The 55,652-nt window shown below is 67.3% G+C and carries 52 protein-coding genes and 1 pseudogene (2 of these 53 running past the window's edge); 17 read left to right on the forward strand and 36 right to left on the reverse strand.

Annotated elements, in window-relative coordinates; translation table 11 throughout:
* The 4 genes from EYS42_RS11170 to EYS42_RS11185 form a co-directional block, all read right to left on the reverse strand.
* Positions 1 to 1,103: the 5' portion of a TIGR03016 family PEP-CTERM system-associated outer membrane protein gene (locus tag EYS42_RS11170; RefSeq protein ID WP_165456739.1), read on the reverse strand. Its footprint begins 370 nt before the window's first position; only the first 1,103 of its 1,473 coding nucleotides appear in the window; its start codon is at positions 1,101 to 1,103; its stop codon lies off the left edge, out of view.
* Positions 1,104 to 1,177: 74 nt separating this feature from the next.
* The gene (locus EYS42_RS11175) at positions 1,178 to 2,188 is read right to left on the reverse strand and encodes an XrtA-associated tyrosine autokinase (protein WP_130968241.1); all 1,011 of its coding nucleotides are present in this window, start codon (positions 2,186 to 2,188) and stop codon (positions 1,178 to 1,180) included.
* A 13-nt stretch (positions 2,189 to 2,201) separates the two neighbouring features.
* Complete coding sequence (locus EYS42_RS11180) at positions 2,202 to 3,752, reverse strand: XrtA system polysaccharide chain length determinant (protein WP_130968242.1); 1,551 nt, start codon at positions 3,750 to 3,752, stop codon at positions 2,202 to 2,204.
* A gap of 52 nt (positions 3,753 to 3,804) precedes the next feature.
* A complete protein-coding gene (locus EYS42_RS11185) occupies positions 3,805 to 4,383 on the reverse strand; it encodes an XrtA/PEP-CTERM system exopolysaccharide export protein (protein ID WP_130968472.1) in 579 nt (192 codons plus the stop codon).
* A 365-nt stretch (positions 4,384 to 4,748) separates the two neighbouring features.
* On the opposite strand from EYS42_RS11185, the gene EYS42_RS11190 reads away from it, so the two are divergent.
* Complete coding sequence (locus tag EYS42_RS11190) at positions 4,749 to 5,714, forward strand: PEP-CTERM sorting domain-containing protein (RefSeq protein WP_130968243.1); 966 nt, start codon at positions 4,749 to 4,751, stop codon at positions 5,712 to 5,714.
* 66 nt (positions 5,715 to 5,780) lie between these two features.
* Positions 5,781 to 6,299 carry a low molecular weight protein-tyrosine-phosphatase gene (locus EYS42_RS11195; protein WP_130968244.1) on the forward strand — a complete coding sequence of 173 codons (519 nt, stop codon included), beginning with the start codon at positions 5,781 to 5,783 and terminating at the stop codon, positions 6,297 to 6,299.
* Between the two features lie 10 nt (positions 6,300 to 6,309).
* Here the strand turns inward: EYS42_RS11195 and EYS42_RS11200 are convergent, their stop codons facing one another.
* The 4 genes from EYS42_RS11200 to EYS42_RS11215 form a co-directional block, all read right to left on the reverse strand.
* Positions 6,310 to 6,825 (reverse strand): GNAT family N-acetyltransferase, encoded by a 516-nt coding sequence (locus EYS42_RS11200; protein ID WP_130968245.1) that lies wholly within the window; start codon positions 6,823 to 6,825, stop codon positions 6,310 to 6,312.
* A complete protein-coding gene (gene bioF, locus EYS42_RS11205) occupies positions 6,822 to 8,051 on the reverse strand; it encodes an 8-amino-7-oxononanoate synthase (protein WP_130968246.1) in 1,230 nt (409 codons plus the stop codon). The genes EYS42_RS11200 and bioF overlap by 4 nt, the downstream gene beginning before the upstream one ends.
* Positions 8,029 to 9,252 (reverse strand): aminotransferase-like domain-containing protein, encoded by a 1,224-nt coding sequence (locus EYS42_RS11210; RefSeq protein WP_130968247.1) that lies wholly within the window; start codon positions 9,250 to 9,252, stop codon positions 8,029 to 8,031. The genes bioF and EYS42_RS11210 overlap by 23 nt, the downstream gene beginning before the upstream one ends.
* A gap of 65 nt (positions 9,253 to 9,317) precedes the next feature.
* On the reverse strand, positions 9,318 to 10,367 hold the full coding sequence (locus EYS42_RS11215; RefSeq protein ID WP_130968248.1) for a DMT family transporter: 1,050 nt from the start codon (positions 10,365 to 10,367) through the stop codon (positions 9,318 to 9,320).
* A gap of 92 nt (positions 10,368 to 10,459) precedes the next feature.
* Between EYS42_RS11215 and EYS42_RS11220 the strand changes: the two genes are divergently transcribed.
* Positions 10,460 to 11,875, forward strand: a complete 1,416-nt coding sequence (locus tag EYS42_RS11220; RefSeq protein ID WP_130968249.1) for an aminotransferase-like domain-containing protein — start codon at positions 10,460 to 10,462, stop codon at positions 11,873 to 11,875.
* Positions 11,876 to 11,897: 22 nt separating this feature from the next.
* Here the strand turns inward: EYS42_RS11220 and EYS42_RS11225 are convergent, their stop codons facing one another.
* From EYS42_RS11225 to pdxR, 3 genes are all read right to left on the reverse strand, one after another.
* Positions 11,898 to 12,809 (reverse strand): DUF6279 family lipoprotein, encoded by a 912-nt coding sequence (locus tag EYS42_RS11225; protein WP_130968250.1) that lies wholly within the window; start codon positions 12,807 to 12,809, stop codon positions 11,898 to 11,900.
* A gap of 57 nt (positions 12,810 to 12,866) precedes the next feature.
* Complete coding sequence (locus tag EYS42_RS11230; RefSeq protein WP_130968251.1) at positions 12,867 to 13,925, reverse strand: NAD(P)H-dependent flavin oxidoreductase; 1,059 nt, start codon at positions 13,923 to 13,925, stop codon at positions 12,867 to 12,869.
* A gap of 78 nt (positions 13,926 to 14,003) precedes the next feature.
* Positions 14,004 to 15,464 (reverse strand): MocR-like pyridoxine biosynthesis transcription factor PdxR, encoded by a 1,461-nt coding sequence (gene pdxR / locus EYS42_RS11235; protein ID WP_165456741.1) that lies wholly within the window; start codon positions 15,462 to 15,464, stop codon positions 14,004 to 14,006.
* Positions 15,465 to 15,562: 98 nt separating this feature from the next.
* On the opposite strand from pdxR, the gene EYS42_RS11240 reads away from it, so the two are divergent.
* Together EYS42_RS11240 and EYS42_RS11245 are read left to right on the forward strand one after the other, a co-directional pair.
* Complete coding sequence (locus EYS42_RS11240; protein WP_425358897.1) at positions 15,563 to 16,276, forward strand: pyridoxamine 5'-phosphate oxidase family protein; 714 nt, start codon at positions 15,563 to 15,565, stop codon at positions 16,274 to 16,276.
* Between the two features lie 14 nt (positions 16,277 to 16,290).
* Positions 16,291 to 16,914 carry a DJ-1/PfpI family protein gene (locus EYS42_RS11245; RefSeq protein ID WP_130968254.1) on the forward strand — a complete coding sequence of 208 codons (624 nt, stop codon included), beginning with the start codon at positions 16,291 to 16,293 and terminating at the stop codon, positions 16,912 to 16,914.
* A gap of 12 nt (positions 16,915 to 16,926) precedes the next feature.
* Here EYS42_RS11245 and EYS42_RS11250 read toward each other — a convergent pair whose 3' ends face one another.
* From EYS42_RS11250 to EYS42_RS11270, 6 genes are all read right to left on the reverse strand, one after another.
* Entirely contained in the window at positions 16,927 to 18,117 is a 1,191-nt protein-coding gene (locus tag EYS42_RS11250) for a hypothetical protein (protein WP_130968255.1), read from the reverse strand.
* Between the two features lie 109 nt (positions 18,118 to 18,226).
* On the reverse strand, positions 18,227 to 18,928 hold the full coding sequence (gene bioD, locus EYS42_RS11255) for a dethiobiotin synthase (RefSeq protein WP_130968256.1): 702 nt from the start codon (positions 18,926 to 18,928) through the stop codon (positions 18,227 to 18,229).
* Positions 18,929 to 18,952: 24 nt separating this feature from the next.
* Complete coding sequence (gene bioA, locus EYS42_RS11260) at positions 18,953 to 20,350, reverse strand: adenosylmethionine--8-amino-7-oxononanoate transaminase (protein ID WP_165456742.1); 1,398 nt, start codon at positions 20,348 to 20,350, stop codon at positions 18,953 to 18,955.
* A gap of 57 nt (positions 20,351 to 20,407) precedes the next feature.
* The gene (locus EYS42_RS17320) at positions 20,408 to 20,776 is read right to left on the reverse strand and encodes a 6-pyruvoyl trahydropterin synthase family protein (RefSeq protein ID WP_245503613.1); all 369 of its coding nucleotides are present in this window, start codon (positions 20,774 to 20,776) and stop codon (positions 20,408 to 20,410) included.
* A gap of 21 nt (positions 20,777 to 20,797) precedes the next feature.
* Positions 20,798 to 21,460, reverse strand: a complete 663-nt coding sequence (gene queE, locus EYS42_RS11265) for a 7-carboxy-7-deazaguanine synthase (protein ID WP_130968257.1) — start codon at positions 21,458 to 21,460, stop codon at positions 20,798 to 20,800.
* A gap of 95 nt (positions 21,461 to 21,555) precedes the next feature.
* A complete protein-coding gene (locus tag EYS42_RS11270) occupies positions 21,556 to 21,834 on the reverse strand; it encodes a hypothetical protein (protein WP_130968258.1) in 279 nt (92 codons plus the stop codon).
* A gap of 64 nt (positions 21,835 to 21,898) precedes the next feature.
* On the opposite strand from EYS42_RS11270, the gene hemA reads away from it, so the two are divergent.
* From hemA to EYS42_RS11300, 6 genes are all read left to right on the forward strand, one after another.
* Positions 21,899 to 23,188 carry a glutamyl-tRNA reductase gene (gene hemA, locus EYS42_RS11275; protein ID WP_130968259.1) on the forward strand — a complete coding sequence of 430 codons (1,290 nt, stop codon included), beginning with the start codon at positions 21,899 to 21,901 and terminating at the stop codon, positions 23,186 to 23,188.
* A gap of 8 nt (positions 23,189 to 23,196) precedes the next feature.
* A complete protein-coding gene (gene prfA, locus EYS42_RS11280) occupies positions 23,197 to 24,309 on the forward strand; it encodes a peptide chain release factor 1 (protein ID WP_130968473.1) in 1,113 nt (370 codons plus the stop codon).
* 10 nt (positions 24,310 to 24,319) lie between these two features.
* Positions 24,320 to 25,180 carry a peptide chain release factor N(5)-glutamine methyltransferase gene (gene prmC, locus EYS42_RS11285; RefSeq protein WP_130968260.1) on the forward strand — a complete coding sequence of 287 codons (861 nt, stop codon included), beginning with the start codon at positions 24,320 to 24,322 and terminating at the stop codon, positions 25,178 to 25,180.
* A gap of 149 nt (positions 25,181 to 25,329) precedes the next feature.
* On the forward strand, positions 25,330 to 25,959 hold the full coding sequence (locus EYS42_RS11290; protein WP_130968261.1) for a hypothetical protein: 630 nt from the start codon (positions 25,330 to 25,332) through the stop codon (positions 25,957 to 25,959).
* A gap of 129 nt (positions 25,960 to 26,088) precedes the next feature.
* Positions 26,089 to 26,400, forward strand: coding sequence for a Grx4 family monothiol glutaredoxin (grxD, locus tag EYS42_RS11295; RefSeq protein ID WP_130968262.1), 312 nt, complete (start codon positions 26,089 to 26,091; stop codon positions 26,398 to 26,400).
* Positions 26,400 to 26,966, forward strand: coding sequence for a UbiX family flavin prenyltransferase (locus EYS42_RS11300; RefSeq protein WP_130968263.1), 567 nt, complete (start codon positions 26,400 to 26,402; stop codon positions 26,964 to 26,966). Before grxD ends, EYS42_RS11300 begins: the two co-directional genes overlap by 1 nt.
* Here EYS42_RS11300 and EYS42_RS11305 read toward each other — a convergent pair.
* Positions 26,945 to 28,420, reverse strand: coding sequence for an amidase (locus tag EYS42_RS11305; protein ID WP_165456743.1), 1,476 nt, complete (start codon positions 28,418 to 28,420; stop codon positions 26,945 to 26,947). The genes EYS42_RS11300 and EYS42_RS11305 overlap by 22 nt on opposite strands.
* 83 nt (positions 28,421 to 28,503) lie before the next feature.
* On the opposite strand from EYS42_RS11305, the gene EYS42_RS11310 reads away from it, so the two are divergent.
* The gene (locus EYS42_RS11310) at positions 28,504 to 29,688 is read left to right on the forward strand and encodes a helix-turn-helix transcriptional regulator (RefSeq protein ID WP_165456744.1); all 1,185 of its coding nucleotides are present in this window, start codon (positions 28,504 to 28,506) and stop codon (positions 29,686 to 29,688) included.
* Here EYS42_RS11310 and EYS42_RS11315 read toward each other — a convergent pair.
* Both EYS42_RS11315 and EYS42_RS11320 read right to left on the reverse strand, forming a co-directional pair.
* Complete coding sequence (locus EYS42_RS11315) at positions 29,606 to 30,316, reverse strand: lytic transglycosylase domain-containing protein (RefSeq protein WP_130968266.1); 711 nt, start codon at positions 30,314 to 30,316, stop codon at positions 29,606 to 29,608. The two genes, EYS42_RS11310 and EYS42_RS11315, sit on opposite strands and share 83 nt — an antisense overlap.
* 11 nt (positions 30,317 to 30,327) lie before the next feature.
* A complete protein-coding gene (locus EYS42_RS11320; protein WP_130968267.1) occupies positions 30,328 to 32,100 on the reverse strand; it encodes a proline--tRNA ligase in 1,773 nt (590 codons plus the stop codon).
* 229 nt (positions 32,101 to 32,329) lie between these two features.
* On the opposite strand from EYS42_RS11320, the gene EYS42_RS11325 reads away from it, so the two are divergent.
* Positions 32,330 to 32,944 carry an RNA pyrophosphohydrolase gene (locus EYS42_RS11325; protein WP_130968268.1) on the forward strand — a complete coding sequence of 205 codons (615 nt, stop codon included), beginning with the start codon at positions 32,330 to 32,332 and terminating at the stop codon, positions 32,942 to 32,944.
* On the opposite strand, the gene EYS42_RS11330 is transcribed toward EYS42_RS11325, so the two are convergent.
* Positions 32,884 to 33,882 carry an AraC family transcriptional regulator gene (locus tag EYS42_RS11330; RefSeq protein WP_165456745.1) on the reverse strand — a complete coding sequence of 333 codons (999 nt, stop codon included), beginning with the start codon at positions 33,880 to 33,882 and terminating at the stop codon, positions 32,884 to 32,886. The genes EYS42_RS11325 and EYS42_RS11330 overlap by 61 nt on opposite strands.
* A 157-nt stretch (positions 33,883 to 34,039) precedes the next feature.
* Here EYS42_RS11330 and EYS42_RS11335 point away from each other — a divergent pair, with 157 nt between their 5' ends.
* Complete coding sequence (locus tag EYS42_RS11335; RefSeq protein ID WP_130968270.1) at positions 34,040 to 35,347, forward strand: acyl-CoA dehydrogenase family protein; 1,308 nt, start codon at positions 34,040 to 34,042, stop codon at positions 35,345 to 35,347.
* Positions 35,348 to 35,399: 52 nt separating this feature from the next.
* Positions 35,400 to 36,614, forward strand: a complete 1,215-nt coding sequence (locus EYS42_RS11340) for an acyl-CoA dehydrogenase family protein (protein WP_130968271.1) — start codon at positions 35,400 to 35,402, stop codon at positions 36,612 to 36,614.
* A 143-nt stretch (positions 36,615 to 36,757) separates the two neighbouring features.
* On the opposite strand, the gene EYS42_RS11345 is transcribed toward EYS42_RS11340, so the two are convergent.
* The 8 genes and pseudogenes from EYS42_RS11345 to EYS42_RS11380 form a co-directional block, all read right to left on the reverse strand.
* Entirely contained in the window at positions 36,758 to 37,351 is a 594-nt protein-coding gene (locus EYS42_RS11345) for a YceI family protein (RefSeq protein ID WP_130968272.1), read from the reverse strand.
* 81 nt (positions 37,352 to 37,432) lie between these two features.
* Positions 37,433 to 38,551 (reverse strand): glutamate 5-kinase, encoded by a 1,119-nt coding sequence (gene proB, locus EYS42_RS11350; protein ID WP_130968273.1) that lies wholly within the window; start codon positions 38,549 to 38,551, stop codon positions 37,433 to 37,435.
* 485 nt (positions 38,552 to 39,036) lie between these two features.
* Positions 39,037 to 40,086, reverse strand: a pseudogene (gene cgtA, locus EYS42_RS11355) (Obg family GTPase CgtA); the annotation flags it as partial.
* A gap of 150 nt (positions 40,087 to 40,236) precedes the next feature.
* The gene (rpmA, locus tag EYS42_RS11360) at positions 40,237 to 40,494 is read right to left on the reverse strand and encodes a 50S ribosomal protein L27 (protein ID WP_130968275.1); all 258 of its coding nucleotides are present in this window, start codon (positions 40,492 to 40,494) and stop codon (positions 40,237 to 40,239) included.
* Between the two features lie 55 nt (positions 40,495 to 40,549).
* Positions 40,550 to 40,861 (reverse strand): 50S ribosomal protein L21, encoded by a 312-nt coding sequence (gene rplU, locus EYS42_RS11365; protein ID WP_130968276.1) that lies wholly within the window; start codon positions 40,859 to 40,861, stop codon positions 40,550 to 40,552.
* A gap of 40 nt (positions 40,862 to 40,901) precedes the next feature.
* A complete protein-coding gene (locus EYS42_RS11370) occupies positions 40,902 to 42,317 on the reverse strand; it encodes a patatin-like phospholipase family protein (RefSeq protein WP_130968277.1) in 1,416 nt (471 codons plus the stop codon).
* 93 nt (positions 42,318 to 42,410) lie between these two features.
* Positions 42,411 to 43,313: an LOG family protein gene (locus EYS42_RS11375; RefSeq protein ID WP_130968278.1), complete on the reverse strand. Its 903-nt coding sequence runs from the start codon at positions 43,311 to 43,313 to the stop codon at positions 42,411 to 42,413.
* A gap of 184 nt (positions 43,314 to 43,497) precedes the next feature.
* Positions 43,498 to 43,848 carry an SWIB/MDM2 domain-containing protein gene (locus EYS42_RS11380; protein ID WP_245503614.1) on the reverse strand — a complete coding sequence of 117 codons (351 nt, stop codon included), beginning with the start codon at positions 43,846 to 43,848 and terminating at the stop codon, positions 43,498 to 43,500.
* Between the two features lie 297 nt (positions 43,849 to 44,145).
* Between EYS42_RS11380 and EYS42_RS11385 the strand changes: the two genes are divergently transcribed.
* Entirely contained in the window at positions 44,146 to 45,414 is a 1,269-nt protein-coding gene (locus EYS42_RS11385; protein ID WP_130968280.1) for an NADH:flavin oxidoreductase/NADH oxidase family protein, read from the forward strand.
* A 16-nt stretch (positions 45,415 to 45,430) separates the two neighbouring features.
* On the opposite strand, the gene EYS42_RS11390 is transcribed toward EYS42_RS11385, so the two are convergent.
* The 6 genes from EYS42_RS11390 to EYS42_RS11415 form a co-directional block, all read right to left on the reverse strand.
* Entirely contained in the window at positions 45,431 to 46,582 is a 1,152-nt protein-coding gene (locus EYS42_RS11390) for an alpha-hydroxy acid oxidase (protein WP_130968281.1), read from the reverse strand.
* Positions 46,579 to 47,262, reverse strand: a complete 684-nt coding sequence (locus EYS42_RS11395; RefSeq protein ID WP_130968282.1) for a Fe2+-dependent dioxygenase — start codon at positions 47,260 to 47,262, stop codon at positions 46,579 to 46,581. The genes EYS42_RS11390 and EYS42_RS11395 overlap by 4 nt, the downstream gene beginning before the upstream one ends.
* Positions 47,263 to 47,316: 54 nt before the next feature.
* Positions 47,317 to 49,530: a TonB-dependent receptor gene (locus tag EYS42_RS11400; RefSeq protein WP_130968283.1), complete on the reverse strand. Its 2,214-nt coding sequence runs from the start codon at positions 49,528 to 49,530 to the stop codon at positions 47,317 to 47,319.
* 279 nt (positions 49,531 to 49,809) lie between these two features.
* Positions 49,810 to 50,772, reverse strand: coding sequence for a TerC family protein (locus tag EYS42_RS11405; protein ID WP_130968284.1), 963 nt, complete (start codon positions 50,770 to 50,772; stop codon positions 49,810 to 49,812).
* Positions 50,773 to 51,131: 359 nt separating this feature from the next.
* A complete protein-coding gene (locus EYS42_RS11410) occupies positions 51,132 to 51,989 on the reverse strand; it encodes a ChuX/HutX family heme-like substrate-binding protein (RefSeq protein ID WP_130968285.1) in 858 nt (285 codons plus the stop codon).
* 98 nt (positions 51,990 to 52,087) lie between these two features.
* Positions 52,088 to 53,767, reverse strand: coding sequence for a M48 family metalloprotease (locus EYS42_RS11415; protein WP_130968286.1), 1,680 nt, complete (start codon positions 53,765 to 53,767; stop codon positions 52,088 to 52,090).
* Positions 53,768 to 53,880: 113 nt separating this feature from the next.
* Here EYS42_RS11415 and moaC point away from each other — a divergent pair, with 113 nt between their 5' ends.
* A complete protein-coding gene (moaC, locus tag EYS42_RS11420) occupies positions 53,881 to 54,378 on the forward strand; it encodes a cyclic pyranopterin monophosphate synthase MoaC (RefSeq protein ID WP_130968287.1) in 498 nt (165 codons plus the stop codon).
* On the opposite strand, the gene EYS42_RS11425 is transcribed toward moaC, so the two are convergent.
* Positions 54,360 to 55,652: the 3' portion of a PglL family O-oligosaccharyltransferase gene (locus tag EYS42_RS11425; protein ID WP_130968288.1), read on the reverse strand. The gene runs 570 nt beyond the window's last position; only the last 1,293 of its 1,863 coding nucleotides appear in the window; the start codon falls outside the window, past its right edge; it ends in the stop codon at positions 54,360 to 54,362. The genes moaC and EYS42_RS11425 overlap by 19 nt on opposite strands.

A 55,652-nucleotide genomic window follows, 5' to 3' on the forward strand; every position in this document is an offset into this window, starting at 1 on the left:
AGAAACGATGCAGTCTGCGAACGGCGGAGGGTGGGCCGAGAGGTCAGGTAACTCACAGCAACTGGCGTGCTGCCTGACAAACCTCGACGGCGGAGTTCTGCATCCACCAGGCGTGCCCGCGCAATCGGGTCGGCCTCCAGGGGGGTCAGCTGAAGATCAAACAGCTCTCGCAGGGTACCCAGCACCGCGGTTTCGGTGCCAGTGCCCAGACTCAGGTCCCGCACATCGGTCAAAGTGAAAGCACTGCGCGCCATGCGATGGCTGAAGGCAATGTCGTGGCTGCGCCCGAAAAAACGCTCCACCACATTGCCGCTGAAGCGGGTGCGCTCCGACGGTCGCCAGACCAGACCCGCGCCGTAGGTGGCCTGAGCCCCCTGCCCAGCCCGCTGCTGGTTGGACGTCTCGGAGCCCACCCGCAGATTGCCTGCCCATTGGGCACCCCAAGGCCAGTTCATTTGCCCTTGCAAGGAAGTCAGACGGGCCTTGATGGCCGCGCCCTGGTAGGAGGACACCTGCTCGGCGCCCGTCAAAGACCAACTCGCGCCGCTGGCCAGGGGCTGGGACAATGCCAGCGAACTGGTTTGCCCCAGTGAGTCTGGTCGATTGCCTGCGTCGGATTGCTGAAGATTCCAGGCATGACGCGCCTCCAGGGAAATGCGATGGGGCAACAAGCCTCGGACGACCGGCGACAGACGCCAGCTGGAAGTTTGGGCGTGGTTCACATCGGACACAGCACTGCCAGACAAAGTGCCCAAGGCAGACACCGGCTGACGACTGACCGTGCCGGCCAAGTCCAGGTAGGCATGCTGATCCACCAGCTCGAGCTGCAACGCACTGTTCAATGCATGCCGCAGCTGCTGGGGCTCATTGCCGGCCGTGCGCGATTGAAGGGTCAAGCCATAGTCGACCGAGCCGCGCAAGCCAGGGCGCGTGCTAGACCACAGAAACCCCGGCGACAACTCCACCTGCGCCCCACCACTGGCCGATGACACCGCACCTCCGCCCAGCTGATCAGACCATCGCACACGCGAGTCCAGCCGGTACTCGATTCGCGAGCGACCGCTTGCGCCCGCCTGCGCGGTCTGCGCGGTCTGCGCTTGCACGTGAGCCGAAGGCAAAAGCACCCCAAGCACCCCAAGCACCGACAGCAGGCAAGTCCATGTGCGACGGGTGGTCATCAGCCCCCCTGCCCCGATCCTGACGGTGGAGCCGGCAGGGACGGTGATTGCGCATTGGAGGCCATGTCGGCATGGCTGTAACCATATCCATGGCCATATCCATAGCCGTAACCGTAGGCTTCCCCACCAGATGTTCGGGCCTGGTTGAGCACCATCAATTTGACCGGGCAGGCCTCGATGGTGGACAACGCAGCCTTCACCTGCGATTGCAAGGTTTTCTCAGCCTGAACCACCATCACGATCTGCCCCATGTGCGTGGCCAGCACACGCGATTCGGTGGTGAGCAACAGCGGTGGCGAATCGAAAATGATGATGCGGTCAGGGTAACGCTTCCCCATGTCCTCGACCAAGCGGGTCATGGCAGCGCTTGCGAGCAACTCGGTGGCACTGTCACGCGGCGAGCCGCTGGGCAAGAGCGTGAGGTTCTCGATGTTGGTGCGCAAAAGCACCTGAGACATCTCCACCTTGTCGTCCACCAGCAGGTCCAGCAAACCCGGTCCAGGGGGCAAACCGAGCACTTTCATCAAGGAGGGCCTGGCAACGTCGGCATCGACCAGCATGACGGTGTAGTCCACTTCCATGGCCAGGCTAAGGGCCAGGTTCACGGCGGTGAAGCTCTTGCCCTCACCTGGCATCGAGCTGGTGACCATGATCAGGTTGCCATGCAGCACGTGGGCCGCGCTGCGCCCGCGCGCATTGTCCAGCAACGGGCGTTTGATGACACGGTACTGATCTGCTACCGACGACCGAGGCGACGAAGGCGTCACGAACCCCATGGCTGCGAGGCGGTCGAAATCGATCTCGATGGAACGCGAGACTGGCTGACCGAGGGGTTGACGTGCCTTCTTTTCGGAGGGCATGTCGGGCGAGGGCACCGTGGCTCGTTCGGCAGGAACCGGCAGCCCAGGCGCAGAGGGCCCAGGCAGAGGCGGCAGGTCATCGGGCATCTGAGCCCCCGCCTGCCGCAGTTGCGCCAGACGCAGAGCGGCCTGTTCGATGGAGTTGGTCATGACGTCTCGCCCCTCAACCCGAAAAACCGGTGCGGAACACCAGGTAGGCCACCAGCCCCACAAACAAGATCACCAACGCGGCCAAGGCCAACAAAAACCTGAAGAGGCTGCGCCGCTCAATGCGACGGCGCGCGTCATTGACCACCAGCGAGACCACCCCCAGCAAGGGCATGCCCGACACCTGGCGCAGCGAGGCAGCGTCGAAAAACACCGGGCGGATCTGTGACAGCAGGAAGGCGACGCCCATGCCCGCAGCCAGGCCGACGATGAGTGCGCCCGGCATGAGCAGGGCACGGTTGGGCGCTGCGGGCTTGTTGCCCGCGCGCGGCGGATCGATCACGCGGAAATCGGCCACGTTGGACGCGGTTTCAAGCTCACTGGACAAGTTGGCAGACTCACGCCGAGACACCAGATCGTTGTAGTTCTTCTGGTGGATCTCGTAGTCGCGGTTCAACTGGGCCAATTCAGTTTCCAGCTGGGGTGCGAGTTTGAGTCTGGCTTGCGCCTGGGCCAGCCGGGCGTTGTACTCACCCACACGGGCACGCAAGCCTGCCACCTGCACCTCGGCCGTGGCCATGGTGCGGCTGAGTTCCTGCAGGGCGGGACTGCTTTCCAGCAACGCAGACGGTTGCTTGGCCGCAGCCACGCGCTTTTCTTCTTGCTCCCGCTTCTTTTGATCTTCAAGTTCTTTGATCAGGCGGCGGGTGTTGAGCACATCGGGATGCTGCTCGGTGAAGCGCTGCAGCAAGGCATCCAGCTGGCGCTTTTGCGCATCCAGTCGACTGTCGATTTCAGGTGTTGCGATGGAGGATCCCCCATCACTGACCCGTGTCAGTGCACCACGGGCCTGATCGATCTGGCGACGCGCGGCTTCACGTGCACTCTCAGCCTCACGCAGCTGCAGGCTGGCTTCGCTGAGTTGCGCCGTGAGCTGCGCGATCTGGCCCGCCGAATCGGTCTCACCCTGCAGCTCGATGTTCCGAAGCTTGAACTCTTTCAGGCGGGTTTCTGCCTCCGACAGCTTGTTTTCGTACGATTTGATCTGCTCGTCGAGAAAGCGGCGCGCTGAGTCGGTGTCGGTCCTGGAGGCACCCAGGCTGGACTCGACAAAAATGGTGACCAGCGCCTGCACCACGCGTTGCGCCCGCTCGGGGGAAGTGTCGCGGTAAGACAAGGTGTACAGGTTGTCGCGCCCTGTGGTGCGAACCTGGATCTCTTTGGTGACCTGATCGATCAGGGCGTCTCGCTCTGCTTTGGTCTTGATGCTGAGGTCGAGGTCGGCGTTCCGGATCAGGCGCTCGATCGTGGGGCGACTGATCAGGGTACGGCTCAACATCTGAACCTGCTGCTCGACGTTTGGCTGGACCGCCAGACCGCTCATGAGCGGACGGAGGATCGATTCGGTGTCCACGTGAACACGCGCAGATGCCTCATACCGATCCTGCATGAGGAACACGAACGCCGCCATGGCCAAGGCCACCACCCAGGCCACCGCCATGGCGACGCGCCGGTACATCCACATGCCACGGGCCACCGTGGACAGTTGTTTGATCAGCTCATCCATGCCAGTGCCATCGCTCCGCTTGGTGGAATTGCAACCACGACCACCCAGCGGGTCAGAACAGGCCTTGGGGAATGATCAGCACGTCGCCAGGCTGCATCTCGACGTTGGCCGAAATGTCACCTCGCTTGATCAGATCATGAAGCCGAACGGCATAGCGTTTGTTGCCTTCGGCAGCACGAACCAAGGTGGCGCGGTTGCCGTCGGCAAAGTCAGTGAGCCCGCCCACCGCGATCATGACGTCCAGCACTGACATTTTCTGTTTGAAGGGAAGCGCCTGCGGACGTGCCGCCTCGCCAACCACTCGGATCTGCTGGCTGTAGGGCCCGACGAACCCCGTGACGATCACCGTGACCACAGGATCACGAACAAATTTGCCGAGGGCGCCTTCGATGTCACGCGCCAGTTGCGCCGAGGTCTTGCCCTGAGCCACCAACTCTTCCACCAGAGGCGCAGAGATTTTGCCGTCAGGGCGCACAGGCACCGACATGGACAACTCAGGGTTGCGCCACACCGTGATGCTCAAGGCGTCGCCCGGACCGATGATGTAATCAGACGACCCACTTTCGACCACCGCGGGCGCCGCGGGGTGGGGGCTGGAGGCACACCCGGCCAACCAGGCCGCAAGCATCATGACAGTGCACCAGCGAACAAGGGCCGACACGCCCGCATGGAAGAACCTCAAGACAACCTCCAGATGTAAGAATTCCTTCAGACCGAAGGCACTGTATCGCAATCCGACACCCAACAGAACCCACCATTGAGGCGGTTCCACCCCCCTACATTCGATGGTGCGGCGGGCCTCTTTTTGCACGAGACGGAAAGGAATTCGACATCGGTCAGGCCAAGCGCCACAGAAAAGTGTCAGTTTTTTTTACACGATTGAGGTGAGCAGGCCACCCAGATCGCGCAAGTCGTTGAATTTGTTGGGGCTGCAACTTTTGGCACACCGTTTGCTTATTTGCGAGCAGTTCAAGCTCACCATTTTCTGGAGCCATCATGAAACATCAAATTCTGGGTCTGTCGCTCGCCGCCGGCATGGGCATGCTGCACGCCGCTGCTTCCGCCACTCCGTTCACCATCAACACTGGCGTTGACTTCGGCTCCAATGGCAGCACGACGACCAGCGCCGCCAACTCGCTGGGTTATTCCGGAACCCTGTCCACGATCGGCTACCAAGGCAGTCCGTACACCGTGGGCACCGAGGTGATCGAATCCAACCGCACCACCCAGCTGAACAACCTGGGCTTCGTCTCGGGCGTGAACCAGAACATCCTGGGCACCCAACTGCAGATCGCCAGCGGTGCGACCTCTTCGGCACTGCCGAACGTGGGTCAGCTGGACATCGACACGATCAACAGCCCCGTCAGCCCCTTTGATTCGAACGGTTTCATCTCGGCTTCGACCGCGGCAGGCACCATCCCTTCGCTGTACAGCCTGGTGCCCGGCAGCTGGGGCCTGACTTACGACTACACCTTCAAGGGTTCGGTGGTTTCGGCTGACGGTCTGGTGAACTACACCAGCGGCGACATCACGGTGTACTTCGTGAACGCGACCGTGTCAAAGAAGGTTCTGGGTCTGACCGTGCAGAACACCGTGAACGGCATCAACAACCAGGACATCTCTGGTGTGTTGAACTTCTCTGGCATGAGTGCCTCTGAACTGGCCTTCGCACAGCAATTCTGGACCGATGTGTCGCCCAATGGCATGAACTTCTACGACAAGTGGCTGGCCGACCCGCTCGCCATCACCTGGTTGCTGTCAAACAACGTGAAGCCGGCCACCCCGACCGATGAGCAACTGTTCAACGGTACAGGCGACGCCGACGGCAAACCCTGGATGTTCCGTCAAGCCACGATGAACGGCTTCCTGTCGTTCAATGTGCCTGAGCCGGGCTCTGTGGCCCTGATCGGCCTGGCCCTGGCCGGCCTGGGTCTGGCGACCCGCCGCCGTCAGCAAGCCTGATTGGTTCTGCTCCGCGCGAAAAGCCCGCCTTGGCGGGCTTTTTCTTTTCCCGGGTACCATGCGCGGATGGTTCGCATCCTGTTCGTTTGCATGGGCAATCTGTGCCGATCGCCAATGGCCGCCAGTGTTTTCACGCACCAGGCGGCCCGTCATCCATTGGGAGCAGGCGTGCAGGTGTCATCCGCGGGCACTTCTTCCAGGCATCAGGGTGAGGCAGCCGACCCCCGAGCGGTTCAGGCACTGGCGCGCGGCGGCTACCCAGTCGATGCAAGATTCAAGGCCAGGACATTGAATTCAGCCCTGATCTGTGACAGTGATCTGGTGCTGACCATGGACCAGGCGGTGCACCTGCAAACGCTCAGACGCAGCCCACCTCAGGGGCATGCCCGGATCCACATGCTGATGCCTTTTGCAGGACACCCGGTGGGCTCCGAGATACCCGACCCCTACTTCGGCAACCAGTCAGGATTCGAGCATGTCTTGAAACTGCTGGAAGGCACTGTGGACACGGTGCTCCGTCGGGCCCATGCCTTGCGCTCCCTGACAGACAGTGTGCAGCCCAGCGTCACGCGCCCTGGGCCTTGATGCACCAGAATCACCAAGTTGGCCGCCAGCCCATGTACACCGCATCGTCGGCGTAGGTGGCCAGTGCACGCTGGCCTGCGGCCTCCAGCGACATGACCTGCCAGCCCAGGCGCTGCCAGAACGCCAGCGACCCATTGACCGACACCAGCGTCGAGCCCTGCAGGGCCTGTGCTTGCGCAAGCTGCCGGGCTGCAGCCACCAGGGCCTGCGCCGCGCCCTGCCCACGCAAGGCCTGGCCAATGGCGAGGTCATGCAGGTACAGCACCTCCGGCTGTGCGGCGTGCGCGAACGCCTGCCCCAGTGGCGACACCTTGCCCCACACCGAGCGGTACGCCACCAGGTAGGCCGCCACCTGCCCCTGCGCATCACAAGCCACCCAGGCGGTGTCGCCACAGGCTTGCCAGCGCGCCAGCAAGACATCGGCGGGCTCGTTCATGTGCGGCGGGTAGCACTGGGCCTGCACTGCCAGCATGGCGGGCACGTCATCGGCCTGCATGGGCCGGATCAGGATCGGCCGTGTGCTCATGCCCGCAAGGCCCGCAGCAACTGGTCGACATGGCCTGCCGTGTGCGCGGCCGACAGCGAAATGCGCAAGCGGGCCGTGCCTTCGGGCACGGTGGGTGGACGAATGGCTGGCACCCACACGCCTTGCGAGTCGAGCGACTGCATCACGGCCAGGGCCTGGTCGTTGCTGCCGATCACCAGGGGCTGGATGGCCGTGGGAGAAGGCCACAGGGCCCAGGGCAGGCCTGCCGCCTCGATGCCCTCGACCAGCTGCGCACGCAAGGCCGCCAGGTGCTGGCGGCGTTGGGGTTCGTGACGGATGAGATGCAGGCCCGCACGCAAGGCCTCGGCCACCATGGCCGGCGCCCCCGTGGCGAACATGTAGGTGCGTGCCGCCTGCATGACCCATTCGATCACCGACGGGTGCCCGGCCACGAACGCACCTGCCACCCCGGCGGCCTTGCCCAGCGTGGCCATGTACACGAGGCGGTCGAGGCGCCCCTGCCAGGTCGGAGCCACCCCGTTCACACCGGCCATGCCGAAATGGGCCAGCACCCCTTCGCCGTGTTCGCCCAGCACGCCGAAGCCATGGGCATCGTCGATCACCAGCCAGGCGTCGTGGCGCTCGCACAAGGTCAGCAGCGCAGGCACGTCGGCCACGGTGCCATCCATGCTGAACACCGCATCACTGACCACCAGCTTGTGGCGCGCGGTGCTGGCGCCCAGGGCCTGGTCCAACGCGCTCAGGTCACCATGCGGGGTGATGTGGATGTCGGCACGCGACAGGCGTGCGCCATCGATCAGGCAGGCGTGGTTGAGGGCATCGGAAAAGATCGCATCGCCCTTGCCCACCAGCGCTGGCAACAGGCCCACGTTGGCCGCATAACCGGCATAGAAATACAGGGCACGGGGCAGGCCCACGTGGGCGGCCAGTTCGGCTTCCAGCGCCTCATGCGCGGGGCTGTGGCCACACACCAGTGGCGAGGCGGTCGATCCCACGCCGTACTGCGCCACGGCACGCTGGGCGGCTTCGATCAGGGCCGGGTGCTGCGACAGGCCCAGGTAATCGTTGCTGCCGAAGGACAGCCTCGGCTGGCCATTGATGAGGTAGGTGGTGCCGCGGCAGTCGGCCTGGTCGGCGGGCAGCTCGACCGGGGCCCGCAGGGGCTGCACCTGGCGGCGGATGCGTTGACGCTGCGCCCGCTGCCAGTCGGCCAGGCGCGCTTCAAGGGCTTGAACAAGAGACATCGCCCAAGGGTATCAGGGCTTGCGACAACCGTCTCACGGCCTCGTCAATGGCCTGAGGGCCCAGCGTGACGAAGGACAGCCGCATGCAGTGCGCGCTGGGTGCATCGGCCGGCGCACGCCCGGGTTGCGGCAGATCGAAGGCCGCGCCCGGCACATAGGCCACGCCCTGGGCCAGGGCGCGCGGCAGCAAGGCCGTGGTGCAGGTGCCGGGCGGGCCTTGCACCCAGAAGAACATGCCACCCTCGGGCAGGGCCCAGTGCCATCCGGGTGGCATGTGCCGCTGCAACGCCTGAGCCATGGCATCGCGCTGCTGTCGATACCGGGCACGCACCTGCTGCAGATGCCCTTCCAGCGAGAAGCCTTGCTGCAGCAGGCTCAGCACCAGCGCCTGATCAAAGGTGGAGGTGTGCAGGTCAGCGCCCTGCTTGGCCAGCAGCAGGCGGTGCCCCAGGGTGTCCATGCGCGAAGCCGGGCACACGAGGAAGCCCAGCCGCAGGCCAGGGGCCAGCACCTTCGACCAGCTGCCCAGGTGCACCACGTCGTCGGGCGCCAGACTGGCCAGGCTGGGCGGAGGCGGCTGGTCGTACCAGAGCGCGCCGTAGGGGTCGTCTTCGATCAGCGGCACGCCCGCCTGGGCCACCTGCTGCACACAGGCCAGGCGCTCGGCCAGGCCCATGGCGTGTGCGGTGGGGTTGTGGAAGTTGGGCACCGCATAGGCCAGGCGAGCCTGAGGCGGCACGGCATGGTCAGGTCGCCAGGCCAGCCACTGCGGCCTGTAGGGTGAAAAGCTCTGCACCGCACCCAGGTAGGTGGGCGAGCCCATGCACACGGGCTGCCCGGGGTCGATCAGCACCTTGCCCAGCAGGTCGAGCCCCTGCTGCGAACCCGTGGTGATCAGCACCTGCTCGGCCTGCACGCGATGCCCCTGCGCCCGGAGGTGGTCGGCCACCCACTGGCGCAAGGCTGGCAGGCCCTCGCTGGTGCTGTACTGCAGGCTGCGGTGGGCCTGATCGCGCCACACTCGCGCACTGGCCTCGGCCAGGGCCTCGACCGGAAAGGCCTCGGGCGCAGGCAGCCCGCCGGCCAGCGACAACACCTCGGGGTTCTGCGTGAGCTGCAGGATGTTGCGCACCGCCGAAGGCTGCAATGCGTGTGCGGCATCAGACAGCCGCCAGGTGGACGAGGTTGGCGCAGTGCGCATGGTCGGGGTCTCCGAAAGGTTCATGCCCAGGGCATGGGGAAGGTGATCGGCCGGGTGACGCGGTGTCAGCGCCGCAAGCTGCGCTGCCCGAACCACATGCACAAGGCCACGCACAGACCGACGGGCAAGGCCCAGGCGCTCACGGCCTCGCTCAGCAGGGCATGGGCCAGCACCACGGCCACCAGCGGTTGCAGCAGCTGACACTGGCTCACCCGCAGGGCATCACGGGCCAGGGCGGCGTACCAGGCCAGAAAGCCCAGCCAGCTCGACACCACGCCCACGTACAGCAGGGCCCACCACGCGGGCGCACCGACCTGCGCGCAGGCCTGCTGCAGCGCCTGGGTCGACACCTGGCCGCCCAGCGCCTGTTGCACCGCCCACAGGGTGAGCGGCGCCGTCAAGGGCAAGGCCAGCAACTGGGCCCACGACATCACCTGTGCAGCCGGCATGTGCCGGGCTGCACGTGCTCCCCCCACATAGGCCATGGCAGCGCCCAGCAAACCCACCAGCAAGCTCCCCCAGGCCCAGCCCACCGGGTGAACGCGGCCAGCGCCCTCCCCTGCAAGGCCCGGGGCAAGCCCCACGGCCGACGCAGCGGCCTGCGCCGATTGCTGCCACCCGAACCAGGCCACCAGCGCTGCGCCCGCCAGACCGGCCCACCAGAAACGCGCCGGCGGGCGCTGCCCCATCCACACGCTGGCCAGCGCGGCCGTGAACAGGGGCAATATGGCGGTGCCCATGGCCACCTGCCAGGCCGGCAGCTGGCTCACGGCCCAGCCCATGCCCAGCGGAAAGGCCAGTACCCCACCCGCCACCACAGCCACCAGGCAAGGCCACTGGGCTCGTGCGGGCCATGCGGCACGCGTGTGCCACAGGTACAGCGCCGACACCAGGGCCGCCAGCACGCTGCGCGCCGTGGCGATGAAGGCGGGCGGCAGTTGCGCATGCCCTTCTTGCACGGTGGCCAGGCGGGTCATGGGGATGGTCATGGCGAACATCAGCACCGCCAGCAGGCCCAGCACCAGGGGGTGCTGAAACCGGGTGAGCCAGGCGCTTCGGGCAGACCGAGCGGGTGACCCCTGGGCCAGGGTCGGGGCTTGCGTGATCGAGTTCATGTGTGGCAATGTAGGCAGCCACACCAACACAGAACCAGCACAGAACAGCGATCAAAGCATCACTCTGTACCGGTCATGCCACCAGCACACGCATGCCTGCCTCACTGACACGCGACAGCGACCAGACCCTCACCGAACAGCTGGTTCAGCGCTTTGCCGACCGCATCGAGCAGCACCTGCTGCCGCCGGGCACCCGGCTGCCCTCGGTGCGCGAATGCGCCAAGGCGCACCAGGTCAGCCCCTACACCGTGGTGGCCGCCTACGACCAGCTTCAGGCCCGTGGCCTGGTGGAAGCGCGCAGCCAGCGCGGCTTCTTCGTGCGGCAGGCCACCGTGCGCAAGCCCCGTGACACCCAGGCGCCATCCCGCATCTTCGAGCCCAGCCGCCCCATCGACGCCACCGCGCTGATCCGGGGCATGTTCCACCAGCCCGGGCACCGCGCCATGCCGGCCCTTGGCACCTTGCCGCCCGAGTGGCTGGATGCGCCCATGCTGGGTGCCGCCTTGCGCAAGGCCACGCAAGCCGAAAAGCTGGGCTCGCTCAGCCTGCACTACGGTGACCCGCTGGGCGATGAATCACTGCGTCAGGCGCTGAGCCACAAGCTGAGCGAATGGCGCCTGAAAGCACCCCCCTCGCAAATCATCACCACCGTGGGGGCGGCCAACGCGCTGGACATTGTCTCGCGCACCTTGCTGCAGGCCGGTGACGCCGTGCTGGTGGACGAGCCCGGCTGGGCCGCCGAATTCGCCCGCCTGCAGCTGATGGGTGCGCGCATCCTGCCCGTGCCGCGCGGGCCCGATGGCCCCGACCTGGCGGTGCTGGCGCAGCTGGCCGCCGCGCACAAGCCCAAGCTGTACGTGACCGTGTCGGTGCTGCACAATCCCACCAGCGCCATGCTGTCGCCCGGGCATGCCCACCAGGTGCTGCGCCTGGCCGAACAGCACAACTTCCACATCCTCGAAGACGACATCTACGCCATGCTGGCGCCGCCACACGCCACGCGCCTGAGCGTGCTCGATGACCTGCAGCGCACGATCTCGGTGGGCAGCTTTTCGAAGGTGCTGGCCCCCGGCTGGCGCGTGGGCTACATCGCCGCGCCCGCCGCGCTGGTGGACCGGCTGGTGCACACCAAGCTGCTGAGCACGCTCACCACGCCGCCCGTGCTGGAGCGGGCCGTGGCGCAATGTCTGGAACAAGGCACGCTGCGCCGGCATGTGGAGCGGGTGGTGCAACAGCTCGACGCGGCCCGCAGCCGCTGCGCGCAACTGGTTCGCCAGCACGGTTGCCGGTTCGTGAGCGAGCCTCAGGGCCTGTTCGGGTGGGTGGAAGTGGGCGTGGACACCGAACGCCTGACCCACCCCATGCTGGACGCCGGCTGGTTGATCGCACCGGGCACCCTGTTCCATGCCAACCGGCAACCCACCACGCTGATGCGCATCAACGTGGCCACGGCGCAAGACGCATCGTTCTGGAAGGCCTTGCAGCAAGCGCGCAAAGGTCTGCGCTGAAGGTCTCCGCTGTAAGCCTGATTCAGCGGCTGCTGGCGATTTCGACCACGTCGGCCTGCCAGCCGAACAGCTGCCGCGAGGCGCGCTCACGCTGCGCGGCCGTGGTCTGGTTCTGCAGGCTGGCGGCAAAGCCGCAACCGGCCTGGACCCAGCGCTGCATCTGGGCCTTGCGCAGGGGCTCTTGGGGGTCGATGCCGTCGAGTACCAGGGCCTGCAGGCGGGCACCGGCCTGTGCCGGGCTCAGCTTCTGTTCGGGCACGTCCTTGAGCAGCTGCTGGTAGCCCCGCTGGAAGCGCTGAAACTCCTGCAGGATGGTGCTGGCATTGAAGGGCAAAGCCTGCACCTCGCGCGCCCACTGCGTGCGCTGAGGCTCGGTGAAATCGCCGTACACCAGCGAGCCCCACTTTTCCATGAACTTCACGGCCAGCTGGGCTTGCTTCTGCGGGTCGGGGTCGATGTAGCGGTCACGAAACTCGTCGTTGGTGTCATCGAAGAACTCGGCCACCCGCTGACGCTGCCTGGGGCCCAGCTGCACCATGACGGCGCCCGCCAGCGGGGCGGCCTCGGCCACGGCAGCCTTGGCCACCTGGAGGTAGGCCTCGCGGCGTTCGCAGGCCAGGGCCGGGGTGATGGGCCCCTTCACATCGAGTGCCGCCAGGCGCAGCAGCTCGGCCACCTGGGGCATCTGCTCGGCGCGCTGCCACTGGAACCAGCGGCGAATGGCACCCTGCGCCAGTTCGTATTGATCGTCGGTGAAGTGGTGGGCCACGTTGGTGCGCCATTGCACATACCGGGGGGCCTGGTTGTACACCGTCTGCAGCAGGTTGCAGGCCGTGAGCAGCACCGCCACCGACACCGCGGCCACAACCCGCCCACGGCGACGCAGGGCTGGGTTCGAGGGCGTCAGCAACAGGTCGGATGAAGGTTCACGCATGCCACCACCTTAGCCTCATCGCGCCGGGCTGTCATGCGTGAAGGCGCTGTCAACGCGTCAGACAAAGCCGCGTTGAAGCTGGGCCAGTGCCTCGCGGGCCTGGGCCACGGTACGCGCCATGATCTCGTCCACCGAGACCACATCGTGCACCAGGCCCTGGCTCTGGCCGATCAGCTGCACGCCCTCGTCGTGGTTGGCCTCGTACATGGCCTTGCGCATGGCCAGCGTGGCCGCGCCGAAATAGGCGGTGCGCACGGCCTGGGCCGGGCCCTGGGCCATGGCATCGCGGGCCAGGTCCATCAAGGGGCGGTCGATCTCCAGCGCGGCCTGCACCGAACGGGTCAGGGCCACCGGCGGGCTCAGCGGGCGTGCGGTGTACTTGCGGCCGCCTGCGGTGTCCATCACGCGGCAGGGGTAGGTGTCGAAGTTCTTCGAGTAGATGGTGGCTTCGGCCGCCTTGGACACCACCAGCTGCTTGGTGTCGGCATGCAGCGGGCTTTCCAGCGAGGTGGCAAAACGGGTGCCCATGGCCACGGCGTCGGCGCCCAGGGCCAGCGCAGCCACCAGGCCACGGCCATCGGCCACACCGCCGGCGGCAATGATGGGCAGGTCGCACAGGTCGCGCACCGCAGGCAGCAGCACCATCGACGTGACTTTTCCGCCATGGGCAGCGGCTTCGTGGCCGGTCACGATCAGGCCGTCGACCCCGCTGTCGATGGCGGCCCGGGCATGCTTTTCGTTGGAGACGGTGGCGATCACCTTGCCACCATAAGCATGGGCGCGCTCGATCACCCAGTCGCCCTTGCCCATCGAGATGTTGAGCACGGGCACCTGCGCATCGAGGGCCACGCTCACGCATTCACGCGCGCCGGGCAGCGCCAGGCTGCAGCCCACGGCAAAGGGCTTGTCGGTGATGGCGCGGATGTCGGCAATGGCCTGCGCGCATTCCTGGGTGGACAGCCCCCCCGAGGCCAGGATGCCCAGGCCACCGGCGCGGCTCACGGCGCCCACCAGGCGGGGCACGGCCACATAGGTCATGCCCGGCAGCACGATGGGGTGTTCAATGCCCAGCAGGCGGGTGAGGCGGGTGGCGATGGAGGGCTGCGGCGAATTCATGGCGGAATTGTCGCGCCAACCGGCGAGGCCTGCAGATCGCCCAGGCTGTGTTGCCCGCTTCGGGTGCCTCCACGCATGTCAGGCCTTGGTCAGCTCCGCCAGCTGTTTCACCAGGTGGTTCATGCGGCCCTCGGGCGTGTTGGCATAGCCCATGACCAGGCCATTGAAACCGTCGATGCCCCCGGTGCCATACAGCGACAGGGGGCGCGGGCTTTGCCCGGCCTGGTGGGCGAGCCAGGCCAGGGCACGGTCGTCGTGGGTGGCCGGCAGGCTGAGCACCAGGTGCATGCCGGCCTGCCCGCCCAGCACCTGGCCAGGCAGCGGCCAGTGCCGCGCCAGCGCCTCGCGCAGCGCCGCCTGCCGCGCGCGGTACAGGCGCCGCATGCGCCGCAGATGCCGGGTGAAATGCCCCTCGTCGATGAAGTCGGCCAGGGCCCACTGGCTGAGTGCGTGCCCGCGCGGGCACCAGGCGCCCACCACCCCGGCCACCCGATCGACCACGGCCTCGGGCACCACGAAAAAGCCCAGGCGCAGCGCCGGGAACACGGTCTTGCTGAAGGTGCCCACGTACACCACCGGGGCATGCGGCTCCAGGCCCTGCATGGCGGCCAACGGCGGGCCATCGTGCCGGAACTCGCTGTCGTAGTCGTCTTCCACCAACCAGCTGCCGTGCGCGTGGGCCCGTGCGATCAGGTGCAGGCGCCGGCTCAGGCTCAGCGTGCAGCCCAGCGGGTACTGGTGGGAGGGCGTGGTGTAGACCAGCCGGGGCGTGCGCTCTGACCACCAGGCCTCGGGCGGGTCGATGCCTTCCGGGCCCACGGTGATGGGTTGCAGCTTCAGGCCCGCCGACACGAAGGCCGAGCGGGCGCCGCCATACCCAGGGTGTTCGATCCAGGCCAGGTCACCAGGGTCAGCCAGCAAGCGTGCCACCAGCTCCAGCGCCTGTTGCGTGCCGTCGGTCACGAACACCTGGTCGGCATGGCACTGCAGGCCACGCGCCGCGCGCATGTAGGTGGCAATGGCCTGGCGCAGCTCGGGCTCACCCGCTGCGGGGCGATAGCTCAGGCTGTCGGCACCCGCCATTTGCCGCGCGCGGGCCATGCTGCGGCCCCACACAGCTTGCGGAAACGCATCGAGCGCCGGGATGCCCGGCATGAAAGGCTGCAGGTCATCGGCCACAGTGCGGCGGCGATCGAAGCCCTCGCTGCGTTGCGACATGCGGTGCCAGGGCAGGCTGCGGGGGTTGGTGACAGGCGGGCTGGGCGGCCGGCCCACGGGCGCCACCACCGTGCCCTGGCGCGTCGGCTGCACATGCCCCTCGGCCGTCAGCAGCTCGTAGGCATGGATCACGCCGTTGCGTGACATGCCCAGCTCCAGCGCCAGCTCGCGACTGCCCGGCAGCCGCGCGCCGGGCAACAACCGCCCCTGCCCGATGGCCTGTTTCAGGCGCTCGTACAAGGCGCGCTGCAAGGTCTGCCCCTGGCCCATGGCCTGAGCCCGGAAGGTGGTGGGCTCCAGCAGATCGTTCAGCTCGCTCATCGTGGCTCCATGGTGTGTGGCTTGGGTGGTTCTTCTCATGGTGCCACGGGTGGCGCACGATGCACCCACTTCATCCAAACCAATCAGTCAGGAGCACCATGCACCCACCCGCCAGCGCCCGAGTCACCGTGCGGCGCGCCGCCGAGCGCGGCCACTATGACGCCGACACCGTGCACGCCATCGTCGATGCGGCCTGGCTGTGCCATGTGGCCTTCACCGACACGCGCGGGCAGGCGCCCGACAGCGAGCCTTTTTCCGTGAACCTGCCCACGGCCTGCTGGCGGGTGGGCGACCGCCTGTACATCCATGGCTCCAACGGCAGCCCGATGATGAAGCGGCTGGCAGCCGGGGTCAGTGCCTGCGTGGCCATCACCCTCCTCGATGGGCTGGTGCTGGCGCGTTCAGCCTTCTCTCATTCGATGAACTTCCGTTCGGTGGTGGCTTATGGCTGCTTCGAGGTGGTGGCCGATGCCGACAAGCCCGCCGTGCTGGCCGCCTTCATGGAGCGGTTGATCCCCGGCCGGCAGGCCGAAGTGCGTGAGGGTGATGACAGCGAGCTGAAAGCCACGCTGGTGCTGTCGATGCCCCTGAACGAAGCCAGCGCCAAGGTGCGCAGCTGGGGCCCGCGCGACAAGGAAGGAGATGCCGAACACCCGGCCTGGGCCGGGGTGGTCCCGCTGCACCTGCAGCCGGGCTTGCCGGTGCCCGACGACACCTCGCGCGCACGCGGCCAGGCCGTGCCAGACAGCCTTCGGCAGTGGCTGGCGCGGAACTGGGAAGCACAGCCCATGACAGACTCGGTGGGCGAATGAACAACCAACCCACCATGAACACCCCAGCATTCATCACGCGCCGCGTGGGCATCTACCTGTTCGACGAGGTCGAGGCCCTGGATTTCGCGGGCCCCTACGAGGTGTTCACCACGGCCAGCCGGGTGGCAGGCAAGCTGTGGCCTGGGCAGCCGGCCCCGTTCGAGGTGTGCGCGGTGGCGCACGATGCACAGGCTCGTCGGGCCCGTGCCGGCTTGCGCCTGCTGCCCGACCACTCTCTGCACGACCACCCACCGCTGGACGTGCTGGTGATCCCGGGTGGCGTGGTCGATGCCGAGCGAGTGCGCGCCGATGTGATCGCGTGGATCGCGGTGCAGGCCGCCCGCTGCGAGCTGACCGTGTCGGTGTGCACCGGTGCGTTCCTGCTGGCCCAGGCCGGGGTGCTGGAAGGCCACCGGGCTACCACGCACTGGGAAGACCTCGCCGATTTGCGGGCACAGTTCCCGACCCTGCAGGTGCTGGAACAAGTGCGCTGGGTGGACGAAGGCCGGGTGATCACGTCGGCGGGCATCTCGGCAGGCATCGACATGAGCCTGCATGTGGTGGCACGCCTGGTGAGCCCTGCACTGGCCCAGGCCACGGCACGGCAGATGGACTACCGCTGGCAAGCCGAGGCCTGAAGGTCTTGCGCTTCAGCGGGGCGTGAACAGGTACAGACGCCCGGCCGTGCGCAAGGGGTCGGCGGCCGTGGCCGCGATCTGGCCGGCATCATTGAGGCCTGGCGCGTTCAGCAGGGCCTGACCACTGCCAATGCTCACCAGTTGCTGCAGTGCGGTCAACGTGCCCTGTCGCCACACAAACGCACCCGAGGTGCTCACGCCTTTGTAGGTGACCAGCCCATTCTGGGTGCCCACCACAGTGCCGGCCCGGTTGATGCCCGTGACCGTGCCACTGCCGACACCCAGGCGCTGGTAAGTGGCGCCGTCCCACACGTGCATCAGCGTGGCACCGCTGGCGTCACGCACCGAAGCATGGCCCACGGCCAGCCCGTGGTCATTGAGTGCCACAGGCAGAAAGGCATTGCCTGCGGCCAGCATCGGCAACGCTCGCCACGCACTGCCATTCCACCACTGGCTGACCAGCGGTTCGCTGTAGCAACCGGTCGTGCTCACACACCCCGTGGGGCAGCAACCCGATGACGGCCTGAGCAGGCCCATGGCCACCTGGCCCAGGTTGTTGAACCCGAGGTCAGAGAGCGGCTGGGTGTAGCCGTCGCTGCGCAAGAAAGGCGCGGTGCGGAGTTCTTGCCCGCTGCGCTCGCGCACCAGCACCGCGGTGTTGCCCGCCGCGTCCAGCACCGGGAAGGCCAAGGCCCCCTGGTCATTGAGCACCACGCTGCTGCCCGAGAAAAAGCCCGAGGCGCCCAGGTTCAGCGCCTGCCATGCCCCATTGCGCCACAGGCTGACGCCAGCAGCGCTCGACACCTGGTGGCGAAGCAGCACCTCGCCCAAGGCGTTGAACCCCACCACGCGAACGCTGTCGGCACTGGTGGTGGGCACCACGGCATCGGGCAGCGTTTGTGGTGTCGTGCGCTGCCCGGCCTTCCACAGCACGGGCCGCAGGAAGGTGGTGCTGACCGTGGTCGAGCGGAACAGGTTGAACAGCAGGCCACCCGGGTTGTCGCCGATGCCGCCCACCCGCTTCACGGTTTTCTTGTAGCCGCACTCGGCCAGCACGTCCCCGCGGGCGTTCACGCGCGGCTGCACACACCCGGTCGTGCCGCTGGGCAGGGTCAGTTCGGTGGTGGTGTAGCCGCTGGGGGACTGGGCCTGGGCCAGCCCCACCATGCCGACCAGGACGGACGCCATGAGAATTCGATGCATGCAATGCCTCCTGTTTTGGTGTGAAGGCATGCTAGCGGTGCAGCGGCCTTGTGCCCCTTGGCAGCAACCCGCGGACACCTGGCTCAGCGGGCGGCGACCAACGCTCCCCTCAGGGCAGTTGCAGGGGCAGCTGGTCGGCCTGCGCCTCGGCATCGAAAGGCCAATGCGCCAGCATCGGCGCCTGCAGGTGGTTCTGCAGCGTGGCCAGGTTGGCGGCCTGCTCGGGCATGTGGGGGTCGATCACGTTGGCCACCCAGCCGGCCAGGGTCAGCCCGCGCGACAAGATGGCCTCCTGCGTGAGCAAGGCATGGTTCAGGCAGCCCAGGCGCAGGCCCACGGTCAGCACCACGGGCAGGCGCAGGCGCGCGGCCAGGTCGGCACTGGTCACGAAGCCTTCCGGGCCGTCGTGCAGGGGCACGATGAAGCCGCCCGCGCCTTCCACCACCACCGCATCGGCATGAGCCTGCAGCGCATGGAAGCTGGCCTCCAGGTGGCCCAGGTCGATCACCGCCTCGTCATTGCGCGCGGCAATGTGCGGCGACACGGCATCGGGCAGGGCATAGGGGTTGTCGAAGGCCGGCGGCACCTGCAGGCTGGAGGCTGCGCGCAGGGCCGCCACGTCTTCATTGAGCCAGTGGCCTGAGAGCCCACTTTGGCCGCCCTGCCCCTCCACCCACTCGCATCCCGCGGCCACGGGCTTCATGCCCACCACACGGGCATGGCCGGCGCGGCGCAGGGCGTGGATCAGGGCGCAGCTGGTGCGGGTCTTGCCCACGCCGGTGTCGGTGCCGGTCACGAAGTAAGCGGTCATGCAGCAATGTGTCTCGCGAAAGGGTCAGGCCATGTTCAAGGGGCGGTCGGTGGGCGTGGCGACAGGGCTGCCGGCCAGCGCGTCGCACTCGGGCAGCACACGGTCGAGCACACGCAGGCACCCGTCGATCAGGTGGCGCTGGTCGGCCTCGGTCAGCACGTAAGGTGGCATGGCGTAGAGGGTGTGGCCGATGGGGCGCAGCAGCAGGCCTTCGTCCATGGCGGCGCGGTGGAACCGGGCGGCGAAGGTGGGCTCGCCCACGTCGATGTCCCAGGCCCAGACCATGCCCAGGTGCCGGTGCGCCTTCACCCGGGGGTGTCGGGTCAGCGGTTCGGCCAGGGCGTTGAAGCGGGCGGCGGCCACGCGGTTGTGGTCCAGCACGCCCAGGCCCTGGGTGTCACGGGCCTCGAAGGTGTCGAGCACGGCCAGCGCGGCGCGGCAGGCCAGCGGGTTGCCCGTGTACGAGTGCGAATGCAGGAAACCGTGGGTGGTGTGGTCGTGCCAGAAGGCGTCGTACACCGCGTCGGTGGTCAGCACGCACGACAGCGGCAGCACGCCACCGGTCAGGCCCTTGCTCAGGCAGATGAAGTCGGGGCGCACCGGCTGCCCGTCGGCACCGAGGGCCTGCTGGTGCGCGAACAGCGTGCCGGTGCGGCCAAAGCCCACGGCGATCTCGTCGGCGATCCAGTGCACATTGAAGCGGGTGCACAACTCGCGCACCGCCACCAGGTAGGCGGCGTCGTGCATGGCCATGCCGGCGGCACCCTGCACCAGCGGCTCCATGATGAAAGCGGCCGTGTGCGCATGGTGCTCGACCAGGTAGGCCTCGAGCGCGGCCACGCAGTGTTGCAGGTGCTCGGCCGCCAACACGCCCGGTGCGGCCCGGCGCGGGTCGGGCGAGGGCAAGGTGGCGCTCAGGCGCAGCAGCGGTGCGTAGGCTTCGCGGAACAGCGGGATGTCGGTCACCGACAGGGCCCCGGCGGTTTCGCCGTGGTAGCCGCCTTGCAGGCCGATGAAACGGTGCTTGCCGGGGCGGCCCTGGTTGCGCCAGCTGTGTGCGCTCATCTTCAGGGCGATCTCGGTGGCGCTGGCGCCATCACTGGCGTAAAACGCATGGCCCAGGCCCGTGAGCGCGGCCAGGCGCTCTGACAGCTCGACCACCGGCGGGTGGGTCAGGCCGGCCAGCATGGTGTGGTCCAGCCGGTGCAGCTGGTCGGTGATGGCCTCGCGGATGGGCGCGAAGTTGTGCCCGAACAGGTTCACCCACCAGGAACTCACCGCATCCAGGATGCGATGCCCCTGGTCGTCGATCAACCAGGGCCCTTCGGCAGCCACGATGGCGCGGGGCGGGAACTGTTCGTGCACCTTCATCTGGGTGCACGGGTGCCACACGGCGTGGCGGCTGCGTTCTGACCAGTTCATGGGCGGCAGTGTGCCAGCCGGATCAAAGCCCTGTCACGAACCCTGCCCAGGGCCAGGTCAGGCCGGGCGGTACACGCAGCGGTCACCGGCCGCACGCGACACCGACACGGCAGACACCTGCGGCAGTTGCTGGTGCACGCGGGCGTAGATGAACACGCACAGGTTTTCCAGCGTGGGCGCGCCCAGGCCGGCCACTTCGTCGAGGAAGTGGTGGTCGAGCTGCTCGCGCACCTCGGCGATCACGGCGCGCAGCACGGCCAGGTCGACCACCATGCCGGATTCGGCCTGGCGCTCACCGCACACGAACACTTCGGCCGTGTAGGTGTGGCCATGGATGCGGCGGCTGCCCGCGGCTTCCTCCGCGGACACCTTGCGCTTGAGCGTGTGGGCCGCATCGAAAGAAAAGGTCTGACTCAACTCGAACATGATGATCCTTGCGCGGCCGCTTCAGCGAATGCCCAGGGTCTTGTGCGTCTGCACGCTCAACAACCAGCTGGGGTGGTCCAGGCACCACTGAACGGCCCACTCCATCGCAGCCCGCCGCGCCTGCGGCTGCGCACTGTCCATGGCTTGCACCCGGCGCTGGGCGAAGTCCAGTTGCTCGAAGGCCAGCAGGTCAGCCTCCGAAAACCCGGCCTGAGGCACCACCACCTTCAGCTCGTGGCCCGAGGTCTGCACCAGGGTGCTGCCGGCCTTGGGGCTCACGCAGATCCAGTCCAGGCCTTCCGGGGCCGCGATCGTGCCATTGGTTTCGACCGCAATCTCGAAACCCTGAGCATGCAGGGCATCGATCAGTGCGCGGTTGACCTGCAGCAGGGGCTCGCCACCGGTCAGCACCACGAAGCGGCGGCCTTGCTGGCCTGCCGGGGTGGCCGGCCAGAACGAGGCGATGCGCTCGGCCAGGGCCTGCGCAGTGTCGAACTTGCCGCCGCCCAGGCCGTCGGTGCCCACGAAATCGGTGTCGCAGAACTGGCAGACGGCGCTGGCGCGGTCCTGCTCACGGCCCGTCCAGAGGTTGCAGCCTGCAAAGCGGCAGAACACGGCCGGACGCCCGGCATGTGTGCCTTCACCCTGCAGGGTGTAGAAAATTTCCTTAACGCTGAAGGTCATCGAACAACTCGTGCAAGCGTGAACACCACGCGTGAATCTGCGCGCTCAGGCCAGCACCCGGCAAGGTGCACCCTGAACCCAGGCCCGAAGGCCGATCAGCGACGGCCCCGAAAGGCCGTCCACCACACCGTGCCGGCCGAAGCCAGCACCAGGGCGGCGTAGGTGAGCATGGCGCCATCGCGCCCCAGCACCACCACACCCACCACCAACACCCCCACGCCCACGGCGGCAATGCGCCGGGCCATCAAGGCCCAGCTGACCGATTTCAACGCGCGGAACCACACCACCCGAACCAGGGTGGGCAGGATCAGGGCCATGCCCAAAGCAGGCGCCAGAAAGTTCACGAAGTGGAAGATTGCGTCGAGCGGGCCCATGGACTGCGGTGTGGGGCAAACCCGCCATTCTGACAGGCCATCGCAAGATTTTATAATCTCTGGAATGAGCGTCCTGGCCCTGGGTTTGAACCACACCACCGCAGCCGTCGACCTGCGGGGTCGTTTTGCGTTCAGCGTGGACCAGTTGGGGCCGACGCTGGCCGCCCTGCGCGAGCGCCTGTCGGGCGAAGCCGCCCTGCTGTCCACCTGCAACCGCACCGAGCTGTACTGCGCCGCGCCCGCCCTGGCCGGTGGCGGCCGCCAGTTGCAGCACCGCGCCATCGAATGGCTGGCCGGCGTGGGCCAGGTCAGCCCCGACGAGCTGCTGCGCCACACCTACGTGCTCGAAGGTGGGGCCGCGGCCCGGCACGCCTTCCGCGTGGCCAGCGGGCTGGATTCCATGGTGCTGGGCGAGGCCCAGATCCTGGGCCAGATGAAGCAGGCCGTGCGCGAGGCCGACGCCGCCGGCACCCTGGGCACCACCTTGCACCAGCTGTTCCAGCGCAGCTTTGCCGTGGCCAAGGAGGTGCGCACCTCGACCGAAATCGGCGCGCACTCCATCAGCATGGCTGCGGCGGCCGTGCGCCTGGCCGGCCAGGTGTTCGAAGACCTCGGCCGCACCAAGGTGCTGTTCGTGGGCGCCGGTGAAATGATCGAGCTGTGCGCCACCCACTTCGCGGCGCGCACCCCGAAGGCCATGGCCGTGGCCAACCGCACGCTCGAGCGTGGCGAAAAGCTGGCCAGCCACCTGGGCGCCGAGGCCATGCGCCTGGGTGACCTGCCCCAGCGCCTGCACGAGTTCGACATCGTGGTCTCGTGCACGGCCAGCACCCTGCCCATCATCGGGCTGGGCGCGGTCGAACGCGCCATCAAGGCCCGCCGCCGCAAGCCCATCTTCATGGTCGACCTTGCCGTGCCGCGCGACATCGAGCCCGAGGTGGGCCAGCTGGCCGACGCCTACCTGTACACGGTCGACGACCTCAGCGCCGTGGTGCAGACCGCCGGCACCAAACGCCAGGCCGCCGTGGCCCAGGCCGAAGCCATCATCGAAACCGGCGTGCAGGGTTTCGTGCACTGGCTGGACCAGCGCGCCACCGTGCCGCTCATTCAAGCCCTGCAGTCGCAAGCCGACGTGTGGCGCGCCACCGAACTGGCCCGCGCCCGCAAGATGCTGGCCAAGGGCGACGATGTCGAAGCCGTGCTGGAAGCCCTGTCGCGGGGCCTGACCCAGAAGATGCTGCACGGCGCGCTGGCCGAACTGCACAGCGCCGACCCGCACCACCGCCCGCAAGTGGCCGAGACCGTGTCGCGCCTGTTCCTGCGGGGTGAAGTCACCCCGGAGCGCCGCTCGTGAGCGGGGGCCTGGCCCCTTCGCTCGCTGCTTCGCTGGACCGCCTCTCCCACCGACTCGCCGAGCTGGACGCCACACTGGCCGACGGCAGTGCCGCGTCCGACCCGAAACGCTACCGGGCCCTGTCGCAGGAGCATGCCGAGGTGGCGCGCGTGGTGGCCATGGCCCGCGAGCACGCCCAGCGGCAAGACGACCTGCACACCGCCCGCCAGATGCTGGACGACGCCAGCGGCGACGCCGAGCTCAAGGCCATGGCGCAGGAAGAAATCACCCAGGCCCAGGCCGACATCGCGCGCCTGGAGGCCGAGCTGCAGACCCAGCTGCTGCCCAAGGACCCCGACGACGCGCGCAACGCCTTCCTCGAAATCCGGGCGGGCACCGGCGGCGACGAATCGGCCCTGTTCGCGGGCGATCTGGCCCGCATGTACACCCGCCACGCCGAACGCCAGGGCTGGAGCGTCGAGATCATGTCGGCCAGCGAGAGCGACCTGGGCGGCTACAAAGAAGTGGTGTTGCGCCTGGAAGGCCATGGCGTGTACGGCCACATGAAGTTCGAATCGGGCGGCCACCGCGTGCAGCGCGTGCCGGCCACCGAAACGCAAGGTCGCATCCACACCAGCGCCTGCACCGTGGCCGTGCTGCCCGAGCCCGATGAAGCCGAAGAGGTGCAGCTGAATCCGGCCGACCTGCGCATCGACACCTACCGCGCCAGCGGCGCAGGCGGCCAGCACATCAACAAGACCGATTCGGCCGTGCGCGTGACCCACCTGCCCACCGGCCTGGTGGCCGAGTGCCAGGACGACCGCAGCCAGCACCGCAACAAGGCCAAGGCCCTGGCCGTGCTGGCCGCCCGCCTGCGCGACAAAGAACGCAGCGAACGCCAGGCCCGCGAGGCCGCCACCCGCAAGGGCCTGATCGGCTCGGGCGACCGCTCCGACCGCATCCGCACCTACAACTTCCCGCAGGGCCGGCTGACCGACCACCGCATCAACCTCACGCTGTACAAGCTCACCACCATCATGGAAGGCGACCTGGGCGACGTGACTGCTGCCCTGCTGGCCGCCCAGGCCGCCGAACAGCTGGCCGAGCTGGAAGCGGCCAGCGGCTTTGGCCCGACGGCCTGAACGGACCCGCATGAGCGCCCCCGACACCGTGGCCCAGGCCCTGAACCACGCCCGCCGCCTGGGCGTGGACCGCCTGGACGCCCAGTTGCTGCTCGGCCACCTGCTGGGCGGGCGCAGCCGCACCTGGCTGATGGCGCACGACACCGACGCCCTGCCACCGGGCTGCTTCGAGGCCTTCGACGCGCTGCTGCAGCGCCGCTTGGCCCACGAGCCGGTGGCCTACCTGCTGGGCCACAAAGAGTTCTTCGGCCTGCCACTGCAGGTGGGCCCGGGCGTGCTGGTGCCCCGCCCCGACACCGAAGTGCTGGTGGAATGGGCCCTGGACTGCCTGCCTGATGCACGCAAAGGGCATGAAGACCACGCTGAACCGCCACGCCGCGTGCTCGATCTGGGCACCGGCAGCGGCGCCATCGCCCTGGCCATCCAGTCGCAACGCCCGCAGGCGCAGGTCACGGCCGTGGACGCCAGCGATGTCGCCCTGGCCGTGGCCCGGGCCAACGCCCAGGCGCTGCAGCTGCCCGTGCGTTGCCTGCTGGGCTCGTGGTTCGAGCCCGTCGCCGGTGAAGTGTTCGACGTGATCGTGAGCAACCCGCCCTACATCGCCGAGGGTGACCCGCACCTGGCCGCCCTGGTGCATGAGCCGATCAGCGCCCTGACCGCTGGCCCCGACGGCCTGTCCGACCTGCGGCACCTGGTGGCCCAGGCCCACCAGCACCTCGCCCCCGGTGGCTGGCTGCTGTTGGAACACGGCCACGACCAGCACGCCCCCGTGAAAGCCCTGCTGGAGGCCACCGGCTTCCAGCAAGTGAGTGGTCGCTTCGACCTGGGCGGGCATGTGCGCTGCACCGGCGGGCAAACCCGCCCGGACTGACCCGGACCGCCCCCTGGGCGAGGGGGCCCCATCCGTGAAAAAGCCGATACGAGTGCTCACATCTCTGCTGGTGTGGGCAACACATTCGGCCTACGATGAAACGCAAGGGATGCCGAAAAGCAGGCATGCCCGACGTTCAGGAGCCCATCATGCGCGCGCTTCACTCCCCCACCGGTTCACCTCGCCGCCGCCGTGCCGCCGCCCTGGCGCTGGCGCTCACACTGGCAGGCACTGCGGCACAGGCCGAACTCAGACCCACCGAGTTCAACCTGTGGCCCCACTGGGAAGGGCGCATGGGCCTGGTGGTGGCAGAAACCGGTGCCCCGCTGGGCAACCCGTTCGCCTTGACCGGCAACCCCGGCGCCAGTTCCACCAGCGGCCTGCGCCTCCAAAGTGCTCACCTGCTGGGTGACTACGCCTGGGGCTCGGGTTTCCGTGCCACGGTCGGGCTGGTGCGCGGCAACACGGCCGTGCCGTTTCAAGAGCCCTCGGCCGACGGTGGCCTGAGCCTGGGTGCCCAGGTGCTCGACCCCGAGCGCGCCGCCAACGAACACCAGACCGTGCCGTACGTGGGTGCCGGGTACTCGGCTCGCCTGAACGGCCAGCCCTCCGGCGCCGGCACCTGGCGCTTCAATGCCGACCTGGGCATCATTTCCCTGAATTCGCAGAACATCGGGCGCATCAGCCGGGTCTTCCAGGGCGAAGCCGGGGTGGACGACCTGGTGCGCGAAATGCGCCTGCGCCCGGTGATCAAGTTCACCGTGAAGTACTCGTTTTAGGCACAATCGCGGGTTTTGTCCCTGTGCACACCGGGGCATGACAGGCCTGATATAAACGGCCGGTCGGTGCATCGACGCGCCCTTGCCGTCGGTGCCCAGCCCCCGCACACCAGCCTTTACGAGACACCCATGAGCGACGTTCAGCAACGCATCGACACCCTGGTCAAGGGCCACAAAGTGGTCCTGTTCATGAAGGGCACCGCCCAGTTCCCGCAATGCGGCTTTTCGGGCCGCGCCATCCAGATCCTCAAGGCCTGCGGCGTGTCCGATCTGGTCACCGTGAACGTGCTGGAAGACGAAGGCATCCGCCAGGGCATCAAGGAATACGCCAACTGGCCCACCATCCCGCAGCTGTACGTGAACGGCGAATTCGTCGGCGGCTCGGACATCATGATGGAGATGTACCAGTCGGGCGAGCTGCAGCAAGAGCTGGCCAAGTGATGCGTCAGCGCCGCCTGATCGTCGGGATCACCGGCGCCAGCGGCGCGGTCTACGGGGTGCGCCTGCTCGAGCGCGCACGCGCCCTGGGGGTGAACACCCACCTCGTGGCCACCTCGGCCGGGCTGTTGAACGCGCACCACGAACTGGGCCTGGACCGCCAGGCCCTGAACGCCCTGGCCACCGAGGCCCACTCACCGGGTGACGTGGGCGCCTGCATCGCCAGTGGCAGCTTCGCCACCGACGCCATGGTGATCGCGCCCTGCTCCATGAAAACGCTGGCCGCCGTGGCCCACGGCCTGGGCGACAACCTGCTCACCCGGGCAGCCGACGTGACCCTGAAAGAGCGCCGCCGCCTGGTGCTGATGGTGCGCGAAACGCCCTTCAACCTGGCCCACCTGCGCAACATGACCGCCGTGACCGAGATGGGCGGCATCGTGTTCCCGCCGCTGCCGGCTTTCTATCACCGGCCGCAAAGCATCGACGAACTCGTGAACGAGACGGTCGAGCGCGTGCTGCAACTGGTGGGCATCGACGAGGCTGCGCCTCAAAGCTGGCAAGGGCTGTGAGCCATGGGGGCACCCCAGGGCCCCGCGCGCTCCAGATCAGCCGCCAAACCGAACAGTTCTGCCTCGCGCCCCTCACCGGCCATGCACTGAACACCGACCGGCAAACCTTGGGCACTGGTGTGCACGGGCACACTCATGGCGGGCAGCCCCAGCCAATTGGCCAGCGGGGTGCAGGGCACATGACACCAAAGGGAGTGCCGACGAGCCTTCACCGAAGGCAGGCTCAGCAAACGCTCAGCGCCTATCCAAGGCAACAACCATCGGGCCACATGCACCTGCCAGTCAGGCGCCGAGAAGGCTCCCAGGGGCAGACCTGTGCGTCCGGTCACTGGCGTCAACCACACATCGAAGCGCTCGTTGAACCGACGCCAGGCCTTCTCATGGCGATGCCAGTCGTGCACGGCCTCGGCAGCGCGGCGGGCCGGGATGGCGGCACCCAGGGCAGCCGCCAGCCGGGTGTCAGGCTCCAGAGACCGCACGCGTTTGGCACCTTGCGCCACGAGCTCCGACACGCCCTCGCGGGCAATGAGGCACATCAGCTGTTCGACCTGTGCCTGCCAATCGGGCCAAGCCAGCGCCGGGCCTGCCTCTTCCACTAAGTGGCCCATGTCTTGCAAGCGTCTGGCGGTGGCACGCACGGCTTCTGCGCAGTCGGCATCGGCCACCTGCCCGGGGCCAAACGCGAGCGAAAAAGCAATGCGCAAGGGTTTCGCACCCCTCTGTGCGGCCGTCAGACAGCTCGGGGCATCCGCATCTCGTGCCTGCCGCATCCGCACGGCATCGAGCATGGCCGCACTGTCACGCACCGAACGGGTCAGCACATGGTGCACCGCAGCGCCGCGCCATACCTCCTCAGCTTCGTGCGACCAGGACACCCGCCCTCGGCCGGGCTTGAAGCCGAACACCCCACATGCTGCGGCAGGTATCCGGATCGAACCTCCCACATCATTGCCCCCGGCCATCGGCACCATGCCAGAGGCCACCGCGGCAGCGGCCCCACCCGATGACCCGCCCGCTGACAGGCCACGGCGCCAGGGGTTGTGCACCGCACCCCAATGCCGAGACTCGGTCTGAGGTTTGAGACCCAGCTCGCAGGCATTGCTCAGCCCCAATGGCAGCAGCCCGGCAGCCATCCATCGCTGCGTGATCACAGAAGAGTCCTTGGCCACTCTGCCGCGCCAGGCTGCGCTGCCCAGGCAGTGCAGTTCACCAGCCAGTTGCTGATGCATGTCTTTGAGCAGGAACGGCACCCCCGCGAAAGGTGGCCTGCCGTCCAGGGTCATGCCGGTGGGTGAGAACTGCCGGGCCCAGTGCATGGCACGCTCGCGCCACTGCGCCACGACGGCATTGAGCCTGGGGTTGTGCGCGTCGATCTGAGCGAAAGCCGCCGCCATGAGTTCAGCGGCAGAGAAGTCACCCTGGCGCAGGCTCTGGGCCATGGCGGTGGCGTCCATGGCAGCATAGGTATCGGCTGGAAGGGTCATCGGGTGAAGCAGAATGGAACAGCCGCCACCTTAGTCACCGTGAGCATTCAAGCGTGAGCCTGAACAGCCCACAGTTGTTGTCCAATCAGCCCATGTCCACCCCGTCGCACCAGACACCGCTGGATCACTTGCGCGTGCCCGCCACCCACGCCTGGCAGTTGCGGCAATGGCTGATCGACCAAGGTCACGCAGAGTCTGCGTGGCTGAAGCTGGCGCAACTTGACCGCAGCGTTCTCGGTGATGGGCTCGGTCATCTCACGGTGGCGCAATGTCAGCGCTTGCTTCAGGCCGCCCGTCAACTCTCTCAAGACCCCGCACTGGGCTACAGGCTGGGCCTGAGCACTCCCCTGACCGCCCACGGTCCATTGGCCCTGGGGCTGTTGAGCAGCCGAGATGGCATGCAGGCCTTGTCGCTGCTGATGCAGTTCGTCGAGCAACAAAACCCGACAGTCACCCTGAGCCTGGAGATGCAATCGCCGGGCTTGCTGCGGCTGGTGCTGACTGACCGCATGCCCGAGACGCCCATCCGCCCCGTGCAGCTGCAATGGGTGATGCTGGCCATGTGCCTGGGTGGCCTGGAGGTGCTGGGTCGCACACAATCGGCCCAATGGTCAGGCTGTACGCTGCATTGGCCCTGGCCCGAACCGGCGTGGCATGCCGCATGGGCCACGCAGTTACCAGACAGCCACTTCGACGCCTCGTCACTGGCTTGCACCGTGCCCCTGGCCTGGCTTGAATCGACGCGCAGCGGCCACGCGCCGGCCACGGTGGCCTGGGCCAGGCAGCACCTTCAGAACCAGACGCCCCCCTCATCGGTCGTGGGGCGCAGCACACCAGGCTTGCTGACCACACAGGTCAGACAAGCGCTGCACGACGCTTTGCAGCAAGGGGAGAACCTGTCGCTTGAGGCCGTGGCCCACAAGTTGCACAGGTCAGCCACCAGCCTGAAGCGACACCTTCAGGCCGAGCACACCCGCTTTTCAGCCCTGCAGGCGCAGGTGCAATCTGAACAGGCCAAGGCTTTGTTGGCGCAAGGCGGGCCAGGGATCGGTGACATCGCCATGCGCTTGGGCTTTGAGAACACCGCCAACTTCACGCGGGCTTTCAAACGGTGGACAGGGTTGCCGCCCAGCGAATGGTTGCAGCAGCAGCCGGTCAGCGATTCAACGCCCCACCCTCGGCCTGCGCCAGCTGTGAGGTCTGCAGATGCCGCTCCCAGCGGTTCCACGCCGCATTGACCAGGTTGGGATATTCCGCCCGGCCACGGCTGCCGTTGTAGCGGCCCAGGGCCAGGAACATGTTGCCCTTCTCGATGTCGAGGTAGTGCCGCAGGATCACGCAGCCAAAGCGGATGTTGGTCTGTTTGTGGAACAGCACGCCGGCATCGCCGGTGCCGATCAGGCGGGCCCAGAAGGGCATCACCTGCATCAGGCCCCGCGCACCCGCCACCGAAATGGCATGCTGGCGAAAGCCGCTTTCCACTTCGATCAGGCCCAACACCAGGGTGGGCTCCAGCCGGGCGCGCTTGGCCTCGTACCAGATGGTCTGCAGCAGTTCGCGCCGCACCATCTCGTTGGGCTCGCGCTTGAGCAGGCGCTGCTCGGCCTTCAGCACCCACTGTTCATACTGCTGGCGCTGCGCTGCATCGGCGAACACGGGCACGGGAGGTGCCTTGTTGCCCACGGCGGCCGACAGCGCGGTGCGCACGGCATTGGCCAGCGGCTCTTCGGCCTGCGCGCCGGCCCAGGCCGAGGTGCCAGCCCCCAGACCACCACCCAGGCCGCACACCAGCGCCAGGGCCAGCCCCCAGGCCGGGGCGCCGTTCACGCGGTGAGTCGCAGAAGGGGCAGCCGGGTGTGCAGCCATGGCGTCAGGCCTCAGGCCTTGGTGCTGGCCGAGAGGCGGCCCATCACATGGTTGAACACGTCGGCCACGGCCACCTTGGCGGCTTCGGCATCTTGGCGGCCCTGCACTTCGGCCACGCCTTCTTTCAGGCCCTTGTCGCCGAACACCACGCGGTGCGGCACGCCGATCAGCTCCCAGTCGGCGAACATGGCACCGGGGCGCTCGCCACGGTCATCCAGGATCACATCGACGCCCTGGGCCAGCAGCTGGCTGTGCAGTTCGTCGGCCGCGGCCTTGACAGCCTCGGAGCGGTCATAGCCCACCGGGCAGATCACCACGGTGAAGGGCGCGATGGCGTCGGGCCACACGATGCCGCGTTCGTCGTGCTTCTGCTCGATGGCCGCGCCCAGGATGCGGGTCACGCCGATGCCGTAGCAGCCCATCTCGAAGTGCTTGGGCTTGCCATCCACATCGAGGAAGGTGGCGTTCATGGCCTTGGAGTACTTGGTGCCCAGGTAGAACACGTGGCCCACTTCGATGCCGCGCTGGATGGCCAGCACACCCTTTCCGTCGGGCGAGGGGTCGCCTTCGACCACGTTGCGGATGTCGGCCACCAGATCGGGCTCGGGCAGGTCTCGGCCCCAGTTCACGCCGCGGATGTGGAAGCCTTCTTCGTTGGCGCCACACACCCAGTCGGCCATGTTCGCCACGGTGCGGTCGGCCACCACCTTGACCGGCTTTTGCAGACCGATGGGGCCCAGGTAGCCCGGCTTGGTGCCGAAATGCGCCACGATTTCGCTTTCGGTGGCGAAGCGGAAGCCGGCCTTCAAACCTGTGCCATCGGCCAGCTGGATCTTGCCGGCCTTGACTTCATTGAGGTCGTGGTCGCCACGCACCAGCAGCAGCCACACCGTGCTCTGGACGATCTCGCCCTGCTCGTTGGTCTCGTCGGTGGCCAGCACCAGCGACTTGACGGTCTGGCTCAGGGGCAGGCCCAGCAGCTCGGCCACATCGGCGCAGGTGCTCTTGCCGGGGGTGGCGACCTTCTCCATCGCTTGCGAAGCAGCGCCGCGCTGGGCGATCAAGGCCACGGCCTCGGCCAGCTCGATGTTGGCGGCGTAGTCGCTGGTGGGGCAGTACACGATGGCGTCTTCGCCCGTGTCGGCGATCACCTGGAACTCGTGCGAACGGTCACCCCCGATGGCGCCGGTGTCGGCGGCCACGGCGCGGAACTGCAGGCCCAGGCGCTCGAAGATGCGGGTGTAGGCGGCGTACATGCCGTCGTAGGTCTTGCCGGCCGATTCCACGTCACGGTCGAAGGAATAAGCGTCCTTCATGGTGAATTCGCGGCCCCGCATGATGCCGAAACGCGGGCGGCGCTCGTCGCGGAACTTGGTCTGGATCTGATAGAAGTTCTTGGGCAGCTGGCGGTAGCTGCGCAGCTCCTGGCGGGCGATGTCGGTGATCACTTCTTCGGCCGTGGGCTGGATCACGAAATCGCGGCCATGGCGGTCCTTGAAGCGCAGCATCTCTTCGCCCATCTTCTCGAAGCGGCCGGTTTCCACCCACAGCTCGGCAGGCTGCACCACGGGCATGGTCAGCTCGACGCAGCCGGCGTTGTTCAGCTCTTCACGGATGATGTTCTCGACCTTGCGGATGGTGCGCAGGCCCATGGGCATGTAGTTGTACAGGCCGGCGCCCAGCTTCTTGATCAGGCCGGCGCGCATCATGAGCTTGTGGCTGACGATTTCAGCGTCGGCCGGGGCTTCCTTGAGGGTGGAGATGAAGAACTGGGAGGCTTTCATGGGTGCGAGCGATGGCCGGAAAGGACAAAGGCAGATTATCCCCCGGGCAGCCCACCTTGGCATGGGGCTTCCATGGCGAAACCCGGCCTGCCCATGATGGCAGCTCCCGGTGACACGGCATGCGCGGAAACCCCGAGGCTTCTTGCCCCTGTTGGGAGCGGGCACCCCCTAGCTTCGGGGGGCTCGCGGTGCAATAATCACACCAGTTCAAAAGATTCCGGAGTTGATCATGCTCGACCGTGAAGGCTTCCGCCCCAACGTCGGCATCATCCTGCTCAACCACCGCAACCAGGTGTTCTGGGGCAAACGCATCAGAACCCACTCCTGGCAGTTCCCGCAAGGCGGGATCAAGCACGGAGAGTCGCCCGAGCAGGCGATGTTCCGAGAGCTGCACGAAGAAGTGGGCTTGCGCCCCGAGCACGTGCGCATCGTTGCGCGCACGCGCGACTGGCTCCGCTACGAAGTGCCGCAGCATTTCATTCGCCGCGATGCGCGTGGGCATTACCGCGGCCAGAAACAGATCTGGTTCCTGTTGCAGCTCACTGGCCGCGACTCCGACATGAACCTGCGTGCCACCAGCCACCCCGAGTTTGACGCCTGGCGCTGGAACGAATACTGGGTGCCGCTGGATGCCGTGATCGAGTTCAAGCGTGGGGTGTATGAAACCGCGCTGAACGAGTTGTCGCGCTTTTTGCCGGCGCCCGGCAAGGGCCCCGGCACGGGCAACCGTTACCTGCGCAGCCACATGCGGGGCAACAAGGTGCCCCCAGAGCTCGACCCGGGTCAGGAAGAAGTGATCATCCGCGTGCTGGAAGAGCCCTGGCCCTCGCCCACCTCGGCCTGAGCCTTGGCCCGCCAGTCGCGCGGGCTGCAGCCCATCTCGCGCTTGAAGGCCTGCGCGAACGCGGCCGATGACTGGTAGCCCACCTGCTGGGCCACCTCTGCCACGCCTTGTCGGCCGTCCCGCAGGCGGCGTGCGGCCAGGTGCATGCGGTGGCTGGTCAGGTAGGTCAGCGGGGGCACGCCCAGCAACTGGCTGAACCGCTCGGCCAGCACCGTGCGTGACACACACCCCTCGCTGGCCAGTTCCGCCAGGGTCCACGGGTGGGCCGGGTGGCGGTGCATGGCGCCCAGAACCCGCGAGACCATGCTGTCCTTCAGGCCCATCAACCATCCGCTGGGCCCGCGTGCGCCGTCGGCCACCAGGTAAGAGCGCAGGCTCTGAATGAACAGCACATCGCCCAGGCGGTCGATGATGGCCTGCCGGGCCGGCCGGTCGCGCGAGAGTTCCTGCTCCAGGTAGGTCAGGCCGATCATCAGCCATTGCGGCACGCCCTTGGCGCCCCACTGCAGCGTCAGCCAGGGCGGCAAACCGCCCCACAACCAGGCCGAAGTCACCCCCTCGATCTGAAAGGCCCCACTGAGCGTGCGGCCCACCACCTCCAGCGAGCCTGGCGGCATGGCGTCGACCGGGCCGGCCTGCACGCCGTGGGCCTGCCAGTGCGGGCGAACGTCGATGGGGGGCATCAGTTGCTGCAGGTTGTCCTGCCCACACAGGCGGTGGGCGCTGCCCCGGGGAATGAAGGCCACGTCACCGGCCTCCAGCAACACCGGGGCCGAGCCGTCCATGGGGTCGAGCCACACGCGACCCTGGGTGACCAGGTGGAAGCTGGGCTGCCCGGCCTCGCTCACCCGCAGCTGGCCGGTGGGGCCCAGGCGGGTGCGCACGAACACCGCCTGGCGGATCCGCACGTCGGCAAGCAAATGACTCAAGGCGTCCATGGGCGTGATGGTGCCGCAAGATCGGCCCCAAATCATCGCGAACGTCCGCAAGCGCGCTTTTGTCCGCCAACTTTGGCACTTTCCAGGGGGAGCCTGCTTGGCAAAGCTGGCGCGGGGCGCTGCAATGCGCTCACTTTGTAACCTTTGCACTGCCGCCATGACCACACTGACCCGCCTGGGCCTGCGCACCCTCAGCCAGTTCGCCGGCTCTCCGAAGCTCGACCAACTGAAACTCCGCAAGCCGACCGAGAAGGTGCTGTACCACGGCACCAAGACGGGCTTTCGCGTGGTGGTGGCCGCCAGCCGCGCCTTCAAGGCCGTGAAAAGCCTGGGCGGTGCCGAGCGCCTGCCCAAGCGCGGTGGTGGCGACCTGTTCGACCTGACCCCCTCGGAAGACCAGGCCATGATCGTGGACGCCATCCGAGCGTTCGCGATGGAGCAGCTGCGCCCGGCCGCCTCGAAGTGCGACGCCGACTACGCCGCCCCGGCCGAGCTGCTGGCCCAATGCGCCGAACTGGGCGTGGCCAGCATGAGCATCCCCGAGCAGCTGGACGGCGTGGGCACCGAGCGCGCCGCCGTGACCAATGCCCTGATTGCTGAAGCGTTGGCCGAAGGCGACATGGGCCTGGCCTTTGCCTGCCTGGCCCCCGCGGCCGTGAGCAACGCCATCAGCCTGTGGGGCACGGCCCAGCAGCAAAGCGCCTACCTGCCGGCGTTTGCTGGCGAGAAGCCGCCGGCCGCCGCCCTGTGCGTGATGGAGCCCCAGGCCCTGTTCGACCCCTTCAGCCTGAGCACCAAGGCCCGCCTGGTGAACGGCCAGTACGTCATCAACGGCCTGAAGTCGATGGTGCCGCTGGCCAGCACGGCCGAGCTGTTCATCATCGCGGCCGACATCGAAGGCCACGGCCCCGGTCTGCTGATCGTGGAGTCGAGCACCCCCGGCCTGAGCCTGGACGAAGACCTCAGCATGGGCCTGCGCCCCGCCGGTTGCGCCCGCCTGAAGCTGCAGGATGTGGCCGTGCCCGCCACCGCCCTGCTGGGCGAAGGCAAGGCCGATGTGTATGCCGAATGCATCCAGCTCAGCCGCCTGGGCTGGTGCGCGCTGGCCGTGGGCTGCGCCAAGGCCGTGATGGACTACATGATCCCCTACGTGAACGAGCGCGAAGCCTTCGGTGAGCCCATCAGCCACCGCCAGTCGGTGGCCTTTGCGATCTCGAACATGGCCATTGAAATCGACGGCATGCGTCTGCTGACCTGGCGCGCCGCCACCCTGGCCGACAGCGACCAGCCCTTCGCCGAGGCCGTGGCCATTGCCCGCCGCCTGTGCGCCGACAAGGGCATGCAGATCGGCAGCGACGGCGTGCAACTGCTGGGCGGCCATGGCTTCGTGAAGGAGCACCCCGCCGAACGCTGGTACCGCGACCTGCGTGCCGTGGCCGTGATGGAAGGTGGCGTCTTGCTGTGACACCCCACAGCCCCGTCCCCGCCCTGCCCCATCACCCTCAAGGATTGCAAACATGATCAACCTCGAAGTTCCTCGCAAGTTCAAGCCCCTGGTGCGCCAGGCCCAGGAAGTGGCCGGCGAAGTGCTGCGCCCCATCTCGCGCAAATACGACCGCGCCGAGCACGACCGCCCCGTTGAACTGGACATGCTGGCCGCCGTGATCGACGGCATGAACGAAGGCAACAGCGAAGTCGGCGGCACCGGTGCCACCGGCGTGCGCCGTGACGCCGCCGCCAACGATGGCGTCAATCGCAACGGCACCAACCTGTCCACCGCCCTGAGCATTGCAGAGCTGTGCTGGGGCGACGTGGGCATGCTGCTGGCCATGCCCCGCCAGGGCCTGGGCAACTCGGCCATCGCCTCGGTGGCCAACGACGAGCAGCTCAAGCGCTTCAAGGGCCGCTGGGCCGCCATGGCCATCACCGAACCGGGCTGTGGCTCCGATTCGGCCAACATCCGCACCACGGCCCGCCTCGATGGCGACCACTACGTGCTCAACGGCGAAAAGATCTACGTCACCTCGGGCGATCGCGCCGACCTGGTGGTGGTGTGGGCCACGCTGGACAAGAGCCTGGGCCGCTCGGCCATCAAGTCGTTCGTGGTCGAAAAGGGCACACCCGGCTTCGAGCTGGCCCGCCTGGAGCACAAGCTGGGCATTCGCGCCTCGGACACCGCCGCCTTCATCCTGAAGGACTGCCGCGTGCCCAAGGAGAACCTGCTGGGCGACCCGGACATCCAGCCGGAAAAGAGCTTCGCCGGCGTGATGCAGACCTTCGACAACACGCGCCCGCTGGTGGCGGCCATGGCCGTGGGCCTGACCCGCGCCTGCATCGAAGAGATGGAACGCATCCTGAAAGAGTGCGGTGTGGTGCCCGACTACAACCGCCCGCTGCACCGCCAGCCCTCGGCCGTGGCCGAGCTGGTGACCATGAAGGCCGATTACGAAGCCGCCCGCCTGCTGACCATGCAGGCCGCCTGGATGGCCGACAACACGCAGCCCAACTCGCTGCAGGCCTCGCTGGCCAAGGCCAAGGCCGGCCGCACCTGCGTGAACGTGGCCCTGAAGTGCGTGGAGCTGGCCGGCAGCATCGGCTACACCGAGACCGCCCTGCTGGAGAAGTGGTCGCGTGACGCGAAGATCCTGGACATCTTCGAAGGCACGCAGCAGATCCAGCAGCTGATCATTGCCCGCCGCCTGTTGGGCAAGAGCTCGGCCGAGCTGAAGTGAACCGTCCGCAGACCTCGCACTGACCGACCACGAGCCCTCCGCCAGAACGGGAGCCGATGGGCGCGCGAGAGGCGATGAAAAGGCCCGCCACTGTCAGACAGCGGTGGGCCTTGTTCGTGGGCACAGCGCAGTGCAGCCTGGTGTCAACGCTGTGACACGCCCTCGACCTGGATGCGCAAGGTCACGCCCATGTCGAAGCCCCAGTCCTTGCCGGCGTCCATGCCGAATTCGTCGCGCTGCAATGTGGCCAGCGCGTCGGCACCGCACAGCTCGGCGCCCTTGAGCATCGGGTGGGCGATGCACTTGAACGACTGCAGCTTCAAGGTGATCGGGCGGGTGACGCCGCGCATCGTGAGGATGCCTGGCACCGTGGTGGGCTTGCCATCCACCCACTGGGCCAGCTGGCCTTTGAACACGGCCGTGGGGTACTTCGCCGTGTCGAACAACTCGGCGCTGCGGGCCTTGTCGTTCATGATGTCCAGGCCGTAGTCGATGCTGTTCATGTCGATGGTGACCTCGACCGAACCCGTCTGCGCGGCCTTGTCGAGCACCACCTGCCCGCTGCTCTTGTTGAACTTGCCGCGCCACACCGACACGCCGCCCATGTGGTCAGCCTCGAAGCTGGGGAAGGTGTGCGTGGGCGCCAGCGTGTAGGTCACCGGTGCGGCCGAAGCCTGCACGGCGCCCAAGGCCAACATGGCGGCACACAGCGCGCGAGGAACAAAACGGTGCAACATGGGCAGCCCCTGTGAGTGATCAGGGGGCCAGCATACGCCAGCCAGCCGGCACCTTCGGGCCAGCCCCTTCAGGCCAGCACCTCAGGCCAGCACCAGGTTGTCGCGGTGGATCAGCTCAGGCTCGTTGGCAAAGCCCAGCACGGCTTCGATTTCGGTGGAGGCCTTGCGCGCGATCAGGCGGGCTTCGCTGCTGGCGTAGTTGGCCAGGCCCCGGGCCACGTCCTGGCCCTGCAGGTTGCGCACGGCCACCACGTCACCGCGGTGGAACTCGCCCACCACCTCGACCAGGCCGATGGGCAACAGGCTCTTGCCTTCGTCGCGCAGCTTGGCCACCGCACCGTCGTCGATCACGACCGCACCGCGCAGCTGCAGGTGGTCGGCCATCCATTGCTTGCGGGCCGTGAGCTTGGCCGTGGCCGCCACGAACAGCGAGCCGATGGCTTCGCCCTGCGTGAGGCGCACCAGCACATCGGGCTCGCGGCCCCAGGCGATCACGGTGCTGGCACCGCTGCCGGCCGCACGCTTGGCCGCGATCACCTTGGTGATCATGCCGCCCGTGCCCACGCCGCTGCCGGCGCCACCGGCCATCTGCTCCAGGGCCGGATCACCGGCGGTGCAGACATCGATGAAGCGGGCGTTGGGGTCTTTGCGCGGGTCGGCGCTGTACAGGCCCTTCTGGTCGGTCAGGATGACCAGGGCATCGGCTTCGACCAGGTTGGCCACCAGCGCGCCCAGGGTGTCGTTGTCACCGAACTTGATTTCGTCGGTGACCACGGTGTCGTTCTCGTTGATGACCGGCACCACGCGGTGCGACAGCAGGGTCAGCAGCGTGGTGCGGGCATTCAGGTAGCGCTCGCGGTCGGCCAGGTCGGCGTGCGTGAGCAGCACCTGGGCGCTGCCCATGCCGTGCTCGCTGAGCTTGCTTTCGTACATCTGCGCCAGGCCCATCTGGCCCACGGCGGCCGCGGCCTGCAGCTCATGCACTTCCTTCGGGCGCTTGGCCCAGCCCAGGCGCTTCATGCCTTCGGCAATGGCGCCCGACGACACCATGATCACCTCGCGGCCGTCGGCGGCCAGCGCAGCCAGCTGGCGGCACCAGTTGCCGATGGCGTCGGCATCGACCCCTTTGCCTTCGTTGGTCACCAGGCTGGAGCCCACCTTCACGACGATGCGGCGGGCGTTCTTCAACACGTCATTCATGAGGCAGGTCGGCAGGCAGGTGCAAAGCAGCGGGCTGTGCGGGGTTCAGGCGAAGTGGTGAGTGTGCCGCATGTGCGGCACGGGCCGCATCAGCGGAAGCGCGGATCGGTCGGGTCGGGCAGGTAGGCCTCGTCAGCCTCAGGTGCCGCGGGCTTTTTCGACGCCTTGGCAGGCACCTTCTTTGCAGCGGCTTTCTTGGCCGCAGGCTTGGCGGCCTCGACCTTCTTGGCGGGGGCCTTCTTCGCCGGGGCCTTTTCTGCAGGGGCTTTCTCGGCTGCGGCCTTTTTCACCGCAGTTTTCTTCGCTGCCGCTTTCTTGGCGGGCACCTTCTTGGCCGCGGCCTTGCGGGCCGGCTTGGCGGCGGTGGCTGCGCCCTCATCCTTCACGGGCACCAGGTCTTCGAAGGCCTCGTTTTCCTGGGCGGCGGCCTTGGCGGCCTGGCGCGAAGTCAGCGCGGCCACGGGCTGCACCGGCACGGTGTCGTCGTCACCCTCGAAGCGCAGGTCGCGGTCTTCGTGGTGTTCCTGTTCGGCCGCCACGTGCTGGTAGATGGCCTGCACCAGGGGCTCGCAGCCTTCGCGGGTCAGGGCCGAGATCTCGAAGACCGGGCCCTTCCAGCCGTAACGCTTGACGAAGCTGACCACGCGCTGCACGCGCTCTTCGGCCGGCACCATGTCCAGCTTGTTGAGCACCAGCCAGCGCTGCTTGTTGTACAGCGATTCGTCGTAGATTTTCAGTTCCTTGACGATGGCCTTGGCCTGCTTGACCGGGTCGACACCCTCGTCGAACGGGGCCAGGTCGACCACATGCAGCAGCAGGCGGGTGCGCTGCAGGTGACGCAGGAACAAATGGCCCAGGCCCGCGCCTTCCGAGGCGCCTTCGATCAGGCCGGGGATGTCGGCCACCACGAAGCTCTTTTCAGGGCCCACACGCACCACGCCCAGGTTGGGGTGCAGCGTGGTGAAGGGGTAGTCGGCGATCTTGGGGCGGGCGTTGGAAATGGCCGTGATCAGGGTGGACTTGCCGGCATTGGGCATGCCCAGCAGGCCCACGTCGGCCAGCACGCGCAGCTCCAGCTTGAGCTTGTAGGCCTGGCCGGGCCAGCCCAGCGTTTTCTTGCGGGGCGCGCGATTGGTGCTGCTCTTGAAGTGCAGGTTGCCAAAACCGCCGTCGCCACCCTTGGCCAGCAGGCGGCGCTCGCCGTGCTCCAGCAACTCCATCAGCACTTCGCCGGTGTCGAAGTCGCGCACGATGGTGCCCACGGGCATGCGCAGCACCACGTCTTCACCGGCCGCACCGAACTGGTCGGCGCCACGGCCAGCCTCGCCATTGCGGGCCTCGTGGCGGCGCGCGTAGCGGTAGTCGATCAGGGTGTTGATGTTGCGGTCGGCTTCCAGGTAGATGTGGCCACCGCGCCCGCCGTCGCCCCCGTTGGGGCCGCCGAAGGGGATGAACTTCTCGCGACGGAAACTGATGCAACCGCTGCCGCCGTTGCCTGCGACCACATCAATGATGGCTTCATCGACGAATTTCATGGTGTTGCTTGTGCTTTCAGAGCGCCGTCGCGAGACGGTTCGGGAATCAGAGAGACACCCTGCGGGAGGATGCCAGAAGAACAAAAGCCCCGGCAAGCCGGGGCTCGGTCCCAGGGGCAGCGTGAGCCGCCCTCAGCGGGATGTGCCGGATCAGACCGGGGTCACAATGACCGTCTTGCGGTTTTGAGGACCCTTGACGGTGAAAGACACGGTGCCGTCCACCAGGGCGAACAGGCTGTGATCGCGGCCGGTGCCGACGTTGGAACCAGCGTGGAAGCGGGTGCCGCGTTGACGCACGATGATCGAACCGGCGGAGATGGTTTGACCACCATACACCTTCACGCCGAGCATCTTCGGTTGGGAGTCGCGGCCGTTCCGCGTGGAACCGCCGCCTTTTTTCTGTGCCATGTGGTAGCTCCTTGGGGGCTAGACAGGTAGGTTGATATCAGCCGAAGGGCAACGATCAGGCGCTCACGGAGCTGATTTCCAGCTCGGTGTAGTTCTGACGATGGCCTTGGCGCTTCTGATAGTGCTTGCGACGGCGCATCTTGAAGATGCGGACCTTGTCGTGACGGCCGTGGGACACCACGGTTGCCTTGACAGAAGCGCCAGCCACCAGGGGCGTGCCAACCTTGAGTTCAGCGCCGGTACCGACAGCCAAAACCTGGTCGATCACGATTTCCTGGCCAACTTCCGCAGCAATCTGTTCTACTTTGATCTTTTCGCCTGCAGCAACTTTGTATTGCTTGCCGCCGGTTTTTATGACCGCGTACATGTGTGGACCTTTGAAAAAATGAACGAGAAATCTTCACCCATCAAAGGGCGAAGCTCTCCATGCTACCACGGTCACCCCGTTTTGGGAAGTGGGCAGACTCCAAAGGTTCGCCCGCTGCATCGACCAGGGCCAGCCCGCCCGCGGGTGCGGTCTCGGCTGGTTCATCGGCCTCGGCATCGGCTTTCGGGAAGCGAAACGCGCCCGAGCGCTGGGTGAGGCCCTCGCCGCCCGAGGCCCCGCCCGACATCCCGCCGGGCCCCTCCGAGCCCGGCGCACCCCAGCCGAAAAAGGCCTGCACCTCCTGGCGCTTGGCCATGGCGTCGGTGAAGCCCAGGTGGATCAGCTCGCGCGTGAACGACGATTCGAACAGCAGGTACGACGCCAGGGCCGTGCCACGGGCGGTCTTGCCGCGGCCGTACACGCCCACGGCGCGCAGCATGGCCCGCACCGCCGGCGGCAGCGCCCACAGGTGGCGGGCAGCGATGTCGTCGATGCGCTGCGACGGCGCGATCACCAGGATGTCGACCGGGCGCAGCGGCGTCATGGCGCGCTGCTCGGGTGTGAGCAACTCCAGCGTGCGGTTCACACGCTGCAGGCGTTCGATGTCCACCGCCAGCGCATCCAGGAAGATGCTGGACATGGCGTGGCCCGCGATCTGGGCCAGGTTGGGGTACTCGACGATGGTCTGGCGCTGGGCGGTGGGCTCGTGCAGGCGCCCCGCCCCGATCACCAGGATGCGGTCGGCGCCCAGGTGCACGGCGGGTGAGATGGGCGCGGCCTGGCGCATGGAGCCGTCACCGAAGTAATGGGGCTGCCCCTGCACGCCCAGCTTCTGCGAGGGGAAGATGAAAGGAATGGCGGCCGAGGCCATGAGGTGGTCGACCGTGATGCGGTCTTTCACGCTGATGCGCTGCGAACGCGTCCAGGGCGAGATGTCGTGCGCCGTGTCGTAGAAGGTGACGTGCTCGCCCGTGGTGTAGCTGGACGCCGTCACGGCCAGGGCGTCCAGCACCCCGTCTTCCAGCAGCTTGGGCAGGCGGTTGAAGCGGATGGCATCACCCAGCAGCTCGCGCAGCGGGTCGTTGTCGAGCAGCGAGCGGGGGCGTACCTTGCGCCAGCGGGCCACGGCCCAGCCCAGCGAGAACAGCGTGAGCCACTGGGCCCCGCTGCGGATCACGCCCAGCGAATCGGCCGCGTAGATCTGCTCGCAGTGCATGTCGCGCCACAGCTCGGCCATCAGGCGCACGGCGGCCTCGAAACGGTCGGCGCGCGAGGCCAGGGCCACGCCGTTGAGCGCACCGGCCGAGGTGCCGCAGATGATGCGGAAGGGGTTGCCGCGCTCGGGGTCACCGCTGTCGCGGCGGATCAGCATCAGCGCCTGCAACACCCCCACCTGGTAGGCCGCGCGGGCCCCACCACCGGTGAGGATCAGACCATTCTTGCCAGGCAGACTCATGGTTCGATGATCGGCAGTTTTGCTGCCGGGTTGAGCACTGAAATGCGGGCTGTGGGGGGCTGGGTACCTGGGCCGGGCTCCAGGCTGCCCGGCTCACCAGCCGCAGGCCGAGTCTTCGGGCTTGCCCAGCCCGTACACGTTGCGCAGCGTGTCCCAGGCTTCCTGCGCGGTCTCGACGTAGCGGAACAGGTTCACGTCTTCCGGGCTGATCATGCCGGTGTCGACCAGGTGGTCGAAGTCGACCAGCTTGCTCCAGAACTCGCGCCCAAAGAGCAGCACAGGGCGTTTGCGGCACTTGCCGGTCTGCATGAGGGTCAGGGCCTCAAAGAGCTCATCAAGCGTGCCGAAACCACCGGGGAAGCACACCAGCGCCACCGAGCGCATCAGGAAGTGCATCTTGCGCAGCGCGAAGTAGTGGAACTGGAAGCACAACCTGGGGGTGATGTAGGGGTTGGGCTCTTGTTCGTGCGGCAGCACGATGTTCAGGCCGATGCTCTTGCCGCCCACCTCGAAGGCGCCGCGGTTGCCCGCCTCCATCACGCCCGGGCCACCGCCGGTGACCACGTAGATGGGGCTTTGCAGCTGGGCCGAATGGGTGGTGACCATGCCGGCAAAGGCCCGGGCCTCTTCGTAATAGCGCGACATGGCCACTTGCGACTTCGCCTTGCGCACGGCCTGATCGCGCGCTGCGCCCTCGGGCAGCGATTCCGCAGCGGTCAGGTGCTGCTGGGCCACATCGGCCGGCAGGATGCGCGCGCTGCCGAACATCACGATGGTCGACTCGATGTTCTCTTCGCGCTGGATCATCTCGGGCTTGAGCAGCTCGAGCTGCATGCGCACCGAGCGCAACTCGGGGTGCAGCAGGAACTCGGGGTCGGCAAAGGCCAGGTCGTAGCTGCTGTCGGGGCCGGAATACAGCGAGGGTTTGCTGGCCTGTGCGGCATCCTGCCCTGCGGTGGCGAAGTTACGTGCCAGCAGTTCCTTGGGGTTGTTCATGCGTACCGCCTTCTTGTGGTGCCTGGGAATTCACGATAGCAGCAGGGCCGGCGCGCTGCCGGCGAGGCCGTGAACTTGTGCCCAATATGCGACGACCACGCGCTGTGTGAAGGCATGAAAAAACCCGGCCAGGGCCGGGTTTGTCGGGCGCTGGGCCTGCCGTGGCGGCAGGCCGACGCAGCGATCAGCTCAGTTGGTCGCTGATCAGCTTGGTCATCTCGAACATCGAGACCTGGTCCTTCTTGAAGATGACCTTCAGCTTGGCATCGGCATTGATGTTGCGCTTGTTGGCCGCATCTTGCAGGTTGTGCTTCTTGATGTATTCCCAGACCTTCTTGGTCACTTCGGTGCGCGGCAGCGGCTTGTCGCCGATCACGGCGGCCAGGGCGGCGCTCGGGGTCAGGGCCTTCATGAAGGCGGCGTTGGGCGTGCGCTTGGCAGCGGGGGCCTTCTTTGCAGCGGGAGCTGCCGTCTTGGTTGCCGCAGCCTTCTTGGCGGGGGCCTTCTTCGCAGTTGCCATGTGAATTCTCTCCATCAAGGTGAAATCTGTACGGGCTGGGGGGCGGCGCGCTGGGTGAACTGGACACGCGCAGGCCTCTCGAAACGCCAGCGTCGCACATGGTAATGCCAGAAATCAGGCATTTCGGGCCGTGGCAACGCTTTGTGGGGGGCGAAGGCGCACAAAAGCAGCGGGCCTCCTGACAAATGGCAAGGCCACCCGCCGAAATTCTCAGCTTTTGCACCGCAACGGTGCCGTTCTGTCGCCAACACACCCTCGATGCAGGGGGCAATCTGTTGTTCAATGCGGGCACTGCTTTACCGGAGCCTTCCCATGTCAGCCAGCACCGTGCTGTCCCAGCCCTTCACCCTGCCCAGCGGCGCGGTGGTCAAGAACCGCCTGCTGAAGTCGGCCATGAGCGAAGCCCTGGCCCGTCGCGACGGCAAGCCCACGCCCGAGCTGACCCGCCTGTATGGCGAATGGGCCGACGGCGGCATCGGCCTGTGTGTGACCGGCAACGTGATGATCGACAAGCGCGCACTGGGTGAACCCGGCAACGTGATCGTCGAAGACGAGACCCACCTGGCCGAATTGCGCGCGTGGGCCCAGGCCGCCACGCGCGGCGGCGCCCACTGCTGGGTGCAGTTGAACCACCCGGGCAAGCAGGCGCCCAAGGGCCTGAACAAGGAAACGGTGTCGCCCTCGGCCATCCCCTTCCGCGCCGACATGCAGGCCTTTTTCGGCACCCCGCGTGAGCTGACCGATGCCGAGGTGCGCGACCTGATCGCGCGCTTCGGACGTGCCGCCGGGGTGTGCAAGCAGGCGGGCTTCACGGGTGTGCAGATCCACGGGGCGCACGGCTACCTGGTCAGCCAGTTCCTGTCGCCGCACCACAACCAGCGCACCGACGAATGGGGCGGCACCGCCGAGAAGCGCCGCCGCTTCGTGCTGGCGGTGTACCGCGCCATGCGCGAGGCCGTGGGCCCCGGCTTTCCGATCGGCATCAAGCTGAACTCGGCCGACTTCCAGCGCGGCGGTTTCACGGAAGAAGAATCGCTGGACACCATCAAGGCGCTGGCCGACGCCGGCATCGACCTGATCGAGATTTCGGGCGGCACCTACGAGGCCCCGGCCATGACGGGCGTGAAGGCCAGCAAAGAACCTGTGAAGGACAGCACCCGCCAGCGCGAGGCCTACTTCATGGCCTTTGCCGAGAAGGCCCGTCAGGCCGTGAAGGTGCCGCTGGTGGTGACCGGCGGCTTCCGCAGCGCGCAGGGCATGGCCGACGCCATCACCAGCGGCGCGGTGGACTTCGTGGGCATTGCCCGCATCATGGCGGTGGAGCCCCGTGTGTGCCTGCGCCTGCTCCAGGGCCAGGACCCGCTGGAGACCGTGCGCATGCGCAAGACCGGCATCCCCATGATCGACAAGATGGGCCTGCTGGAGGTGACCTGGTACACCGGGCAGCTCAAGCGCATCGGCCGGGGCGAGGCGCCCAAGCCCAATGAGTCGTCGCTGTGGGTGTTCATCAAGTACATCGCCTCGATGGCGGGCGTGGGCCGCAAGAAAAAGCCCACGCGCCTGCGCGCCACGGCGTCCTGAGGCTCAGCCGCCCTGCTCAGCCGCCCCGCTCGGCCGATGTCAGCACGGCCGAACTCAGCACCGCTGAACTCACCTCGGCCGGAGTGGCACAGCCCGTGAGGGCCAGCGCGATCTCGAACTCGTCGCGCAACAACCGGATGGCGTGCGCCACGCCCAGGGCGCCGGCCACGGCCAGGGCGTGCACATGCGGCCGCCCCACCAGCACCGCATCGGCGCCCAGCGCCAGGGCCTTGAGCACGTCGGTACCTCGGCGAATGCCACCATCGACCAGCACGGGCCACTCAGGCCCCACAGCCTGGCGCACGGCCGGCAGCAGCGCGGCCGTGGCGGGCATGGTGTCGAGCACGCGGCCCCCGTGGTTGGACACGATCAGGCCATCGACGCCCAGGGCCTGGGCCTGCTGCGCATCCAGCGGGTGCGTGATGCCCTTGAGCCAAAGGGGCAGGCGCGTGTGGGCCTTCAGCCAGGCGATGTCGCTCCAGGTGGGGGCGTGGGCCAGCAGGCCACCACACAAGCCCGCCGCCAGCCCTGGCGCAGCGGCATCGGCTGCGGCCATGCCGGGCAAGGCCAGCCCCTGCAGGTTCACAGCGCGCACATCGGCTGGCAGGCGAAAGCCCGCGCGGCGCTCGGCGTCACGCGCGCCCTGCACGGGCGCATCGACCGTGAGCACCAGGGCTTCGAAGCCCGCGGCCTCGGCGCGCTGCACCAGCTGCAGCGTGTGCTCGCGCTGGGCCATGGCGTACAGCTGGAACCACAAGGGGCCACGCTCGGCCTCGCCCAGCACCAGCTCGGCCACGCGCTCCATGGGCACGCTGGCCTGGGTGCTGAGCACCAGCCCCGCGCCCTGGGCCGCCGCCGCCATGGCCGTGGCCAGCTCGCCGTCGGGATGCACCAGGCGCAGGTAAGCGACCGGCGCCAGCATGATGGGGTGCGGCAGGCGCAGGCCCGGGCGCTCGATGCGCGTGTGGCCGTGAGCCAGCGGGCGCAGCACGCGCGGCTGCAAGGGCAGGCCTTGCCAGGCGCGCTGGTTGGCCTGAACCGTCAGCCCATCGGCCGCGCCGCCTTGCAGCCAGGCCACGCGGGCGGCGTCCAGCCGCTGCAGGGCATGGCGCTCGTAGTCGGCCAGGCTGGCCACATCAGGTGGGATGCGGCCCGTCGCAGGGCTCACGTCTGGCCCCACATGCGCAACAGGTTGTGGTACGTGCCGGCCAGGCGCACGGTGGCCTCGTCTTCACCATGGCGGGTGCGAAGGTCCATGAGGGCGCCGTCAAGGTCGAACAGCAGGCGGCGTTGCTCGTCGCTGCGCACCATGCTCTCCACCCAGAAAAAGCTGGCCACACGGGCCCCACGTGTGACGGGCTCGACCCGGTGCACGCTGGTGCTGGGGTACAGCACCATGTGGCCCGCAGGCAGCTTCACGCGGCGCGGCCCGAAGGTGTCTTCGATGACCAGCTCGCCGCCCTCGTATTCATCGGGCTCGGCCAGGAACAGCGTGCAGCTGATGTCGCTGCGGATGCGCTCCTGCCCACCAGGCATGGCCATCATGGCGCCATCGACATGGTTGCCGTAGTGGTTGGCCGCACCCCTGTAGCGATTGAACAAGGGGGGCAGCACCTTGCGGGGCAAGGTGGCCGACAGGAACAGCGGGTTGCGGTTGAGCGCCCGCAGGATCAAGGCCTGCATGGCGCGCGAAGCCTCGCTGCCCTGGGCCAGCTGTTCGTTCTGCTTGACCTTGACCGCCTGCTCACCCGCCGTGCGCCGCCCATCGATCCACTCGCCCGCGTCGACGGTGGCACGCACCATCTTCCATTCGTCAGGCGCAAGAACCGCAGGGATGTGCAACAACATGGCGAAAAGGCCGGGCGGGCTTCGCCCGGCAAGGGTCAGACAAGAGAGCCGTCGTCAGAAGCGGGCCTTGAGGGTCAGCTCGGCCGAGCGGGCCGCACCGGGTGCATAGAAGCCGCCGTACAGCGAGTCAGCATACAGCTCGTTGGTGGCGTTCTTGACATTGAGCTTGACCGAGTAGCGCTCGCTGATGGTGTACTCGGCCATCAGGTCCAGGGTGGTGAAGGCCTTGGCCGTGACCACGCGCGAGGTCAGCGGGGTCTGCTTGCTGCGGTGGGTCAGGCCGCCGCCCACGCGCCACTCGGGGGTCAGGCGGTAGGTGGTCCACACGCTGCCGCTGTGCTTGGGTGTGAGCCCAGGGCGGTCACCCTTGCGAGGCGAGTTGCCGGTGGTGACATTACTTTCGTCGATGCGGGCCTCGGGGATCCAGGTCCACGACGCGAAGGCATCCCAGTGGCTGGTGATGCGGCCGGCCACGTCCACGTCGACACCTGCCGCGTGGCGCTTGCCCGACAGCAACTCCATGGTGGCGGCCGAATCGGGGTCGGTGTTGCGCTCGTGGTACTTCTCGGTGTGGAACAGCGAGACGCCCAGGTTCATCAGGCCATCGAGCAGGTCGAACTTGCCGCCCACTTCCAGGTTGCGGCTCTTTTCAGCCGGCGTGTTGGCCACACGGCCGGTCGGCCCCTGAACGGCGAACTGATACGCATCGCCCGAGGTGTTGTAGGACGTGCCGTACGACACATGGTACGACGCCCAGTCATTGGGCTGGAACAGTGTGCCAAAGCGGCTGCTCCACAGGCGGTCGTGGCGGCTGAAGCGGGTGTTGGTGGTGGTGTGGTACGACGCGTTGAAGTTGTCATGGCGCAGGCCTGCGATCAGCTTGACCTCGGGGGTGAGCTCGACCATGTCCTGGGCATAGGCCGATGCCGTGCGCGAGTTGAAGCTGTTGTACGGCGTGGCGCCCCGCGTGTCGGCGATCGTCGCGCCGTCGTTGGGCGTGCCCACCGTGGTGGTGGGTCGGGTGCCTGTGCCGGGGAAGTTGTTGGCGCGCAGGGCTTCGTCGTATTGCAGGTCCAGGCCGGCGGTGAGGTGGTGGCGCATGCCCAGCCACTGGAACTTGTCGGTGTAGTCGGTCTGCAGACTGGTGCTGTCGGTGATCGAGCGGCGGCCCTTGGCGGTGCGGCTCAGCACGGTGCTGTCGCTCAGGTTGCCCAGGGTGGTCGTGGCGCCATTGGTGGTGCCGTAGCGGATGACCGAAGCCCAGATGTCGCGTTCGTATCGACCCGAGCGCAGCGTGGTCTTGAGCTCGGCACCGTCACCGAATCGGTGCACATGGCCCAGGGTGGCGTAGTGGGCCGAGCCCTGGTTGTAGTCACTCTCCAGGCCGTAGTAGGCATCGGCCTTCAGTTTGGGCACGATCTCGCCATTGACGAGGAACCAGGGGTGGTTGTAATTGGGGCGGTTGTCGTAGCTCAGCGCGTAAAAGCCGATGCTGAATTCATCGGCGGTGCCGATGCCCCAACGGAAGGTGGGCGCCACACCGTTCTTGAGCACACGGGCGCCCTCATTGGCCGTGTCTTCGGCCATCACGTTCAGGCGGAAGGCGGCCGAATCACCGGTCTTGAAGTTGAAGTCGCCGGTCACGCGCTTCTTGTCGGCGGTGCCCACGGTCACTTCCACGTCGTGCTGGGTCATCAGGAAGGGCTGCTTGCTGACCTGGTTGACCACACCGCCGGTGGAGCCACGACCGAACAGCATCGAGGCCGAGCCCTTGAGCACTTCCACGCGGTCGTTGTTGAAGGTGTCACGCTCATACAGCGAGGCATCGCGGATGCCGTCGACATACACATCGCCGGCCTGGGTCAGGGAGAAGCCGCGCAGGCGCACATCTTCTTCGCCGGTTTCGCCGGCCAGGAAGGTGACGCCAGCGGTGGCGCGCAGGATGTCGCGGAAATCGTCGAGGTTGCGGTCGTCCATCAGCTTTTCCGTCATCACGGTCATGGACTGCGGAATGTCGCGGATGGCCTGGTTGCCCTTGCCGATGCGGCTGGTGGTGGCCTGGTAGGTTTTCTTGGCCTCGGGCGTGGGGTCGGCCTTGGCCTTGACCTTCACGTCAGGCAGGGCCTGTGCGGCGGTTTCGGTGGGCACGGTTTCCTGGGCCAGCACCGGCATCACGGCCAGCGACAGGCCCAGCCCCGCGGCCACGGCGCCCAAAGGCAGTACAGGTTGGGCCACGCGCGAACGTTGGGCACGACGACGAGAAGACATGCAGTTCTCCAGCAACTTGAAAGGAATCGGATTCAGCGAAGGACCTCACCCGGTGCACAAGACGAGATCAATGACGCTAATGATAACGATTCTTATTTAGATTTCAAGAAGCATGAAGATCGAATGTGGCGCGTTGGCCACCGCGACTGCGGGGCTGCAGACCCACCTGGGCCTGGCGCTGGTGCAAAACCCATGAAAAACGGCCGGGAAACCCGGCCGTGGTGAGGCTTGGAGGGCGGCCTGGCCGCCCTGCCCGCCTGGGGCGATCTCAGCGCATGATCAGTGGGCGCTGCGCTCGATCTTGGGCGCAGTCTTGACGCTCCAGACCATGGTGATGGCCAGGATGCCGATGACCACGCCCAGCGAGACCAGCACCGGGATCTTGTAGATGTCGATCAGCATCATCTTGGTGCCGATGAACACCAGGATCAGGGCCAGGCCATAGCTCAGCAGGTGGAACTTGGCAGCCATGGCAGCCAGCAGGAAGTACATCGCACGCAGGCCCAGGATGGCGAAGATGTTCGACGTCAGCACGATGAAGGGATCAGACGTGATGGCGTAGATGGCCGGGATGGAGTCCACCGCGAAGATCACGTCGGTGAAGCCCACCAGCGCCACCACCAGCAGCAAGGGGGTGGCCACCTTCACGCCGTTCTGCACGGTCCAGAAGTTCTCGCCATCGAAGTGCTTGGTGACGGGCAGCACTCGGCGCAGCAGCTTGAGCGCGGGGTTGTCTTCCAGGTTGGATTCCTTGTCAGCCGCCCACCACATCTTCACGCCGGTGAAGAACAGGAAGGCACCGAACAGGTACAGGATCCAGTGGAACTGCGCGATCAGCCAGCCGCCGATCAGGATCATCACCGTGCGCAGCACGATGGCCCCGATGATGCCGATCATCAGCACCCGCTTCTGGTAGGCCGGGGGCACCGCGAAGTAGGTGAAGATCATCAGGAAGACAAAGATGTTGTCGACCGCGAGTGATTTTTCGATCAGGTAGCCGGTGAGGAACTCGAGCGCCTTGGTGTTGGCCACCGCGGTGCCCTGCTCCTGCGCAAAGGCCCACCACAGCAGGCCATTGAAGGCAAAACTGAGGGCCACCCAGATGGCCGACCAGCGAATGGCCTCGGGCACAGACACCTCATGGGCGCCCTGCTTCTTGAGGACCACGAAATCAACGAAAAGAGCCGCCAGAACAAAGGCGACGAAAACGAGCCAGAGCCACGTGGGCGCCATGGACATCATGAGGGTTCTCCGGAGTGAACGAACATGCCACAGCACCATGCTGTGGACCAAAGCGCCGAAAGGTCTTGCTGTTGGACGGGAAGTGTCTGTGCGGGCCCCGGGCTGCAGACTGCATGGTGCAGGCCACTGCCGTGCTGACGAGGCACGCCCTGGCGGGCGCCAGGTGCTACTCCCCTTTCGGACGGACAAAGTATAGCCACGGGTGGATGCACCCAGACCATTGAGGGGCTTTGTCTTGGGCAAAAAGACAAGACGGCTCGGCAGCCGTTCACACAAAAAAAGCCGCCGAGGCCGAAACCCCGGCGGCACAAAGGCTCCGTCCCCCACGACGTTGCCAACACGAAAACAATGGGCCCCGCTCAGTTCCAGCCTGGTCCATGGCGCACACAGCGCAAGCTGCAGGCGTGGCGCCCCTGGCTCAAGCCCTGCACCAGCAGGCGCCAGGCGGCCGACTCAGGCTCGCCCGGCTGACGGGGCGCCTCCAGGGTCAGCAACAGCCCCCCTCGCAGGTCGAAGCCCTCCAGGCGAGAACGCAGGCCCTCCGGGCTCGGCACCATCACCAGCCACAACTCGTGCAGGACATCCAGACGCAGGCCCAGTTCAGTGTGGGCAAGTGGCCCCTCGCAAGCCTGTGACCGGCGCTGCTGCAGCAGACAAGCGCCTCCCTGCCAGTGCACCGGGCCCCAAGGTCCACGCACGCGCAGCACACCCTGGCTACCGCCGACGGTCAGCTGCCAGGGCAGCTGGATCTCATCGGACAGTCGCCAGATGTGCTCCAGGCTGGCCAAGGGCAGGCGGTGGGTGTGCACACCCTCCAGCGCAGCCCAGGCCTGCTGACGCCCCAGGCCTGCAGCGGCGATCAGTTGCGACAAAGCGAGCGGGCTGCGCAGGCCCGCCCAGGCATCTCCCAAGGCCAGCAGGTCCACGTCTTGAAGGCGAGCCCGCGGTGCGGCGACCGACGCCACGGGCTGCGCCGGGAACCAGGCGGTGGCGCCCGCTTCAGTGCGCCACACAGGCACACTCGCGCGGTCGGCATCAGCGGCACCACTTTGCACACCACCCAAGGTGCCACCAGAGGCGCCACCCACGCGCTGCCAGACACCGTGATGGCCCAGCCAGACCCCCGGGTTTTCGACCTGCACGGTCCAGGCAGGCACCTCGGCCGACACCTGGCCCTCGGCCTGGTTCAGCAGTGCAATGGCAACGGGTGCGTTCATGAGCCCTCCTTGACAGGTCGACGGACCGGTTGATCCGTCTCGGGCTCAGTTTATGCGAATGATTCTCATTTGCACGAGAATCCATGCGGGGAAAGGGGTCAGCCCTGGGCGTCGCGCAGGTCGTCCTTGAGGTTTTGCATCCAGACCCGGGCCCGGGCGTCCAGCACCTGCAGCTCGATCAGGTCGGCGCTGGAAGGCGCCGGGTAGCGCTTGCGCACCGCCTGCACCCGGTCCAATGCGCCCTGAAGATCACCCATCAGGGCAGCGGCCTCCGCTTCGGCGCGCACTGCGCGCAGGGGCTGATTCAGGCGGGTGAACACAGCGCCCAGCAACTGCCAGGCGGCCAGGTCCTGCCCCTGGGCTTCGGCTTGCAAGGCCTGCAGGCGCGAGGCCGCATCGCCCAGCGCTGCCTGCACCTCACCTCGCCCATCACGCACTTCGGGCAGGTTGAGGGCCGCACGGGCGCGCAGCATCAGCTCGGGCCGGGCCTGGGGCTGGAGCGCCGACGCACTGCCGGGCTCCAGCGGGCGGCCTGTCATCAGGCTGGGCTGCAACATGGCCAGGCCCTGGGCCGCGCGCCCCGTGTCGATCAGGCCTTCGGCCCAGGTCAGCTGCCACAGGCGGCGCGCGGTGGGCGCCTGGGCATCGGGCAAGGCGGCCACGTCCTCGCGCACCTTGCGCGACAAGGCGTCCACCTGGGCAGCATCTCTCAGTGCCACGGCGGCCACCAGGCCGGTGTAATGGGCCACCAGCGGGTTCACCCCAGCGGGCAAGCGCTCGTTGGGCAACTCGGCTTGAGCGAGCATGGGGCCCAGGGAGGTGCTGCGCGGGTCCATCAGCACCCGCGAGCGCGCCGACACCATCTGCTGTGCCACGGCCAGCGCCTGCGCGCTGGCACTGAGCGGTCGGTTCGCACGCAAGCCGCCCAGGCTGCTGCCACCGAGGCGGGCTTGTGCCTCGCCGATGCGCTCCGTGGTCAGGGGGTGGGTGCGCAGGTAGGGGAAGCTGTTGTCGTCGTTCAGCCGCGAAGCGCGAGCCAGCAGCTCGAACATGCGGGCCATGCCTGTGGGGTCGAAACCGGCGTCATCGAGCACGCCCTGCCCCACGCGGTCGGCCTCGCGCTCCATGTCGCGCGAGAAGTTCAGCTGCCCCTGCTGGGCCAGCCCCTGACCGCCCAGGATGAGGGCCTGCCCGGCCTGCGGGCTGCGGCTCAGGGCGATGGCACCCAGCACCATCGACGCAATGCTGACCCACGAGGCTTCTTTCGACTGGTTCATCAGCCGGGCGATGTGCCGCTGCGTGACGTGCGACAGCTCGTGCGCCAGCACCGAGGCGAACTCTTCCGGCGTGGCCGTGACCGCCAGCAACCCGAAATGGATGCCGATGTAGCCGCCCGGCAAAGCGAAGGCGTTGACGCTGCGATCCTTCACCAGGAAGGGCTGCCATGCATAGACGGCATCGAAGTCTTCGGTGATCTCGCCGCGGCGGCGCGCACTGGTCAGCAGGCTGTCCCAGATGCGCTGCACATGTTCTTGCACCAGCGGATCATCTACCACCGCCGGATCTCGGCGCACCGAGCGCATGATGCGATCGCCCAGCTTGCGCTCGGCCACCGGGCTGAGCGACTGCGAACTGACATCACCCATCGAGGGCAAGGCCACACCGGGAGCACCCGGCGCAGCCGCTTGCGAAGGCACTGCACAGGCACACGCCACCACGAGGGCTGCAGCCAGGGGCACGGGGCGGGTGTGAGACCGACGGCGAGGGAGCAGGGCCATCTCGGCGGGTGGAAGTCAGACAGACCCACAGCATACGCCGCCCGCCTGTCGCACAAGCCCGGAAAGCCGCCACAATCGGGTTCAGCTTCCTGTTTTACACCCAGCAACCTGCGATGAACCCGCTCACCCATTTCGACGCCCAGGGCCAGGCCCACATGGTGGATGTGTCAGCCAAGGCCGACACCCTGCGCGTGGCCGTGGCTGAGGGCTGCATCCGCATGCAGGCCAGCACGCTGGCACTGGTCACGCAAGGCACAGCCGGCAAGGGTGATGTGCTGGGCGTGGCGCGCATTGCCGCCATCCAGGGCACCAAGCGCACCTCCGAGCTGATCCCGCTGTGCCACCCCCTGCCCCTGAGCAAGGTGGCCGTGGCCTTCGAGGTTCAGGCCGAGCCGCCGGCCATCTGGTGCCGCGTCACGGCCCAGACTGTGGGCCCCACGGGTGTGGAAATGGAAGCCCTGACCGGTGTGCAGGTGGGCCTGCTCACGGTGTATGACATGCTCAAGGCCGCCGACAAGGGCATGACCCTGGACGGCATTCGCCTGCTGTCCAAGACCGGCGGCAAAAGCGGTGACTGGCAGCACCCGGACGGTCAGCGCACGCCGGCCTGATCCGGCATCAATTCGCGCCAGTGGTAGCTGCGTTCAGGCGGCTGGCATTGCCACGCCAGGGGCTGCCCGGGCTCGGGCTGGAAGCAAGGCTTGAGGAAAGCATTGCTGCGCGGGGGTTTGAACTCGCGCAGGCGAGCCACCACGTACCGCGCCTTGTCGAGCTGCCCCTCGGCATGCAGTGCGCGCGCATAAGCCACCATCAGCCGCGTGTCGACGATGTTGTGCAAGGTGCGCGAAAAATCATGCACCGGGCGCGGCGCCTCGTCGAGATCAGGTCCGTTCACATGCGCGTAGTCGGCCTGGTAGCCGAACCACAGGCGCTTACGGGCCGATTCGATGCGGTCGTTCAGCGGGGCATGGCCATAGCGCGGGGCGTACACGTTCACAGCCCATTGGTAATCGAGCGCACACCACACTGCGCCGGCCGCCATGGCCGCACCGGCCACGGCACGCCAATCTGCAAAGGCAACACCCGAGGGCACCTGATGAGTCCCTGCAGGCGGCACCACCTCCAGAGGCGCCCCAGCCGCTGCAGCCAGGCCCACCGCCCAGGCCGCTGCGGTCGGCAGCAAGAAGTAGGTGTACCACAAGGGGTACTCCAGCAGGCTGTGCAGACCTGCCATGGCCACCAGCGAACCACTCAAGCACACCAGGCTGTGGCGTTCGGCAGCCTCAACATCCCCCTCGGGGGGCAGGCCCCACTGTTGCCACAAGGCCCAGAAGGCCAGCACCACACCCACGATCACCACCGCGGCCATTGGCAGGCCCAACTCCACAAGCCACTGCAGCACGATGTTGTGCGTGTGGTCAAAGAAGGCCGTGGGCCGGCCCGGGAAGGCCGTGAAGGTCCAGGCCACGTTGAACTCGCCCCAGCCCACACCGGTCCAGGGGTGCTGCGCCACCAGTTGCAGCACATTGGCCCAGATGGCAAAGCGCGAGCTGGAGATGTCGCTGCCGTCTCCCAGGCGGGCCGCTGCAGCGAAAGCGTGACCTTCGGCCGCATGGCTCCACCAGTACATGAACGCCCACCAGGCGGCGTACCACAGCGGTGCCGAGGCCGCAGCCAGGCGCAAGGCCGCAGGCATGCGCCGGTCACGCAGCGCCCACACCAGCAGCAGCGCACTGCCCACCATGCCGGTGCGAGACGCCGTCATCACCACACCGCCCATGGCCAGCGCCACCAGCGTGGCCGTGGCCAGCACCGACCACTGCCCGCGGCGGGCCACCCACACCGCCGCCATGCTGCCAAGCACCAGCATGGTGGCCAGGTGGTT

This window comes from Aquabacterium lacunae (assembly GCF_004310865.1).
Classification (GTDB): Bacteria; Pseudomonadota; Gammaproteobacteria; order Burkholderiales; family Burkholderiaceae_C; genus Aquabacterium; species Aquabacterium lacunae.

Bases quoted from the DNA above. Each gene is read 5' to 3' on its own strand.
- EYS42_RS11200 (WP_130968245.1), bottom strand. From the start codon at position 6,825: ATGAGCACACGGCCGATCCTGATCCGGCCCATGCAGGCCGATGACGTG.
- moaC (WP_130968287.1), top strand. From the start codon at position 53,881: ATGAACCCGCTCACCCATTTCGACGCCCAGGGCCAGGCCCACATGGTG.
- EYS42_RS11335 (WP_130968270.1), top strand. From the start codon at position 34,040: ATGACCACACTGACCCGCCTGGGCCTGCGCACCCTCAGCCAGTTCGCC.
- EYS42_RS11395 (WP_130968282.1), bottom strand. From the start codon at position 47,262: ATGTTGTTGCACATCCCTGCGGTTCTTGCGCCTGACGAATGGAAGATG.
- bioD (WP_130968256.1), bottom strand. From the start codon at position 18,928: ATGACCGCTTACTTCGTGACCGGCACCGACACCGGCGTGGGCAAGACC.
- EYS42_RS11220 (WP_130968249.1), top strand. From the start codon at position 10,460: ATGCCTGCCTCACTGACACGCGACAGCGACCAGACCCTCACCGAACAG.
- grxD (WP_130968262.1), top strand. From the start codon at position 26,089: ATGAGCGACGTTCAGCAACGCATCGACACCCTGGTCAAGGGCCACAAA.
- EYS42_RS11175 (WP_130968241.1), bottom strand. From the start codon at position 2,188: ATGACCAACTCCATCGAACAGGCCGCTCTGCGTCTGGCGCAACTGCGG.
- EYS42_RS11400 (WP_130968283.1), bottom strand. From the start codon at position 49,530: ATGTCTTCTCGTCGTCGTGCCCAACGTTCGCGCGTGGCCCAACCTGTA.
- EYS42_RS11315 (WP_130968266.1), bottom strand. From the start codon at position 30,316: ATGGCTGCACACCCGGCTGCCCCTTCTGCGACTCACCGCGTGAACGGC.
- EYS42_RS11190 (WP_130968243.1), top strand. From the start codon at position 4,749: ATGAAACATCAAATTCTGGGTCTGTCGCTCGCCGCCGGCATGGGCATG.
- EYS42_RS11240 (WP_425358897.1), top strand. From the start codon at position 15,563: ATGCACCCACCCGCCAGCGCCCGAGTCACCGTGCGGCGCGCCGCCGAG.
- pdxR (WP_165456741.1), bottom strand. From the start codon at position 15,464: ATGAGCGAGCTGAACGATCTGCTGGAGCCCACCACCTTCCGGGCTCAG.
- EYS42_RS11405 (WP_130968284.1), bottom strand. From the start codon at position 50,772: ATGATGTCCATGGCGCCCACGTGGCTCTGGCTCGTTTTCGTCGCCTTT.
- rpmA (WP_130968275.1), bottom strand. From the start codon at position 40,494: ATGGCACAGAAAAAAGGCGGCGGTTCCACGCGGAACGGCCGCGACTCC.
- EYS42_RS11340 (WP_130968271.1), top strand. From the start codon at position 35,400: ATGATCAACCTCGAAGTTCCTCGCAAGTTCAAGCCCCTGGTGCGCCAG.
- EYS42_RS17320 (WP_245503613.1), bottom strand. From the start codon at position 20,776: ATGTTCGAGTTGAGTCAGACCTTTTCTTTCGATGCGGCCCACACGCTC.
- hemA (WP_130968259.1), top strand. From the start codon at position 21,899: ATGAGCGTCCTGGCCCTGGGTTTGAACCACACCACCGCAGCCGTCGAC.
- EYS42_RS11250 (WP_130968255.1), bottom strand. From the start codon at position 18,117: ATGCATCGAATTCTCATGGCGTCCGTCCTGGTCGGCATGGTGGGGCTG.
- EYS42_RS11245 (WP_130968254.1), top strand. From the start codon at position 16,291: ATGAACACCCCAGCATTCATCACGCGCCGCGTGGGCATCTACCTGTTC.
- EYS42_RS11180 (WP_130968242.1), bottom strand. From the start codon at position 3,752: ATGGATGAGCTGATCAAACAACTGTCCACGGTGGCCCGTGGCATGTGG.
- EYS42_RS11290 (WP_130968261.1), top strand. From the start codon at position 25,330: ATGCGCGCGCTTCACTCCCCCACCGGTTCACCTCGCCGCCGCCGTGCC.
- EYS42_RS11325 (WP_130968268.1), top strand. From the start codon at position 32,330: ATGCTCGACCGTGAAGGCTTCCGCCCCAACGTCGGCATCATCCTGCTC.
- EYS42_RS11320 (WP_130968267.1), bottom strand. From the start codon at position 32,100: ATGAAAGCCTCCCAGTTCTTCATCTCCACCCTCAAGGAAGCCCCGGCC.
- EYS42_RS11330 (WP_165456745.1), bottom strand. From the start codon at position 33,882: ATGGACGCCTTGAGTCATTTGCTTGCCGACGTGCGGATCCGCCAGGCG.
- EYS42_RS11305 (WP_165456743.1), bottom strand. From the start codon at position 28,420: ATGGACGCCACCGCCATGGCCCAGAGCCTGCGCCAGGGTGACTTCTCT.
- EYS42_RS11370 (WP_130968277.1), bottom strand. From the start codon at position 42,317: ATGAGTCTGCCTGGCAAGAATGGTCTGATCCTCACCGGTGGTGGGGCC.
- rplU (WP_130968276.1), bottom strand. From the start codon at position 40,861: ATGTACGCGGTCATAAAAACCGGCGGCAAGCAATACAAAGTTGCTGCA.
- EYS42_RS11300 (WP_130968263.1), top strand. From the start codon at position 26,400: ATGCGTCAGCGCCGCCTGATCGTCGGGATCACCGGCGCCAGCGGCGCG.
- EYS42_RS11270 (WP_130968258.1), bottom strand. From the start codon at position 21,834: ATGGGCCCGCTCGACGCAATCTTCCACTTCGTGAACTTTCTGGCGCCT.
- EYS42_RS11415 (WP_130968286.1), bottom strand. From the start codon at position 53,767: ATGGCCCTGCTCCCTCGCCGTCGGTCTCACACCCGCCCCGTGCCCCTG.
- prmC (WP_130968260.1), top strand. From the start codon at position 24,320: ATGAGCGCCCCCGACACCGTGGCCCAGGCCCTGAACCACGCCCGCCGC.
- EYS42_RS11210 (WP_130968247.1), bottom strand. From the start codon at position 9,252: ATGCGCACTGCGCCAACCTCGTCCACCTGGCGGCTGTCTGATGCCGCA.
- EYS42_RS11230 (WP_130968251.1), bottom strand. From the start codon at position 13,925: ATGAATTCGCCGCAGCCCTCCATCGCCACCCGCCTCACCCGCCTGCTG.
- proB (WP_130968273.1), bottom strand. From the start codon at position 38,551: ATGAATGACGTGTTGAAGAACGCCCGCCGCATCGTCGTGAAGGTGGGC.
- EYS42_RS11385 (WP_130968280.1), top strand. From the start codon at position 44,146: ATGTCAGCCAGCACCGTGCTGTCCCAGCCCTTCACCCTGCCCAGCGGC.
- EYS42_RS11375 (WP_130968278.1), bottom strand. From the start codon at position 43,313: ATGAACAACCCCAAGGAACTGCTGGCACGTAACTTCGCCACCGCAGGG.
- EYS42_RS11410 (WP_130968285.1), bottom strand. From the start codon at position 51,989: ATGAACGCACCCGTTGCCATTGCACTGCTGAACCAGGCCGAGGGCCAG.
- EYS42_RS11185 (WP_130968472.1), bottom strand. From the start codon at position 4,383: ATGATGCTTGCGGCCTGGTTGGCCGGGTGTGCCTCCAGCCCCCACCCC.
- EYS42_RS11215 (WP_130968248.1), bottom strand. From the start codon at position 10,367: ATGAACTCGATCACGCAAGCCCCGACCCTGGCCCAGGGGTCACCCGCT.
- bioA (WP_165456742.1), bottom strand. From the start codon at position 20,350: ATGAACTGGTCAGAACGCAGCCGCCACGCCGTGTGGCACCCGTGCACC.
- queE (WP_130968257.1), bottom strand. From the start codon at position 21,460: ATGACCTTCAGCGTTAAGGAAATTTTCTACACCCTGCAGGGTGAAGGC.
- EYS42_RS11195 (WP_130968244.1), top strand. From the start codon at position 5,781: ATGGTTCGCATCCTGTTCGTTTGCATGGGCAATCTGTGCCGATCGCCA.
- EYS42_RS11380 (WP_245503614.1), bottom strand. From the start codon at position 43,848: ATGGAGAGAATTCACATGGCAACTGCGAAGAAGGCCCCCGCCAAGAAG.
- EYS42_RS11225 (WP_130968250.1), bottom strand. From the start codon at position 12,809: ATGCGTGAACCTTCATCCGACCTGTTGCTGACGCCCTCGAACCCAGCC.
- EYS42_RS11345 (WP_130968272.1), bottom strand. From the start codon at position 37,351: ATGTTGCACCGTTTTGTTCCTCGCGCGCTGTGTGCCGCCATGTTGGCC.
- bioF (WP_130968246.1), bottom strand. From the start codon at position 8,051: ATGTCTCTTGTTCAAGCCCTTGAAGCGCGCCTGGCCGACTGGCAGCGG.